At 59.8% G+C, this 52,097-nt stretch carries 65 protein-coding genes, 2 tRNA genes and 1 pseudogene (1 of these 68 running past the window's edge); 36 read left to right on the top strand and 32 right to left on the bottom strand.

Features of this window, described 5'->3' with window-relative positions:
* Positions 1-354, top strand: the 3' portion of a protein-coding gene (locus tag ACR0LD_RS13860) for an SOS response-associated peptidase (RefSeq protein ID WP_480637475.1). It extends 261 nt beyond the left edge of the window; the window shows 354 of its 615 coding nt (coding positions 262-615); the start codon falls outside the window, past its left edge; the stop codon is at positions 352-354.
* A gap of 8 nt (positions 355-362) precedes the next feature.
* Here the strand turns inward: ACR0LD_RS13860 and ACR0LD_RS13855 are convergent, their stop codons facing one another.
* From ACR0LD_RS13855 to ettA, 4 genes are all read right to left on the bottom strand, one after another.
* Positions 363-923: a L,D-transpeptidase gene (locus ACR0LD_RS13855; RefSeq protein WP_480637473.1), complete on the bottom strand. Its 561-nt coding sequence runs from the start codon at positions 921-923 to the stop codon at positions 363-365.
* A gap of 191 nt (positions 924-1,114) precedes the next feature.
* Positions 1,115-1,321, bottom strand: coding sequence for a cold-shock protein (locus ACR0LD_RS13850; protein ID WP_170360243.1), 207 nt, complete (start codon positions 1,319-1,321; stop codon positions 1,115-1,117).
* Between the two features lie 479 nt (positions 1,322-1,800).
* Complete coding sequence (locus ACR0LD_RS13845) at positions 1,801-2,109, bottom strand: hypothetical protein (protein WP_170452325.1); 309 nt, start codon at positions 2,107-2,109, stop codon at positions 1,801-1,803.
* A gap of 84 nt (positions 2,110-2,193) precedes the next feature.
* The gene (gene ettA / locus ACR0LD_RS13840) at positions 2,194-3,861 is read right to left on the bottom strand and encodes an energy-dependent translational throttle protein EttA (RefSeq protein WP_170343264.1); all 1,668 of its coding nucleotides are present in this window, start codon (positions 3,859-3,861) and stop codon (positions 2,194-2,196) included.
* 136 nt (positions 3,862-3,997) lie between these two features.
* Between ettA and ACR0LD_RS13835 the strand changes: the two genes are divergently transcribed.
* From ACR0LD_RS13835 to dacB, 3 genes are all read left to right on the top strand, one after another.
* Positions 3,998-4,468 (top strand): MOSC domain-containing protein, encoded by a 471-nt coding sequence (locus tag ACR0LD_RS13835; protein WP_170360250.1) that lies wholly within the window; start codon positions 3,998-4,000, stop codon positions 4,466-4,468.
* A gap of 32 nt (positions 4,469-4,500) precedes the next feature.
* The gene (locus tag ACR0LD_RS13830) at positions 4,501-5,103 is read left to right on the top strand and encodes a nicotinate-nucleotide adenylyltransferase (protein WP_409233606.1); all 603 of its coding nucleotides are present in this window, start codon (positions 4,501-4,503) and stop codon (positions 5,101-5,103) included.
* Between the two features lie 84 nt (positions 5,104-5,187).
* The gene (gene dacB, locus ACR0LD_RS13825; protein WP_480637469.1) at positions 5,188-6,666 is read left to right on the top strand and encodes a D-alanyl-D-alanine carboxypeptidase/D-alanyl-D-alanine endopeptidase; all 1,479 of its coding nucleotides are present in this window, start codon (positions 5,188-5,190) and stop codon (positions 6,664-6,666) included.
* 6 nt (positions 6,667-6,672) lie between these two features.
* Here dacB and ACR0LD_RS13820 read toward each other — a convergent pair whose 3' ends face one another.
* Positions 6,673-7,095: a tellurite resistance TerB family protein gene (locus ACR0LD_RS13820; RefSeq protein ID WP_093963405.1), complete on the bottom strand. Its 423-nt coding sequence runs from the start codon at positions 7,093-7,095 to the stop codon at positions 6,673-6,675.
* Positions 7,096-7,327: 232 nt separating this feature from the next.
* Here ACR0LD_RS13820 and ACR0LD_RS13815 point away from each other — a divergent pair, with 232 nt between their 5' ends.
* The 4 genes from ACR0LD_RS13815 (at position 7,328) to ACR0LD_RS13800 (ending at position 12,510) form a co-directional block, all read left to right on the top strand.
* On the top strand, positions 7,328-7,942 hold the full coding sequence (locus tag ACR0LD_RS13815; protein ID WP_170445683.1) for a class I SAM-dependent methyltransferase: 615 nt from the start codon (positions 7,328-7,330) through the stop codon (positions 7,940-7,942).
* Positions 7,943-8,057: 115 nt separating this feature from the next.
* Entirely contained in the window at positions 8,058-9,632 is a 1,575-nt protein-coding gene (locus ACR0LD_RS13810) for a lysine--tRNA ligase (RefSeq protein WP_480637467.1), read from the top strand.
* 48 nt (positions 9,633-9,680) lie between these two features.
* Positions 9,681-10,082, top strand: a complete 402-nt coding sequence (locus tag ACR0LD_RS13805) for a DUF4864 domain-containing protein (RefSeq protein ID WP_170343260.1) — start codon at positions 9,681-9,683, stop codon at positions 10,080-10,082.
* A 142-nt stretch (positions 10,083-10,224) separates the two neighbouring features.
* Positions 10,225-12,510 (top strand): glycosyl hydrolase family 28-related protein, encoded by a 2,286-nt coding sequence (locus ACR0LD_RS13800; RefSeq protein WP_480637465.1) that lies wholly within the window; start codon positions 10,225-10,227, stop codon positions 12,508-12,510.
* A gap of 43 nt (positions 12,511-12,553) precedes the next feature.
* Here ACR0LD_RS13800 and ACR0LD_RS13795 read toward each other — a convergent pair whose 3' ends face one another.
* Complete coding sequence (locus tag ACR0LD_RS13795; RefSeq protein ID WP_480637464.1) at positions 12,554-13,219, bottom strand: hypothetical protein; 666 nt, start codon at positions 13,217-13,219, stop codon at positions 12,554-12,556.
* A 139-nt stretch (positions 13,220-13,358) separates the two neighbouring features.
* Here ACR0LD_RS13795 and ACR0LD_RS13790 point away from each other — a divergent pair, with 139 nt between their 5' ends.
* A complete protein-coding gene (locus ACR0LD_RS13790; protein WP_093963400.1) occupies positions 13,359-13,679 on the top strand; it encodes an antibiotic biosynthesis monooxygenase family protein in 321 nt (106 codons plus the stop codon).
* A 72-nt stretch (positions 13,680-13,751) separates the two neighbouring features.
* Positions 13,752-14,159, top strand: a complete 408-nt coding sequence (locus tag ACR0LD_RS13785) for a universal stress protein (protein WP_093963399.1) — start codon at positions 13,752-13,754, stop codon at positions 14,157-14,159.
* Here the strand turns inward: ACR0LD_RS13785 and ACR0LD_RS13780 are convergent.
* Positions 14,144-14,653 (bottom strand): HugZ family pyridoxamine 5'-phosphate oxidase, encoded by a 510-nt coding sequence (locus tag ACR0LD_RS13780; RefSeq protein ID WP_480637461.1) that lies wholly within the window; start codon positions 14,651-14,653, stop codon positions 14,144-14,146. The two genes, ACR0LD_RS13785 and ACR0LD_RS13780, sit on opposite strands and share 16 nt — an antisense overlap.
* Positions 14,654-14,724: 71 nt before the next feature.
* Here ACR0LD_RS13780 and ACR0LD_RS13775 point away from each other — a divergent pair, with 71 nt between their 5' ends.
* The 4 genes from ACR0LD_RS13775 (at position 14,725) to ACR0LD_RS13760 (ending at position 16,611) form a co-directional block, all read left to right on the top strand.
* The gene (locus ACR0LD_RS13775) at positions 14,725-15,165 is read left to right on the top strand and encodes an excalibur calcium-binding domain-containing protein (protein ID WP_170360265.1); all 441 of its coding nucleotides are present in this window, start codon (positions 14,725-14,727) and stop codon (positions 15,163-15,165) included.
* Between the two features lie 160 nt (positions 15,166-15,325).
* Positions 15,326-15,616, top strand: a complete 291-nt coding sequence (locus ACR0LD_RS13770; protein WP_170360267.1) for a hypothetical protein — start codon at positions 15,326-15,328, stop codon at positions 15,614-15,616.
* Positions 15,617-15,643: 27 nt separating this feature from the next.
* Complete coding sequence (locus ACR0LD_RS13765; protein ID WP_480637458.1) at positions 15,644-16,201, top strand: lysozyme; 558 nt, start codon at positions 15,644-15,646, stop codon at positions 16,199-16,201.
* Between the two features lie 56 nt (positions 16,202-16,257).
* Positions 16,258-16,611, top strand: a complete 354-nt coding sequence (locus ACR0LD_RS13760; RefSeq protein ID WP_170445699.1) for an MmcQ/YjbR family DNA-binding protein — start codon at positions 16,258-16,260, stop codon at positions 16,609-16,611.
* On the opposite strand, the gene ACR0LD_RS13755 is transcribed toward ACR0LD_RS13760, so the two are convergent.
* Entirely contained in the window at positions 16,608-17,315 is a 708-nt protein-coding gene (locus tag ACR0LD_RS13755; RefSeq protein ID WP_480637456.1) for an ORF6N domain-containing protein, read from the bottom strand. The two genes, ACR0LD_RS13760 and ACR0LD_RS13755, sit on opposite strands and share 4 nt — an antisense overlap.
* A gap of 190 nt (positions 17,316-17,505) precedes the next feature.
* Here ACR0LD_RS13755 and ACR0LD_RS13750 point away from each other — a divergent pair, with 190 nt between their 5' ends.
* Positions 17,506-18,054 carry an NYN domain-containing protein gene (locus ACR0LD_RS13750; RefSeq protein ID WP_480637454.1) on the top strand — a complete coding sequence of 183 codons (549 nt, stop codon included), beginning with the start codon at positions 17,506-17,508 and terminating at the stop codon, positions 18,052-18,054.
* 2 nt (positions 18,055-18,056) lie between these two features.
* Here ACR0LD_RS13750 and uvrB read toward each other — a convergent pair whose 3' ends face one another.
* A complete protein-coding gene (gene uvrB / locus ACR0LD_RS13745) occupies positions 18,057-20,243 on the bottom strand; it encodes an excinuclease ABC subunit UvrB (RefSeq protein WP_170372128.1) in 2,187 nt (728 codons plus the stop codon).
* A 160-nt stretch (positions 20,244-20,403) separates the two neighbouring features.
* Between uvrB and ACR0LD_RS13740 the strand changes: the two genes are divergently transcribed.
* From ACR0LD_RS13740 to ACR0LD_RS13715, 6 genes and pseudogenes are all read left to right on the top strand, one after another.
* Entirely contained in the window at positions 20,404-20,715 is a 312-nt protein-coding gene (locus ACR0LD_RS13740; RefSeq protein WP_170369659.1) for an ETC complex I subunit, read from the top strand.
* Positions 20,716-21,192, top strand: a complete 477-nt coding sequence (locus tag ACR0LD_RS13735) for a GNAT family N-acetyltransferase (protein WP_170343251.1) — start codon at positions 20,716-20,718, stop codon at positions 21,190-21,192.
* A 21-nt stretch (positions 21,193-21,213) separates the two neighbouring features.
* Positions 21,214-21,290: transfer RNA gene (locus tag ACR0LD_RS13730), tRNA-Arg, on the top strand.
* A gap of 313 nt (positions 21,291-21,603) precedes the next feature.
* Positions 21,604-22,704, top strand: a complete 1,101-nt coding sequence (locus ACR0LD_RS13725; protein WP_480637451.1) for an AAA family ATPase — start codon at positions 21,604-21,606, stop codon at positions 22,702-22,704.
* Between the two features lie 48 nt (positions 22,705-22,752).
* Positions 22,753-22,905, top strand: coding sequence for a hypothetical protein (locus tag ACR0LD_RS13720; protein WP_244952476.1), 153 nt, complete (start codon positions 22,753-22,755; stop codon positions 22,903-22,905).
* A pseudogene (locus ACR0LD_RS13715) lies at positions 22,853-23,115 on the top strand (integrase core domain-containing protein); the annotation flags it as partial. The gene ACR0LD_RS13720 and the pseudogene ACR0LD_RS13715, both read left to right, overlap by 53 nt.
* On the opposite strand, the gene ACR0LD_RS13710 reads toward ACR0LD_RS13715, so the two are convergent.
* The 4 genes from ACR0LD_RS13710 to ACR0LD_RS13695 form a co-directional block, all read right to left on the bottom strand.
* Entirely contained in the window at positions 23,112-23,486 is a 375-nt protein-coding gene (locus ACR0LD_RS13710; protein ID WP_170360284.1) for a YidH family protein, read from the bottom strand. The pseudogene ACR0LD_RS13715 and the gene ACR0LD_RS13710 sit on opposite strands and share 4 nt — an antisense overlap.
* Positions 23,487-23,610: 124 nt before the next feature.
* Entirely contained in the window at positions 23,611-24,111 is a 501-nt protein-coding gene (locus ACR0LD_RS13705) for a Dps family protein (RefSeq protein WP_170360286.1), read from the bottom strand.
* Between the two features lie 69 nt (positions 24,112-24,180).
* Positions 24,181-25,806 (bottom strand): acetolactate synthase large subunit, encoded by a 1,626-nt coding sequence (locus ACR0LD_RS13700; protein ID WP_480637449.1) that lies wholly within the window; start codon positions 25,804-25,806, stop codon positions 24,181-24,183.
* Positions 25,807-25,857: 51 nt separating this feature from the next.
* A complete protein-coding gene (locus ACR0LD_RS13695; RefSeq protein WP_093961673.1) occupies positions 25,858-26,019 on the bottom strand; it encodes a DUF1328 domain-containing protein in 162 nt (53 codons plus the stop codon).
* Between the two features lie 123 nt (positions 26,020-26,142).
* Here ACR0LD_RS13695 and ACR0LD_RS13690 point away from each other — a divergent pair, with 123 nt between their 5' ends.
* Complete coding sequence (locus ACR0LD_RS13690) at positions 26,143-26,427, top strand: DUF883 family protein (protein WP_170367725.1); 285 nt, start codon at positions 26,143-26,145, stop codon at positions 26,425-26,427.
* Between the two features lie 166 nt (positions 26,428-26,593).
* On the opposite strand, the gene ACR0LD_RS13685 is transcribed toward ACR0LD_RS13690, so the two are convergent.
* Positions 26,594-27,448, bottom strand: coding sequence for a formate/nitrite transporter family protein (locus tag ACR0LD_RS13685; protein WP_480637446.1), 855 nt, complete (start codon positions 27,446-27,448; stop codon positions 26,594-26,596).
* A 187-nt stretch (positions 27,449-27,635) separates the two neighbouring features.
* On the opposite strand from ACR0LD_RS13685, the gene ACR0LD_RS13680 reads away from it, so the two are divergent.
* On the top strand, positions 27,636-27,827 hold the full coding sequence (locus tag ACR0LD_RS13680; protein ID WP_093961670.1) for a PLD nuclease N-terminal domain-containing protein: 192 nt from the start codon (positions 27,636-27,638) through the stop codon (positions 27,825-27,827).
* A gap of 95 nt (positions 27,828-27,922) precedes the next feature.
* Here the strand turns inward: ACR0LD_RS13680 and ACR0LD_RS13675 are convergent, their stop codons facing one another.
* On the bottom strand, positions 27,923-28,321 hold the full coding sequence (locus ACR0LD_RS13675; protein WP_170452354.1) for a hypothetical protein: 399 nt from the start codon (positions 28,319-28,321) through the stop codon (positions 27,923-27,925).
* A gap of 63 nt (positions 28,322-28,384) precedes the next feature.
* Here ACR0LD_RS13675 and ACR0LD_RS13670 point away from each other — a divergent pair, with 63 nt between their 5' ends.
* The gene (locus ACR0LD_RS13670; RefSeq protein ID WP_170365262.1) at positions 28,385-29,134 is read left to right on the top strand and encodes a Crp/Fnr family transcriptional regulator; all 750 of its coding nucleotides are present in this window, start codon (positions 28,385-28,387) and stop codon (positions 29,132-29,134) included.
* An 86-nt stretch (positions 29,135-29,220) separates the two neighbouring features.
* Here ACR0LD_RS13670 and ACR0LD_RS13665 read toward each other — a convergent pair whose 3' ends face one another.
* The 3 genes from ACR0LD_RS13665 to ACR0LD_RS13655 form a co-directional block, all read right to left on the bottom strand.
* On the bottom strand, positions 29,221-29,790 hold the full coding sequence (locus ACR0LD_RS13665; protein ID WP_170373028.1) for a PRC-barrel domain-containing protein: 570 nt from the start codon (positions 29,788-29,790) through the stop codon (positions 29,221-29,223).
* Positions 29,791-29,944: 154 nt separating this feature from the next.
* The gene (locus ACR0LD_RS13660) at positions 29,945-30,565 is read right to left on the bottom strand and encodes a PRC-barrel domain-containing protein (RefSeq protein WP_170436632.1); all 621 of its coding nucleotides are present in this window, start codon (positions 30,563-30,565) and stop codon (positions 29,945-29,947) included.
* A 93-nt stretch (positions 30,566-30,658) separates the two neighbouring features.
* Positions 30,659-30,856 carry a CsbD family protein gene (locus ACR0LD_RS13655; RefSeq protein WP_170365257.1) on the bottom strand — a complete coding sequence of 66 codons (198 nt, stop codon included), beginning with the start codon at positions 30,854-30,856 and terminating at the stop codon, positions 30,659-30,661.
* Between the two features lie 212 nt (positions 30,857-31,068).
* On the opposite strand from ACR0LD_RS13655, the gene ACR0LD_RS13650 reads away from it, so the two are divergent.
* The 4 genes from ACR0LD_RS13650 to ACR0LD_RS13635 are packed head-to-tail and all read left to right on the top strand — an operon-like array spanning position 31,069 to position 33,734.
* Complete coding sequence (locus tag ACR0LD_RS13650) at positions 31,069-31,578, top strand: hypothetical protein (protein ID WP_480637443.1); 510 nt, start codon at positions 31,069-31,071, stop codon at positions 31,576-31,578.
* Positions 31,571-31,969 carry a phage holin family protein gene (locus ACR0LD_RS13645; protein WP_480637441.1) on the top strand — a complete coding sequence of 133 codons (399 nt, stop codon included), beginning with the start codon at positions 31,571-31,573 and terminating at the stop codon, positions 31,967-31,969. Before ACR0LD_RS13650 ends, ACR0LD_RS13645 begins: the two co-directional genes overlap by 8 nt.
* The gene (locus tag ACR0LD_RS13640; protein WP_170360304.1) at positions 31,962-32,723 is read left to right on the top strand and encodes a DUF883 family protein; all 762 of its coding nucleotides are present in this window, start codon (positions 31,962-31,964) and stop codon (positions 32,721-32,723) included. The genes ACR0LD_RS13645 and ACR0LD_RS13640 overlap by 8 nt, the downstream gene beginning before the upstream one ends.
* A 9-nt stretch (positions 32,724-32,732) precedes the next feature.
* Positions 32,733-33,734, top strand: coding sequence for an AI-2E family transporter (locus tag ACR0LD_RS13635; RefSeq protein ID WP_480637439.1), 1,002 nt, complete (start codon positions 32,733-32,735; stop codon positions 33,732-33,734).
* On the opposite strand, the gene ACR0LD_RS13630 is transcribed toward ACR0LD_RS13635, so the two are convergent.
* The 4 genes from ACR0LD_RS13630 to ACR0LD_RS13615 are packed head-to-tail and all read right to left on the bottom strand — an operon-like array spanning position 33,731 to position 37,734.
* On the bottom strand, positions 33,731-35,227 hold the full coding sequence (locus ACR0LD_RS13630) for a phospholipase D family protein (protein WP_480637437.1): 1,497 nt from the start codon (positions 35,225-35,227) through the stop codon (positions 33,731-33,733). The two genes, ACR0LD_RS13635 and ACR0LD_RS13630, sit on opposite strands and share 4 nt — an antisense overlap.
* Positions 35,205-36,965, bottom strand: a complete 1,761-nt coding sequence (locus tag ACR0LD_RS13625) for a sensor histidine kinase (protein WP_170367746.1) — start codon at positions 36,963-36,965, stop codon at positions 35,205-35,207. Before ACR0LD_RS13625 ends, ACR0LD_RS13630 begins: the two co-directional genes overlap by 23 nt.
* A 6-nt stretch (positions 36,966-36,971) precedes the next feature.
* Positions 36,972-37,517, bottom strand: a complete 546-nt coding sequence (locus tag ACR0LD_RS13620) for an RNA polymerase sigma factor (protein ID WP_170367748.1) — start codon at positions 37,515-37,517, stop codon at positions 36,972-36,974.
* Complete coding sequence (locus ACR0LD_RS13615) at positions 37,510-37,734, bottom strand: NepR family anti-sigma factor (RefSeq protein WP_244952464.1); 225 nt, start codon at positions 37,732-37,734, stop codon at positions 37,510-37,512. The genes ACR0LD_RS13620 and ACR0LD_RS13615 overlap by 8 nt, the downstream gene beginning before the upstream one ends.
* A 57-nt stretch (positions 37,735-37,791) precedes the next feature.
* On the opposite strand from ACR0LD_RS13615, the gene ACR0LD_RS13610 reads away from it, so the two are divergent.
* Positions 37,792-38,607 carry a response regulator gene (locus ACR0LD_RS13610; protein WP_480637435.1) on the top strand — a complete coding sequence of 272 codons (816 nt, stop codon included), beginning with the start codon at positions 37,792-37,794 and terminating at the stop codon, positions 38,605-38,607.
* 58 nt (positions 38,608-38,665) lie between these two features.
* Positions 38,666-39,601: a mechanosensitive ion channel family protein gene (locus tag ACR0LD_RS13605; RefSeq protein ID WP_170360317.1), complete on the top strand. Its 936-nt coding sequence runs from the start codon at positions 38,666-38,668 to the stop codon at positions 39,599-39,601.
* Positions 39,602-39,737: 136 nt separating this feature from the next.
* On the opposite strand, the gene ACR0LD_RS13600 is transcribed toward ACR0LD_RS13605, so the two are convergent.
* The 3 genes from ACR0LD_RS13600 to ACR0LD_RS13590 form a co-directional block, all read right to left on the bottom strand.
* Complete coding sequence (locus ACR0LD_RS13600) at positions 39,738-40,490, bottom strand: outer membrane protein (protein ID WP_480637433.1); 753 nt, start codon at positions 40,488-40,490, stop codon at positions 39,738-39,740.
* 157 nt (positions 40,491-40,647) lie between these two features.
* A tRNA-Val gene (locus ACR0LD_RS13595) sits at positions 40,648-40,723 on the bottom strand.
* Positions 40,724-40,800: 77 nt separating this feature from the next.
* A complete protein-coding gene (locus ACR0LD_RS13590; RefSeq protein ID WP_480637431.1) occupies positions 40,801-42,054 on the bottom strand; it encodes an aminotransferase class V-fold PLP-dependent enzyme in 1,254 nt (417 codons plus the stop codon).
* Between the two features lie 240 nt (positions 42,055-42,294).
* Between ACR0LD_RS13590 and modA the strand changes: the two genes are divergently transcribed.
* Genes modA through modC form a run of 3 tightly spaced genes read left to right on the top strand, consistent with a single transcriptional unit; the run spans position 42,295 to position 44,862 of the window.
* A complete protein-coding gene (gene modA, locus ACR0LD_RS13585) occupies positions 42,295-43,071 on the top strand; it encodes a molybdate ABC transporter substrate-binding protein (protein WP_170367757.1) in 777 nt (258 codons plus the stop codon).
* Between the two features lie 4 nt (positions 43,072-43,075).
* A complete protein-coding gene (gene modB, locus ACR0LD_RS13580) occupies positions 43,076-43,768 on the top strand; it encodes a molybdate ABC transporter permease subunit (RefSeq protein ID WP_170342025.1) in 693 nt (230 codons plus the stop codon).
* Positions 43,765-44,862 carry a molybdenum ABC transporter ATP-binding protein gene (gene modC, locus ACR0LD_RS13575; RefSeq protein WP_480637429.1) on the top strand — a complete coding sequence of 366 codons (1,098 nt, stop codon included), beginning with the start codon at positions 43,765-43,767 and terminating at the stop codon, positions 44,860-44,862. Before modB ends, modC begins: the two co-directional genes overlap by 4 nt.
* Before the next feature lie 9 nt (positions 44,863-44,871).
* On the opposite strand, the gene ACR0LD_RS13570 is transcribed toward modC, so the two are convergent.
* The 3 genes from ACR0LD_RS13570 to ACR0LD_RS13560 are packed head-to-tail and all read right to left on the bottom strand — an operon-like array spanning position 44,872 to position 45,384.
* Positions 44,872-45,048 carry a hypothetical protein gene (locus ACR0LD_RS13570; protein ID WP_244952465.1) on the bottom strand — a complete coding sequence of 59 codons (177 nt, stop codon included), beginning with the start codon at positions 45,046-45,048 and terminating at the stop codon, positions 44,872-44,874.
* 39 nt (positions 45,049-45,087) lie between these two features.
* Positions 45,088-45,240: a toxin-activating lysine-acyltransferase gene (locus tag ACR0LD_RS13565; protein ID WP_244952466.1), complete on the bottom strand. Its 153-nt coding sequence runs from the start codon at positions 45,238-45,240 to the stop codon at positions 45,088-45,090.
* Between the two features lie 15 nt (positions 45,241-45,255).
* Positions 45,256-45,384 carry a hypothetical protein gene (locus ACR0LD_RS13560; RefSeq protein ID WP_280525669.1) on the bottom strand — a complete coding sequence of 43 codons (129 nt, stop codon included), beginning with the start codon at positions 45,382-45,384 and terminating at the stop codon, positions 45,256-45,258.
* Positions 45,385-45,576: 192 nt separating this feature from the next.
* On the opposite strand from ACR0LD_RS13560, the gene ACR0LD_RS13555 reads away from it, so the two are divergent.
* Positions 45,577-45,987 (top strand): hypothetical protein, encoded by a 411-nt coding sequence (locus ACR0LD_RS13555; protein WP_170365228.1) that lies wholly within the window; start codon positions 45,577-45,579, stop codon positions 45,985-45,987.
* 4 nt (positions 45,988-45,991) lie between these two features.
* Here ACR0LD_RS13555 and hemF read toward each other — a convergent pair whose 3' ends face one another.
* The 4 genes from hemF to clpS are packed head-to-tail and all read right to left on the bottom strand — an operon-like array spanning position 45,992 to position 49,069.
* A complete protein-coding gene (gene hemF / locus ACR0LD_RS13550; RefSeq protein ID WP_170367761.1) occupies positions 45,992-46,876 on the bottom strand; it encodes an oxygen-dependent coproporphyrinogen oxidase in 885 nt (294 codons plus the stop codon).
* A gap of 8 nt (positions 46,877-46,884) precedes the next feature.
* Positions 46,885-47,685, bottom strand: coding sequence for an SDR family NAD(P)-dependent oxidoreductase (locus ACR0LD_RS13545; protein WP_170343228.1), 801 nt, complete (start codon positions 47,683-47,685; stop codon positions 46,885-46,887).
* Positions 47,686-47,722: 37 nt separating this feature from the next.
* Positions 47,723-48,688 (bottom strand): class I SAM-dependent methyltransferase, encoded by a 966-nt coding sequence (locus ACR0LD_RS13540; protein WP_170446243.1) that lies wholly within the window; start codon positions 48,686-48,688, stop codon positions 47,723-47,725.
* A 39-nt stretch (positions 48,689-48,727) separates the two neighbouring features.
* Positions 48,728-49,069 (bottom strand): ATP-dependent Clp protease adapter ClpS, encoded by a 342-nt coding sequence (gene clpS, locus ACR0LD_RS13535; RefSeq protein ID WP_093963054.1) that lies wholly within the window; start codon positions 49,067-49,069, stop codon positions 48,728-48,730.
* Positions 49,070-49,161: 92 nt separating this feature from the next.
* Between clpS and ACR0LD_RS13530 the strand changes: the two genes are divergently transcribed.
* Complete coding sequence (locus ACR0LD_RS13530; protein WP_170342015.1) at positions 49,162-49,863, top strand: HAD family hydrolase; 702 nt, start codon at positions 49,162-49,164, stop codon at positions 49,861-49,863.
* Positions 49,864-50,169: 306 nt separating this feature from the next.
* Complete coding sequence (locus ACR0LD_RS13525; RefSeq protein ID WP_480637426.1) at positions 50,170-51,543, top strand: D-alanyl-D-alanine carboxypeptidase family protein; 1,374 nt, start codon at positions 50,170-50,172, stop codon at positions 51,541-51,543.
* Positions 51,544-52,097: the final 554 nt, after the last annotated feature.

Raw genomic sequence — 52,097 nt, 5'->3', positions numbered from 1 at the left:
GTCGGTCGCGCGGTTGTTCCGGTTGATGGCTGGTACGAGTGGACTGGCGAAAAGCGCCGCAAAACCGCGTGGCGGATTGAATCGGCCGACGGAACCCCTTTGTTGTTTGCCGCGATTACGGACAGATGGATTGCGCCCGGTGGTCAGCATGTTGATCAGTTCGCTGCTGTGACCTGCGAACCGAACGATGATATGCGGCCGATCCACCACCGCATGGGTGTCCTGTTACGGCCCGAAGACGTTCGGACCTGGCTGAACGGATCGGACAGGCAAGCAGCAAGCCTTTGCGTCCCGTGGCCAAACGGACGGCTGAAGATTGAAAAAGCCGAAGGGGTGGATTGGTCGGGGCCCTGACCGCTGCCTTAGACGACGGTGACGACCGTTCCGATCGGGACGCGGTTGTACAGGTCGATCACGTGCTCATTCAGCATTCTGATGCACCCGTTCGACACGGCTCGTCCGATGGTCTGCGGCTGGGTCGTTCCATGGATGCGGAAATACGTGTCGACGCCATTCTGAAACAGATACAGGGCACGGGCGCCCAGCGGGTTGTCTCCTCCACCGGGCTGGACATAGTCATTGTCCTTGAATCTGGCATAGGCAACGGGGTCCCGCTCGATCATCTCTTCGGTCGGGCGCCAGGTGGGCCATTCCTTTTTCACGTCGATCGTCGCAGTTCCGGTAAATTCCAGCCCGGCCTTGCCGACGCCACAGCCATAACGGATGGCTTTGCGGGGCTCGGTCACGAAATACAGGTAGAACGAACGTGGCGCGACCAACAATTGCCCGGGCAAAAACTGCTTCTTGATCCGAACGATTTGTGGAGTCGGGTCGTACTCGACCGGCTTCTTCTTCGCGTGGGCCGTGCCAGGCACGGCGCTGATAGCGGCAGCGGAGATCAGAAAATTGCGGCGTGAGAACATGGCAATACTCGGCTAATCAACAAAGAAAACAGGGTAGCAGTCTGTTCAGAATAGCCGATCCGGTCAATTCCCGCGCGGGTTTCACCGGAAAGTGATGTTGTTTTCCTGCCCCACCGGGGCTGGAAAGCGCGATCAGAAACCGCGCAAAAAAAATGGGGGCGACGGTCATCCGTCGCCCCCAGAGACCTGGTTTAGGCCAGTTCGATGTTGTCGGCGCTTTCGCGACCGTCACGACCCGAACGCAGTTCGTAGGTGACTTTCTGGTTGTCGGCCAGGCCGGTAAGGCCCGAACGCTCGACGGACGAAATGTGCACGAACACGTCTTTGCCGCCCTCTTCGGGTGCGATGAAGCCGTAGCCTTTGGTGGTGTTGAACCATTTTACGGTGCCTGCGGGCATATCCGTATCTCCTGTTTGAGTGCTGCCCACGGAATTGCGGCAGCCCGGCGTCGTTGTCTGGATCGATAGACTGAACGCCGAAAACGGAGACAGTAGGTCGAAGTAGAAAAACGTAAGCTCTTTGCATATGGCACTGAGAACGCCATGTGGCAAGGGCTGGTTGGGCAGAATGTGCTGCGCTTTCAGGGGTCAACGGGCGTTGTGAACGTAAATCCGCCGAACTGAATTCGAACCTGCCTCGGGCTTTTTTGTTGTCAGATTATCGCGCCCTACGCGGGCCGAACGGGCGCGAGGCCAGCAGCGGCACAACTAAGAAAGAGGATCGGTCACCTGTCTGATAGTCGACTCCATTCAATGGCATTCGGACGCCCGAAAGCCTCGATAGGCACAAGCAATCACCCGGATGCCGGGATGTCGTTTTCTAAATGAGTGCCGAGATGATGTCGAAAATCGCGAATGCAGCGACCCAAAGGAACACGTTAAAAAATCAAGGTCGCAAATGCCAGGAGGAGCATGCGAAAAAGGTTGCGATTTGGAGTGGTTTTGAGTGCACCCGGTGCAGGTGACTCGTACCCCCAATCAATCTTAAAGAAATAGCTGTTAGCCCTGTAAACCGTCAGAAGCAGACGAAGACGGGTGGGCGGTGCGCCGCTTACCCTCAACAGATACTCGGTATACTCATTCTTGAAGTTGAAGAATGGAAACACAGACGCCAAGATCAGCGAAGACAACCACACCGAAGTGCTTGCGATCATAAAGAAACCAAGCAACGGTAGCGCTTCCGCCATACCGTTTTCCAACTGTCCATCATCCCGTTGATAGTATGGGCTGATTCCTGCCCACACTATCCATCCGGAGATGTGTCAGGAGTGTTATCGCGCAAACTTCTTATGCTTCAACCGCTTGGGCTCCAACGCGTCCGGTCCCAGGCGGCGCTTCTTGTCTTCTTCGTAGTCTTCGAAGTTGCCCTCGAACCATTCGACATGCGCATCACCTTCAAAGGCCAGGATGTGCGTACAGATCCGGTCGAGGAAGAAACGGTCGTGCGAGATGACCACGGCGCAGCCGGCGAAATCGACCAGCGCGTCTTCCAGCGCGCGCAGGGTTTCTACGTCCAGGTCGTTGGTCGGTTCGTCCAGCAGCAGGACGTTGCCGCCCTCTTTCAGCAGGCGGGCCATGTGGACGCGGTTGCGCTCACCTCCTGACAGCAGCGAGACCTTTTTCTGCTGGTCGCCGCCCTTGAAGTTGAAGGACGAGCAATAGGCGCGGGAATTGACCTGCGCGTCACCCAGTTGGATGATTTCGGCGCCGCCGGTGATCGCCTCCCACACGGTGTCGTTGTCGTTGAGGTCGTCGCGCGACTGATCGACATAGGACAGTTGTACCGTGTCGCCGTATTCGATGGTGCCGGCATCGGGCTTTTCCTGGCCGGTGAGCATCTTGAACAGGGTCGATTTACCGGCGCCGTTGGGGCCGATCACACCGACGATGCCGCCCGGCGGCAGGCTGAAGGACAGGTTCTCGATCAGTTGCTTGTCGCCCATATGCTTGGCCAGCCCGTTGACCTCGATCACCTTGCTGCCCAAGCGCGGGCCGTTGGGGATGACGATCTGGGCGCGGGTCAGCTTTTCGCGCTCGGACTGTTCCGCCAACTCGTTGTAGGCGTTGATACGGGCCTTGGATTTGGCCTGACGGGCCTTTTGACCCTGACGCATCCATTCCAGTTCGCGTTGCAGGGTCTTCTGCTTGGATTTGTCCTCGCGGGCTTCCTGCTCAAGCCGCTTGGCTTTCTGCTCCAGCCACGAGGAATAGTTGCCCTCGTACGGGATGCCACGTCCGCGGTCCAGCTCGAGGATCCACCCTGTGATGTCATCCAGGAAGTAGCGGTCGTGCGTGACGATCAGGATCGTGCCCTTGTAGTCGATCAGGTGCTGTTGCAGCCAGGCGATGGTCTCGGCGTCCAGGTGGTTGGTCGGTTCGTCCAAGAGCAGCATGTCGGGCGCTTCCAGCAGCAGCTTGCAGAGCGCCACGCGGCGTTTCTCACCGCCCGAGAGGTTGGCGATGTTGGCATCGTCCGGCGGGCAGCGCAGCGCCTCCATCGAAACGTCGATCTGGCTGTCGAGGTCCCACAGGTTTTCCGCGTCGATCGCGTCCTGTAATGCGGTCATCTCTTCCATCAACTCGTCCGAGTAGTTCTCGGCGATCTCCATCGCGATTTCGTTGAAGCGGTCGACCTTGGCCTTTTTCTCGGCCACGCCCAGCATGACGTTTTCACGGACGGTCAGGGATTCGTCCAACTGAGGTTCCTGTGGCAGATAGCCGACCTTTGCGCCCTCGGCGGCCCACGCCTCGCCTGTGAAATCGGTATCGAGGCCGGCCATGATCTTCATCAGGGTCGACTTACCGGCGCCGTTCACGCCGACGACACCGATCTTTACGCCGGGCAGAAAGCTCAGGTGAATGTTTTCAAAGCACTTCTTGCCACCGGGATAGGTCTTTGAGACACCCTGCATGTGGTAGACATATTGATAGGCGGCCATGTCGCGTCCTCTGGGTCGGGGAATTCAGGTTGACCCGCTTGATAGCCAAGCGGGACGGGCGGGGCAAGCTGGTGCTTTGGCGAATTTCTGGCTGGCCTTATGCGCCGGCCTGACCGGACTGGGAAGGATGCTGGGAATGCCGGAACTTGCGCAATTGGTATTGGGTTGGGCCAAGGCCGGGCGGATCGAATGGATCGGCGTCAGACCGGGGCGACGATTGGATATGATCGCACTGGGTCAGGCCATGATCCGGGAAGACGGGGTTGAGGGCGATCGCGGTCGCTCGGGGAAGCGTGCGGTGACCCTGGTTCAGCACGAGCATCTTGCCGCGATCGGCAGCTATTTGGGGCAAGGTCCGGTCGCACCGGACGTGCTGCGGCGCAATCTGGTGGTTTCCGGCATCAATCTGGGCGCTCTCAAAGGGCGCGAGGTTCAGGTCGGCACCGCCATCTTGCGGATCACGGTTATCTGCGCGCCTTGCAGCAGGATGGAAGAGGCGTTGGGCAACGGGGGGTACTCTGCCGTGCGTGGGCATGGCGGCTGGTGTGCCGAAGTGGTGCGATCGGGGGCGGTCGGTTTGGGCGATGCTGTGCAACCTGTTGATTGACAAGGCCGGCGAGTTCTGGACTACAGCAGGGGATGTTGCGAAGCGCGATACCATATGCGCGGCCCGGTCAGGTCGTGGGGCTGTTCGGGGGATCGTTCGATCCACCGCATCAGGGGCATGTGCACGTTACACTGGAGGCGATGAAGGCTTTTGGATTGGATCGGGTCTGGTGGTTGGTGTCGCCGGGGAACCCGCTGAAGGCTCGCGGCCCGGCTCCGATCGATCAGCGAGTTGAGGCCGCACGGTCCATCATGCAGCATCCCAAGGTTGAGGTGACTGACATTGAGGATCTGACCGGCACCCGCGCCACGGCTGACACACTTGCTGCATTGCGGCGGCTCTATCCGCAGGTTCGGTTTGTTTGGCTAATGGGGGCTGACAACCTGGCCCAGTTTCACAAATGGAAGGACTGGCGGTTGATCATGGACACCGTTCCTGTGGGCGTGGTGGCGCGCCCCGGAGATCGGATTTCAGCCCGCATGTCACCGGCGGCGCGTGTCTATGCCAAATACCGGATTGACGGAACGGCGCGGCATCTTTTGGGTCGGGCCGATGCGCCGGCCTGGTGTTTCGTGAACGTGCCGATGGTCGATGTCAGCTCGACTCAGATACGCTCCAAAGGCGGCTGGACCTGACAGGTGTTGCCTGAACAGCCCCGATGGGCACATAATTCAGGTGCATGGTTGTTTGCCTGTGATCTCTGGGATTTTATTTGACCCATGACTGATCGTATTTCGAGACGTTTCTTTCTGGCCGGCGCCGGTTCGCTTCTGATCCCCACCGCGGGTCTTGCCGGGGCGCCAACTGTCTCATTGCGGCCTGTTGCCCGTGGCGCCGAGTTGAGCGGTGCCGAACGCATCATTCAGGCGGCGCGATTGAACGGCGAAGTGGTCTTCGCCGTGGCAGACGTAAAAACCGGCGCGCAACTGGAGGAATTCGGCGGGGCCCGCGGCTTGCCGCCGGCCAGCGTCGCCAAAGCCCTGACCGCGCTTTACGCGCTGGACGTTCTGGGGCCGGACCATCGGTTCGAAACAAAGCTGATCGCAGATGGTCCGATTAAAAACGGGATCCTCAAGGGTGATCTGATACTGGTCGGAGGCGGCGATCCGGTATTGGATACCGATGCTCTGGCCATGATGGCCGCCAACCTGCGCAAGGCCGGACTGACCGAGGTTCGGGGGGCGGTCAAAGTGTACAGCGGCGCATTGCCCTATGTATTCAGCATAGACCCCGGTCAGCCTGATCATGTGGGCTATAGCCCTGCGATCAGTGGAATTTCCCTGAACTTCAACCGTGTGCATTTCGAGTGGAAACGCCAAGGGTCCAGCTATGACGTGACCATGGACGCACGCAGTGCCAGTTATACGCCGTCGGTGGACATGGCCGCGATGCGGATCGAAAATCGCAACCTTCCGGTCTACAGCTATCAACCCAGCGCGCGGCAGGACCGCTGGACAGTTGCCAAGGGCGCGCTGGGTAATGGTGGCGCCAGGTGGTTGCCCGTGCGCAAACCGGGTTTGTATGCCGGGGATGTGTTCCGCACTCTGGCCCGGGTGAACGGCATCGTCCTGGGGCGGGTTCAAGTCACACGCGAGGCCCCCAGCGGCACCGTTCTGGTCACGCATCAGAGCGATGAACTTACCAGCATAGTGAAAGGGATGCTGAAATATTCGACCAACCTCACGGCCGAGATGGTGGGGCTGGCTGCGACAGTCGCGCGGGGTAGGCGGCCGCAAACACTGGCAGAGTCCGCGGATGAGATGAATCGCTGGTCGGCTCAGACCTATGGCGCGTCCGGTATTGCTATGGTGGATCATTCGGGGTTGGGCGATGCTTCGCGAATGGTGCCGTCTGGCCTGGTCAAAGTTCTGGTGGCCGCTCAGCAACATGAAACGCTGCGACATCTGTTGAAGCCGTTTACTCTGACCGACGCCAAAGGCCAGCGGATCCAAGGGCACCCGATCAAGGTCGACGCCAAGACCGGAACCCTGAACTTTGTATCTGGCTTGGGCGGGTATCTGACCACCGCCGAAGGATCCGAGTTGGCCTTTGCGATATTCACTGCCGATCTTCCGCATCGGGCGACCATCGCGCGTGAAAGCCGCGAACGCCCTGAAGGCGCGCGCAGCTGGAACCGCAGGTCTCGCAAACTGCAGCAGGCCCTCATCGAGCGCTGGGGCGCGCTTTATGGCAGCTGAATCCGATCAGACGGTGTGACGCGCCCGTGCGCCGCGCTCAATCGCTGCGGCGTGCAGCCGATCGATCTCCAACTCATACCGGATCTCTTCCAGCAGCCGCAGTTCGGTTTCGGCCAGCGAGCCGTCGGCGGCGGCGACATCGCAGGCCAGAGCATAGGCCGTTTCGTTCAACCGCTCAGGCAGGTTGTCCCGGATCAGACCAAACAGTGCGTCCAGACCATCTTCCTGCTCGAACAGATCAAACACGATCTGCGAAACCCGGCGCATACGGTCGATATCGTAGTCGGCAAACACAGGCAGCATATTCACGGCTGTCTCGATCTTGACCAGTTCGACGGTGCGGATGTTCTCGTCCGAGGCTGAGACGGCCACCATGATCGCCACAAGGCAATCCTGCGGCGACATCGGGTGGGAAACGGGTTGGGTCATGGGAACGTCCTGCTTGGCTGTCTTTGATCGCGCACGATATGGGGCAGGGCCCGCGGGTTCAACACCTTGTTTCGCCGGCGACCGTAGTCTGGAATTGCAAGTACGGCGAACGTTTACCAGCAGAGTTGCGCGTTTGCCGCCCATCGGTCACAACGTGGTATGTGTTTCGTAGTCGGTCCGCGCAGGGGCCAATTCACCCTGAACAACAGATCTGACGGAAACGGTTGAACGAATGTCATTGAGCAGCAGAAAAATCAGGAAACTCTTTGGAAAGACGCCGACGGACCCAAGGCAGTTTTTGACTCACTATACGACTACCAATTCCGCGGGCGCTGAAATCGGCGTCTGGATGGGCGATTTTTCGGAGATGGTTCTGAGTACGGGCAGCATCGCGAAGTATTACCTGATTGATCCCTACGAGTTCATGCCGCAATTCCCGAACAGGATGTATGGGGGGAAAGTCGCGCAAAATCAGGGCGACATGGACGAAATTTTTGAGCGGACGCAGTCTAGACTGGCACATTTGCCTGGCGAAAAGATCTTTGTTCGGAAGAGATCCGCGGAAGCGGCATCCGCGGTGCCCGACGAAAGCTTGGATTTTGTCTACGTTGACGGCAACCACTACTATGACGGTGTTCAGGCGGATATATTGTCGTACCTAGGCAAGCTGAAAACCGGTGGTTTTCTTATCTTCGATGACTGGAACTGGCATGATGACGAGGGGAAAGCCTCGGTGAAGCAGGCCGTCTGCGATTTTATTGCAGCCAATCCTGGTTGTTTGCAATTGGTTGATCTGCAAGCGGGTCAGGCCGTGTTCCTGGTCACGAGCAACCGTCTGAAATCGTAGCAGGGGCGGCGTTTCTCGCCTGTGGTCATTGACTCACGCTGCATCTGCACAATAGGAGATGCCGGTCGGTCGCATTGAGCGACCCTCGCTGATTTCCCGATGGAGAACGAACGAAATGTCTGAACTGCGTGAAACCGCCATGACGTCAAAGGCCTGGCCTTTCGAAGAGGCGCGCCGGTTGCTCAAACGCTATCAGAAGTCTCCACCGGAGAAGGGCTTCGTTCTGTTCGAAACGGGATATGGCCCGTCGGGCCTGCCGCATATCGGCACTTTCGGTGAGGTGGCACGGACCACGATGGTCAAGCGCGCCTTCGAGGCCCTGTCGGACATTCCCACCAAGCTGATCTGCTTTTCGGATGATCTGGACGGAATGCGCAAGGTCCCCAGCAACGTGCCGAACCCCGAGGCCCTTGAAGCCTATCTGCAGCAGCCGCTGACTTCGGTCCCTGATCCGTTCGGCGAGTATCCCAGCTTTGGTGAACACAACAACGCCATGCTGCGTCGGTTCCTTGATACGTTCGGGTTCGAATACGAGTTCTATTCGGCGCGCGACTTTTATCGTTCGGGTCAGTTCGACGAAATCCTGAAGCGTGCAGTCGAACGTTATGACGACATCATGGCCATCATGCTGAAAAGCCTGCGCGAGGAGCGTCAGCAGACCTATTCGATCTTCCTGCCGATCCATCCGGAAACGGGCCGGGTCCTTTATGTGCCGATGAGAAAGGTGTGCGCCGAGACCTACACCGTCACCTTCGATGATGAAGATGGCAAGGAGTGGACGCTGCCCGTGACCGGCGGCAATGTGAAGTTGCAGTGGAAGCCGGATTTCGGGGCGCGCTGGGCGGCGTTGGGCGTCGACTTCGAGATGTATGGCAAGGAACATGCGACCAACGAAAAGATCTATGACGCGATCTGCCGCGCGCTGGGCGGCCGTGCGCCCGAGCATTTCTCGTATGAGCTGTTCCTCGATGAAAACGGGCAGAAAATCTCGAAGTCGTCCGGAAACGGAGTTTCGATCGACGAGTGGCTGACCTATGCGCCGACCGAGAGTCTGGCCTATTTCATGTATCAAAAGCCGAAGACGGCAAAGCGGATGCATTTTGACGTCATCCCCAAGGCGTATGATGAATACCATCAGCAGTTGCGTGCCTACCCCGGGCAGGATCTGAAGGCTCAGTTGAACAACCCGGTCTGGCACATTCACGGCGGTGACGTGCCGGAATCGACGTTGATCGTTCCCTTTGCAATGCTGTTGAACCTCGCGTCGGTTTCAGGTGCCGAGGACAAAGAGACGCTATGGGGCTTCATCCGCCGCTATGCGCCCGAAGCCACGGCCGAAAGCCACCCGGACCTCGACAAGGCTGCCGGTTTTGCAGTGCGCTACTTCAACGACTTCGTGAAGCCGACCCGCAAGCATCGAGCGCCGACGGAGCAAGAGCGCGAGGCGCTTGAAGCCCTGAAGTCGGCGCTTGAAGCCTATGACGGTCCGGTCGAGGACGAAGCTCTGCAATCTGTGGTCTATTCCATCGGCCGCGAGCGCTTTGACCCGATGCGCGGCTGGTTCACAGCCCTTTATGAGGTGTTGTTGGGCGCCAGCCAAGGCCCTCGGTTCGGCGGGTTCATCGCCCTTTATGGCGTCCCCGAAACGATTGCACTGATCGACAAGGCCTTGGCCGGAGACCTGGTCTGATTTGACCACATACTGCATGGGGCTACCTTTCCGGCAGGAGGTGGTCCCATGCGTCGACTTTTGCTTGCAGTTTCCCTGAGCGCCGGTCTGGCAACAGCCGCAGTTGCCCAAAGTGGCGACATCGAAGCCAATATTGCTGCGCAGATTGAAGCCTTCAAGGCCGATGACTTCGCCACGGCCTTCACCTTCGCCAGCCCCAACATCCAGACAATGTTCCGCACGCCCGAGAATTTTGGCGCGATGGTGCGCAACGGCTATCCAATGGTCTGGCGCCCAGCGGAGATCCGATTTCTGGAATTGCGGCAGATCTCAGGGTTCTGGTGGCAGAAAGTGATGGTGGTGGATGCGAACGGCCGGGTTCACATCCTGGACTATCAGATGGTCCAGCTGGAAAACGGCTGGAAGATCAACGGGGTGCAACTGCTTGGCAACTCCGACCCATCCGCCTGACGCAACACCCACCGTCACGATGATATGAGCGACGGTTAATCCCTTTTCGATACTCAGACCAGCGTGTCCGGGCGGCTTCCGGATCCGAAATCTGGCATGCGCCATAGCCTGAAGAGTGGGCGCGTTTGGGAAAGGGTATTCAATGAACAAGGCAATCACCGACGGAATCGTTTTCACGCCGCCGCAATTCGCGAATGGTCTGGATGTGTGGTCCAGCGGCGACGGCACTCCGGGCTCACCGACCTATGACGGATCGGGAACGGGAGTGTTCGTGCCTGCAGATGCGGAGTTTGGCGGTTGTCTTGAGATACTGAAGGTCAATCCCACGCAGCAACTGCGGTACATGGGGCGGACGCCGCTTCTGCCGGGCTGCTATTTGCAGATCAAGGCGCGGGTCAAAGCGATCAGCGGGCCATTGCCGCAGGTCCGGATCGCTGGATGGGCCGGAGGGGCCGGCGACGTGCACCTTTCCGGACTGACCGAACAGGGCCCGGCCATTCAGCTGTCGGCCTATGGCGTGGTGCACGAGGTCACCGCCATCGTCGGGATTGGACAGCGCCCGGGCGTGGACATGCCTTGGGGCATTTCGGCGCTATACGGGCATTTCGGCCTCGATATCGAGGGGGCAAACGGCGCGCTCGTTCGGATCGATGATATCGAAATTACCGATGTCACCGGGATCTTCTTGCGCGACATGATCAGCCTTGTGGACGTGCGGGACTATGGCGCGTTAGGAGATGGTGTGGCCGACGACTCGGCCGCGTTCGAGGCGGCAGACCAAGCCGCGGGAGGTCGCCGCATCTATGTGCCGCAGGGAACCTACCACCTGGCACAGGATGTTGGGCTGGACGCGGAGGTCGACTTTGAGGGCACGGTCACGATGCCTGATGACAAGATGCTTCTTCTGACCAAGAATTTCGATCTGCCGACTTACATCTCCGCCTTCGGCGATGAAGCCCTGGCCTTCAAAAAGGCGTTTCAGGCGCTGTTGAACAACTCGGATCATGAATCGCTGGACCTGGGCGGCCGCAAGATCTCGGTGTCCGAGCCGATCGACATGCAGGCCGCCGTACCCAATCGCGGCAGCTACTCCACTCGCCGCGTGATCCGCAACGGGCAGTTCGACGTCAAGAGCAGCGCCTCATGGGACACCGAGACCTTTACCTCTGTCGCAACATACGATCCGGCGGATCCTTACAAGTTGTCCGGTGTGGCCAACGTGGCCAATATCCCGCTCGGGTCGTTGGTTCAGGGCAGCGGCGTTGGACGTGAGATCTATGTACGGTCCAAGGATGAAGGTGCCGGTGAGATCACCTTGAACGCACCTATCTATGATGCGGCTGGCACGCAGACATTCACGTTCGTTGCTTTCAAGTACCTGTTGGATTTCTCGGGCTTCAGTGCGCTCCAGAAATTCGCCATGGAAGACATCGAGTTTCAATGCAACGGGCGCTGCAGCGCGATCCGCCTGTCGCCGGGCGGGAACACGTTCGTTTTGAAGAACTGCTTTGTCAGCCGTCCGTTGGATCGCGGCATCACTTCAATCGGGGTGGGGTGCCAGGGCATGTTGATCGACGGTTGCCAGTTCCTGTCCAGTGAAGAGTCTCTGGACGTGCCCGACCGCAGTTCGATTGCCATCAACGCCAATGCCAACGACGTCAAGCTGCGCCACAACCGCGCCGTTCGTTTCCACCACTTCACGGTTCTGGGCGGAGACAACAACCTGGTTCTGGGCAACCACTTCTTTCAGGGCGACAGCGTGCCGAACGGTGTGCGCAATGCGGGTTTGGTGATGATCGGGGCCTACAACAGTTCTTCGATCGCCGACAATTATATCGACAACTGTTTCATCGAGTGGAGCAATGAGCGCGATGCCGAACCCGACTACACCTCGGGCTATTCCTTCAGCGCCATGAGCATCACCGACAACATCTTCTATTCAAGTGACGTTGCCCCGTGGTTCGCCTATATCGTCGTGCGCCCGCATGGCGTCGGGCATTTTTTGAACGGAATGACGGTCACGGGCAACAAGTTCCGAACGGCGAACGGGTCAATCGACCGCGTGGACAAGGTTGATACAACTTTTGCCGATCTGAATCCTGATCGGCATGTGAATGTCACGTTCGCAGACAACACGTATCACAACGTGACACTCAAGACCGCGAACCCGCTGCGGGTCCGACACGAACAGAATACGGCGGCCTCTGCCTGGACGGTGGACTCGAATGGTGCATTCCCCTTTGGTGGGCAGGCCCGCAGCTGTGACAGCGTCGTCGTGCTGGACGGGCTGAGAACCGCCTTTGGAACTCTGCGCTATACGGCCCCCTATGTTCAGTTGCAGCAAGGGACGAACCAGGACCAGATCAAGTTGCGTTGGTCCGAGGCCTTGAGTGGTGAAGTTTCGGTGATCATGCGGATCGAGGTCTGATCCGTGTCGGCCGGTCGCTTTTGGGGCGGCCGGCGCGCAGCATTCAGAACTCGCGCCACAGCGCGAATCTCAGGCCTGGCCTGTTCCGGGCGGCGTTGCGCTCGACCCCGATTATCCAGGTGTTGGGGCCGCTTTCGGATCGAAACATCGCCGAGGGTCGCGCGCTCCAATAGAGCGGGCGGCCAGGTACATAGGACGTTTCGATCTGGAGCAGGGGATTGACCCGACGGTGCGACGACAAACCCACTGTCAGGTCCAGTTTTCGGATCAGAGCGTCATGGCTTCGGTACTCCAGCGCGGCATCAGCCGCCAGCCAGCCACTGCCATATCGGGCCTGAAATCCTTTGCCCCAAGACAGGGTTGCCTTGTACATCGCCCATGCGCGGGTTTCACGGTGATGCGCGCCGACACCCAACTCGGCCGCCAGACGCCCACCGTTGGAAAATTCGGCAACCGGTAGGCGCGCAAACACCACGGCGTGACCGTAGAGTTCTTGATGCTCTTCCGCGTCCAAACCCAGCGTCAGATTTGGGCGCATTCCCCATTCCCCATAGAGCGAGGACTTGAAGCGGATGCCCTTCCCGGGCTCGGAAAACGCCGTCAGGGCCAACGATGTGAACGAGGCGCCTTCTTCACGAAGCCATGCCCCGGCCAAGGCCGGAGTCGAAAACACAAGACTTGCACACAGGAAGGCGATCAGGCGGTCCATTTGCGCAGGATCATCAACCTTGGTTAACGGAAGGTTAGCGCTCGGTTCATTTTTCGGAAACTTTTTCGCGCCAGCTCAACGAAAGGCAGGACGTTTGAATAACCTGTGCTAGGCTTGGGTCAGACAAGGGAGATGACCGATGCCGAAGATATCAAAAGACGCCAGTGTTCAGACCGTTATCACCACTTTCGAAATGACCCCCGGAACCTGCCAGGACCTGCTAGAAGCGTTGACCGACGCCTATGCGAACTTCATTTCCAAGCAGCCCGGTTTTGTCGCAGCCGGACTGCATGTCAACGATGCCCAGACCCGCATCGCGAACTATTCGCAGTGGGAGCGGCGGGAGGACTTTCTGGCCATGCTGCGAACGCCTGAAATGCGCGAGCGCAACCGCAAGATCAACGAATTGTGCAAAAGCTTCGAGCCGGTGATGTACGACGTGGCCGAAACATTTGACTGATCCTGACCTGAATCAAGGTCAGAAGACTTTGGCTACTGCTATCTGAACGCGAAACTCAAGGAGGCGCCAGCCATGTATCACAATATTCTTGTCCCGATTTCCTTCGATGCCGAGCGTGACACGTCGGGGCCGCTGAAACTGGCCAAGCTGTTGGCGACGCCAGATGCCAAAGTGACCCTGTTGCATGTTGTCGAGCATATTCCGGACTACGCAATCTCTTACATGCCGGCCGAATACCTGACCGAGGCGCGGCGCGCGATCCAGGATGAATTGAACATTCTGGCTGCCAAGCTGCCGAACGCCAAGGGCGTTGTGGTCGAGGGACATTCGGGGCGCACGATTCTGGATTGGGCGGAAACCAACAAACCTGACCTGATCATCATGGCTTCGCACCGACCGGGGATGCAGGATCTGTTGCTCGGCTCGACCGCGACACATGTGGTGCGCCACGCCAGTTGCGCAGTTCACGTCGTTCGCTGATTTGATGGCGGGCAAAGGTCTTCGCGTGTCATCTTCCACGCTTTGCCGAACCCGCCATTGAGAAGCCCATCAACAATCTCGAAACGCACAAAACGGAAATCCGCGAAGTCGATATATAGTCCGGCCTTCGGACGCTGTGACAAGTAGCGTGCCCGAAGCGCGGTATGCTCCTTGGTCGCCCGTGGGGTCGGGCGCGCCGTGCAGTGCAGGGTCAGCCGGGGATGGGTCAGTGGATCACCTTTGTCAGCGGGCTCGCCGATCAGCAACGCGCAGGCCGGATTCGCCTCCAACGCGCGTGAGTGCTCCGCCAGATCCGAGATCAGGGTGAGCGGCCATCCAGCACTGTCGGTGGCCAGTGCGATGCGGCTGATCGACGGCAGTCCGTTGTCCGGATGTACCACGGCAAGCGCAGCAAAACGGGCCTGCGTGATAAGATCAAGGGCCAGTTCCCGCGCAGTCTCGTCGACCGGTTGAAATGGGTTTCGAGTGTTCACGTGGCGCCCTCGCTGGATTGCGTCATTCCGATGCCTCGGCTTTGCCACATAGTTGGTGTACCGCCAAGTTTATGAAGCTGAAGACAACCGTATACAACGAACCCGCACCAGATCCGCGCTTGGCACGTCGGCAGCGTAAGGCTGATGCCCTGCGCCGACATGCGCTGTCCCCGCTGCGCATTCTGCTGATGGTGCTGGCCCTGCCGCTGACGACGGGGATGATCGCGCTGGGTGTATATCTCCGGACCTCAGACCTGGAGCGGACCGAAGCCGTGATGCACCTTGTGGCGCTGGCTGGTTGCGACGCGGCACGCTCCGTTGGCCTTGGACCGATGCGCGAGGGACAGCTTGGATACCACAAACGCAACGACCCTGACGGCGACGGGATCGCATGCGAGTCCAGTGTCCGGGCCGCGACGCGGTCGGCTGTGCCGGTCCAGGCACCTGCGTCCACGCAAAGCACGGCGCCCAAACCGCGGGCTGTCGGAAACGCCAAATTTGTCCGCCCCTGACGGCCATGGAAGATACCTATCTTCATGGTTGAACCTTTTCGCGCACATGATCGCGGTGCCTGTGTCCCTGCGTGATTTGAGCAGGACGTGGTAGGATCATGCCGTCCGCTGGCAGTTTGCCGCGGTTCGGGGTCAGGACCCCATGCGAGGGAGGACAACCATGTTTGCACGCGTTACCCAGTTCAAGATGAAGCCCGGCACCCGCGAGGCCGCCACGGCCCGAATGAACGATCTGAAGGATCAGATCATGGGCATGCCCGGTATGCACTGCTTTACGAATGTGATGAACGAGGATGGCAGCGGCTATGTGATCTCGGTCGTCGAAAGCGAGGCGACATCAAACGCAAACGCCCCCAAGGTTGCCGAGTTGTGGGGCCAGTTTGCCGAGTATCTTGAAGGACCTCCGACGCCGATGGGGTATGATGTCATCGCCCATTGGGACAAGGGGTGACATCGGCCGCCACTCGGGGATGGCCTGATGCCTTACAAGATCACACCGCGTATTGCCGCCGAGCTTGTCTCGCACGAAGCGATCGTGCGCGAGGCCTATCTGGATTCCGTTGATGTCTGGACCTGGAGCGTGGGGATCACGTCGGCCTCGGGCCACACGGTCTGGCCGCGTTATCTGGACAACCCCCAGACCTTGCGGCGCTGTTTTGAAGTGTATGAGTGGGCCATCCGCACCAACTATCTGCCTGCGGTGGAAACGGCCTTTGCCGGCCACGCCCTGACCGAGGCGCAGTTGGGCGCGGCCTTGTCCTTTCACTACAACACCGGGGCCATAGACCGGGCCGTTTGGGTGCGCAGATGGAAGGCCGGGGATGTGGCCGGTGCTCGACGCGCGATCATGTATTGGCGGCGGCCGCCTGAAATACGCCCACGGCGGCGCAAGGAGCGCGCTCTGTTCTTCGATGGCGTCTGGTCGGGCTCGGGCACCGGAACCGAGTACCAGGTGCGAAAACCGTCCTATCGGCCAGACTGGTCCAGCGCGGCAACGGTGCAGATCGGCGACGTTCTGCAAGACCTGTTCGGTTAGGCCCGACAGGTCATGCTTGCTTGCGAAATCCTTGCCGGCCCGTCAGGATCGGCGTCATGACCCGGGACGAATTCAACGCTTTCTGCGCCTCTCTGAAGGCCACGAGCCACGTCGTGCAGTGGGGCAATGCGGATGTGTGGAAGGTGGGTGGCAAGGTGTTCGCGATCTGCGGCTGGAACGACGGCACGGACGCCTTTACCTTCAAGGCCACCGACCTGGCCTATGAGGTGCTGCAGGATCAGCCCGGCATCCGGCCCGCGCCCTATCTGGCCTCGCGCGGCATGAAATGGCTGCAGGTTTATGACGAACGCGGGATGAGCGACGCGTCCCTGCGCGACCACATCGTGACGTCCTACGAGATGGTCGTGGCCAAGCTGACGAAAAAGATGCGGGCCGAGCTGGGGCTTTAGCCCTTCATCGCCTGCAGCAGCTCGATCAGCCGCTTGCGGTCATCGTCATCGGCATAGTCGCCCGCGGCCAACCGTTCGGCGATGCGCAGGCGCAGACGCTCGTGCTGGGTGCGCACCTCTTCGCCCGCGGTTTCGGCCAGCGTCTTCATGATCGTCGCCACCGCCTGCTGGCGCTTGGTGGTGGGGTTGGCGATGTAGTCGACCAGGCTCTGTTGCCCGGAATCGAGGATGTTTTCGGCCAGCGCCCGCAATTGCTCGCCATTCGGCAGCAGCGGGGCAGGGGTGCTTTCTGGCGGCAGGATCTCGGGTGCGCTGCTTGGGGTTTCAGCGAGGGCATTGGCGCCGTCGACGAAGGCCTCGGTGATCATCCGGGTGATCTTGATCGCGCGCGGGTCCTTGAACAGGGTCGAGGCGATGGCCACGCCGTAATCGGTATAGACCCACGGATTGACCCGCCGCCCGCCGCGGCCTTTGGGCTTTGAAATCACATTCCGTGATGTCAAATCGGCCACCTCGGCGTCGGTCAGCTGAAAACGGTAGCCCTCGAACAGGTCCTTGTTGCGCGAGACGGCCTGATTGAAGGCGCTGACGGATTTTCCGTAGAACCACGCCAGATCCTCGGCCAGAACCACGCGGGTGCCACGCACCCGGTGAATGGCGCTTTGGACCTCATGCGTGGTGGGAAGGTTTTTGGCGTTCGTCATGGCACCCGTTTGGAATCACAAGCTGTGATTTCAAACGTGGAGGAGGGAGGGGTGCGTGGCAAGGGATGAGTGCGGTGCGTAAACTAAGGGGCGGACAAAACGAAATAACAGAAATTCTAAAGAAAGGGCTCTTTACGGAAGTAAAGTCACCTCTATTGCGGGGTGTGCAAATCTTGCTATCAATCTCTGTATGATTAGGTTTGCTTTTTTGTTAATTTTTTCCTTAGCAGCGGTGTTATTGTCGGTGACGGCTTTCGGTCCGGTCATAACATTTCCAATGTTGGCCGGGGTCGTCGGTTCAGTTCTGGCAATTATACTACTAATTAGAACTAAGCTGCGCAAACAAGCCAATTGGGTCGTGATAGACGGGTCAAATGTGCTGTATTGGAATAACGAAAAACCGGACCTAGACTCTGTGAGAATAGTAATTGACGAGCTGATCTCGGAAGGGCTTGAACCTGTAATCTGGTTTGATGCAAATATCGGTTATTTGGTTGCAGGCCGTTACCTAGATCCCGCGAAGCTGTCCAAAGCACTTCGGTTTCCCGCACGTCGTATTTGGGTTGCGCCGAAAGGAACGCCTGCTGATCCGCTGTTGATTACGGATGCTCAAAAACTGAACGCGCGGATAGTATCAAACGACAGATATAGGGATTGGGAACAGCAGTTCCCGAATATATCTCAGAAGGATGTCTTCGTGCGAGGCAAAATAAAGGACAACCGTGTAGAGTTCAGATAGGTTCACCTCTTCCTTCTCTTCACATTCCCACCTCGCTGCCCCGGCCGTCCGGCCGTTGACCGCCCCTGCGACCGGACCGCGTCTTCCGAGGCTTTCTCGACCGCCCATTGCCGCGCCATGGGGTCGTCGGCGACTGCCAGATCGACCGCTTCCAGACGCTTGATCTCATCCCGGATGCGGGCAGCCTCTTCGAATTCCAGGTTCTCGGCCGCCTTGCGCATCTGATCGCGCAACCCGTCCAGATGGGCCTCGAGGTTGGCGCCGTGCATCGGTTTGTCGATGGTGGCGGTGACGCGGTTCATGTCCACGTCGCCGGCATAGAGACCGGCCAGAACGTCCTCGACATTCTTCTTCACCGTCTCGGGCGTGATGCCGTGTTCCTCGTTATAGGCGATCTGCTTGGCGCGGCGGCGGTTGGTTTCCTCCAGCGCACGCTCCATGCTGCCGGTGATGCGGTCGGCATACATGATCACGCGGCCCTCGGCGTTGCGCGCGGCGCGGCCGATGGTCTGGATCAGCGAGGTTTCCGAGCGCAGGAAGCCCTCTTTGTCCGCGTCCAGAATGGCGACCAGCCCGCATTCGGGAATGTCGAGCCCCTCGCGCAGCAGGTTGATGCCCACCAGCACGTCGAAGGCACCCAGCCGCAGGTCGCGCAGGATCTCGATCCGCTCGATCGTGTCGATGTCGGAATGCATGTACCGGACCTTGATGCCCTGTTCGTGCATGTATTCGGTCAGGTCTTCGGCCATGCGTTTGGTCAGCGTGGTGACCAGCGTGCGGAACCCCTTGGCCGAAACCTTGCGCACCTCGTCCAGCAGGTCGTCGACCTGCATCTCGACGGGGCGGATTTCAACCTCGGGGTCCAAGAGGCCCGTGGGACGGATCACCTGTTCGGTGAAGACGCCGCCGGTCTGCTCCAGTTCCCACTTGGCCGGGGTGGCGCTGACGAAGACCGACTGCGGGCGCATGGCGTCCCATTCCTCGAACTTGAGGGGACGGTTGTCCATGCAGGAGGGCAGGCGGAACCCGTGTTCGGCCAGCGTGAACTTGCGCCGGTAGTCGCCGCGATACATGCCGCCGATTTGCGGCACCGAGACGTGGCTTTCGTCGGCAAAGACGATGGCGTTGTCGGGGATGAATTCGAACAGGGTCGGGGGCGGCTCGCCCGGTGCGCGGCCGGTCAGATAGCGCGAGTAGTTCTCGATCCCGTTGCAGACGCCGGTGGCCTCCAGCATTTCCAGGTCGAAATTGGTGCGCTGTTCCAGCCGCTGAGCTTCCAGCAGCTTGCCCTCGCCCACTAGCTGGTCCAGCCGTTGGCGCAGCTCCTTTTTGATGCCGAGGATCGCCTGCTGCATCGTCGGTTTCGGCGTGACGTAGTGCGAGTTCGCATAGACGCGGATCTGCTCCATCGTGTCGGTGCGCTCGCCGGTCAGGGGGTCGAATTCGGTGATGGCCTCCAGTTCTTCGCCGAAGAACGAGAGTTTCCAGGCCCGGTCTTCCAGGTGGGCGGGCCAGATTTCCAGGGAATCGCCCCGCACCCGGAAGCTGCCGCGCTGGAAGGCCTGATCGTTGCGGCGGTATTGCTGAGCCACCAGATCGGCCATCACCTGCCGCTGGTCGTATTCGTTCCCGACCTTCAGATCCTGCGTCATCGCCCCGTAGGTCTCGACCGAGCCGATGCCGTAGATGCACGAGACCGAGGCCACGATGATGACGTCGTCACGCTCGAGCAGCGCCCGGGTGGCCGAGTGGCGCATCCGGTCGATCTGTTCGTTGATCTGCGATTCCTTCTCGATATAGGTGTCGCTGCGCGGCACATAGGCTTCGGGCTGGTAGTAGTCGTAGTACGAGACGAAATACTCGACCGCGTTGTCCGGGAAGAAGCCTTTGAACTCGCCGTAAAGCTGGGCCGCCAGCGTCTTGTTGGGGGCCAGGATGATGGCGGGGCGCTGGGTTTCCTCGATCACCTTGGCCATGGTGAAGGTCTTGCCGGTGCCCGTGGCACCCAGCAGCACCTGATCGCGCTCGCCGTCCAGGACACCGGCGGCGAGTTCCTTGATGGCCGTTGGCTGATCCCCGGCCGGCGCAAACTCCGTATGCATGACGAACCGCTTGCCGCCCTCGAGCTTCAGGCGGGCGCGGACATCGTCGACGGTCAGCTGGGTTTTGTCAGAATGTGCATAGGGCATCGGCAGGCTCCGCTTGGGCTTCTTACATTTGTTCTTATTTTGTCCGCATGCAACCCCTGCAGCGCCGGTCATTTGCATGGCCCTGCGGCATTTGCAATCTTGTCCCCGCCCGCACTCTGACGCATAAACGGTCGCGACCAACCGAGTATGGAGAGGCGACATGCGCGCACGGATTTACCAGCCTGCAAGAAATGCGATGACGTCGGGTATGGCCAAGACCCGCAAATGGGTTTTGGAATTCGCGCCTGCGTCGGCGCGCGAGGTTGATCCGCTGATGGGCTGGACATCGTCTTCTGACATGCAATCCCAGGTTCGCCTGAAGTTCGACACCAAGGAAGAAGCGTTGGACTATGCCAAGGATCATGGCATCGAAGTTCTGGTCAGCGAACCGCACAAGCGCAAACCCAACCTGCGCCAGCGCGGGTATGGCGAGAATTTTGCAACAGACCGCCGCGGTCCCTGGACCCACTGAATGATTGACATCCGCGAAGCGGATCCGACTTCGGCTGCCCTGCGGCCGGTGGTCGAGGCGCATTTCGCGCACAGCGAAACCGCGGGACCCGCCGAAAGCAATCACACGATGGATGCCGAGGCGCTCTCTGGGCCGGGTATTCGGTTCTGGGCCCTGTTTGACGACGACGAGCCTGTGGGGTGCGGCGCATTGAAGGCTTTGCCGGACGGGACGGCCGAGGTGAAATCGGTCCATATCCTGGCCAAAGCACGTGGGCGCGGTTTGGCGCGGACGATGATGAACCACCTGGCCGAATGCGCACGCGCTGACGGAATCTCTGCTCTGGTTCTGGAAACCGGCGCTGCCCATCTGGCCGAGTACGACGCCGCACGCAAACTCTATGAAGCGTTGCGATACAGCTATTGCGGTCCGATCTTTGGGTATCGGGACGATCCCAACAGCGCGTTCATGCGCTTGGCTCTTGAACCCCGGCCCTAAACCGATCAAGAAGGGCCCAGCGGTCCCGTAGCTCAACTGGATAGAGCAGCTGACTTCTAATCAGCAGGTTGAGGGTTCGAGTCCTTCCGGGATCGCCAGTTCCTGATCCTAGTGAGTGACGTTCGACATCCAAAGTCCGTTTTTGCGACAAAAAACGGTTTTTTGAATTGAACTCGAATCTGCTTTGTTTTTAGCGCAGTTCTTTCAACAACTTGTGCGCCGTGTAGCGGTTCGTTCATTCCGGCCGGGTTCGATGGCGCAACCCAATCAGGATGCATTGACACGCAGCATGTTAGATGTTCCCTAATCGTTCCACAGGTTCCGGAACCTTTCACACCCATCAGCCCCGCCCGCCCCGGCGGTGTGGACACCAGCGCGGCAAGCCCTGTCGCGCCACGAAAGGATTCTGCGATGCCCCGTGCCACGACCACGATTCCATTCCATGCGCTGCGGTTCGAAGACGACCTGCCGACGCTGCACGAGGTCGAGCGGCGCCTGAAGACATTTCTGCGCGGCCTCCGCAGGCAACGCCAGGCGGCCCAGACCGGTGACGATGAAGACGGCCGTGACAAGATGGATCAGTTCTTCGACTATCTGAATGAGGCCGAGCGGCGGAAGATCCGGCGTCGCGCGCACCGCTACGTGCAGCGGCTGGACGCCCTGTCCGGCCTGTCTCATCTCAGCGAGGAGAACCGTGCGAAGCTGACGCCCTTGCGTGGCGGGCTGCCGGTCACCCGCATCACCACCGAACACGAGGCGGATGAGATCGCCGCCGCGCTCCACGCCGAGATGCCCTGGATGGCGCCCGCCAGCGAAGCCGTCTGGCACGGGCTGCGGGCCTCGGCGCGCGAGGGCCTGCCCGGTGTCCGTTTCACGCCGCTCGTCCTTATCGGCCCGCCCGGCATCGGCAAGAGCTTTTGGGCCCGGCGGCTGGCCCATCATCTGGAGGTGCCCGCGACCAAGATTGACGCAACGGGCGAGCCGGCGTCCTTCGCGCTCACCGGATCCCAGCGCGGCTGGGGCAGCGCCCACGCGGGCAAGCTGGTCAACACGGTCTTGAACAGCCGGCATGCCGGACCTCTGGTGATCATCGACGAGATAGAGAAAGCCGACGAGGTCCACTCCAACAAAGGCACGCGGCACACGCTGACGGACGCGCTCCTGCCGCAGCTGGAGCGGATGACGGCAGCAACCTGGGAATGCCCGTTCTTCCAGGTCAAGATGGACATGTCCTGGGTCAACTGGGTGATGACGGCGAACAGCAGGCAGGGCCTGCCGGAACCGTTTCAAAGCCGCTGCGTGGTGCTGGACCTGCCGGATCTGACCACGGGGCAGCTAAGGGACTTCGCCATGACCGAAGCCGCGCGGCGGAACCTTCCCGCGCCTGCTGTCGACGCCCTTGCCGCCATCTTCGAGACCGGTGCCGTCAGGCAGAGCCGCCCAAGCCTGCGCTCCGTCGCCCGGATGCTCGACCGCGCCGAGACGCTGGCGATGCGCCCCTTGCTGCATTGAAGACACCGCCCTGACCCATGTGACCATTCCGTACCAGACCGGCCCCCCGTGGTTCTTGGCGACCTGCATTTCGCCCGCTATCAGCGCCATGGGCTCGATCCGATCAAGGCCTGGGGGCTTGAGGACATCCTGTGGGAGGCCGATGTGCTCACCTTGGGAAAACGGCTGCTGCGAAAGCTTCAACGCACGGTTCCGCGATGAACTGCACAACGGCGAGCTATTCTACGGCCTAAGGAAGCCAGAATTCTGATCGAGTAATGGCGTGTCCACTACAACGCCGTCAGGCCACACAGCTCACTGGGCTACTGTCCGCTCGCGCCAGAATGCATCGTGCCGGTGGACCAGAGGCCGATAATGTACCAACAATCAAACCCCACCACCCGACGGGGGCACGCCAAGTGCCTCAATTAGACAAGCCACAAAACAAGGCAACATGCGATTGATCCGAGGGACAGGCTCCCAACAACCAACTGCAAGTGGAAGCGAGATGCTGGTTGGGCGCTGTGTGCTTCCAATCGGGAATACACGCGGCGGGCGTTCATCCAGGCTCCCCAATAGATCAGCAGCGAGATCAACACAAAAAGAGTGGCTGCGGCTTTCGCCAGCCACTCGGGCTCGACGGCGGAAAATACGGCCTTGAGCCCAAGGGCGATGGCTACGCATGCCATTCCGGTTCTCATCCAGCCTGCAAATGTGCGCTCATTTGCCAAAATCGTGCGGTCTTCGGCCCAGTCGGTCCGCTCCTCGGCCAAGTTTTGGCTTTTCGTGTTTTTTCCAGACATTGCCGCCCTTTGGACTGGTCACCAGATTGAAATGTGCAGGCTTGCCGGTTTTTCGGCAAGCCTGCGCAAGACCTTAAACGCGCACGGTTGGGTCGCAAAACGACACACGCGCCCGGGCACCCCGTCAGCTTGATTTGGAGATCGCCCGCAGCATCCACGCTGCCTGCTCATGAAAAGCCGAACGTTCGGTCGCCAGATCTTCGGTCACGACGTCTTTGCGGCTTCCTGCAAGCTCGGTCAGGGCGTGCAGGCGGTGCGCCACTCGTTCGTGATCAGCAGCCAGATCTTCGATCATGTCGGCGGCGGACAGGTCCCCTTCGCGATCTTTGATGGCCGAGAAATCGAGGATGTCGGACATACGCGAGGGTGCCAGATGACCCAGCGCGCGGATGCGTTCCGCGATCTCATCAGCGGCGGCGAACATGTTTTCGTACTGTTCTTCGGTCAGCTTGTGAATCGAGTAGAACAGCGGGCCTTCCACGTTCCAGTGATACGCATGTGTCTTGAAGGTCAGCCGGTAGGTATCGGCCAGAACATCAGCCAAACCCTTGGCCAAGGGCGCGGTGTCGCGCACGCCAGTGGAAACGGGGTTTTCGTTCGGGACAACGTTCAATGCGTCGGTCATGACAACTCCTTTTTTCTACTGGGGAAGAAACGCCCAAAGGCGGATTTGGTTCCACTTTCGGCGGAAAAATCAGGTGACGGTGGGCATCCCGCCATCAGCCGAATAGTCGACCGACGCCCGCAGCAAGGTCGGAACGGCGACGTCAGCCGCCGCCTGCAGCGCAGGAGCAAGTTTGCTGTGACTTTCGATATCGTGGTAGATCCAGCCAAAGGATCGGGTCAGTGACTCCCAATCGGGGTTGCCGAAGGAAAACTCGCGCGCACCTGGCTGTTTTTCGTCGATCAGACCATAGCCGTTGTCTTCCCAGATCAGAACGGTAACAGGCACGCACAACCGGGCCGCCGTCTCCATCTCCTGAACGTTCATCAGGAAGTCCCCATCACCGCAAACGGCGATCACCCGACCCTCGTCCAACAGGCGCGCAGCCTCGATCGCTCCGGGCAGCGCAAGGCCCATACCGGCCAGGCCGTTCGGAATGATGATTTGCCCCGCCCGGCGCGCTTGAACCTTGCTGGCGACCCAAAGCTTGTGCAGGCCCACGCCAGACAGCAAAACGTCGCTTTCGCGAAGCGTTTCGGAAATCGCCTGACATATGTCCGACGGCGCGACACAAGCGGCGTCGGAAGGTGTTGGCCCACCTTCCAGCGAGGCGTCAATCCTCCGCTGAAGATCTTTGAACCAGCTTTGCGGGGGACGTTCGGCCGTGGCCTTTGCCAGAACGTCGATGCAGTGCGGAAGGTCGCCTGTCAGAGCGGCCTTTACCGGCCAGTCCACATCAACGGTCGAGGCCACGTCCGAGACCTCAAGAACCGGCTTCTTACCGCCCATCGAAATGTTCGAGGGTGGATATTCGACCGGGTCAAACCCGATGGCAATGATCAGGTCGCACAGGTCGAAGGCTTCTGATGCCAATTCTTTGCCCGGCTGACCGATCGAATGCAGCGAGAGCGGGTGTCCCGGAGGCAGAACGCCTTTGGCCATGAACGTCGTGACGACCGGGGCAGAAAGGCTTTCTGCAAGTGCCCGAACGTCGCTTGCGGTGCCGGATCGGATCACCCCGTGTCCCGCAAGGATCAAGGGCTTTTTCGCCTCGGCCAGCAGGCGCGCGGAACGGATGACCGCATCGGCCGCCGGTCGCACCTCGGCTGGCGGCGGCGCCACGAAAGGTTCGGCCAGAATCGGGACCTCGGCCAGATCTTCGGGCAGGGAAAGATGGACGGCTCCGGGTTTGTCGAGCTTGCTCAATCGCACGGCCTCGGCCACGACTTGGGGGATTTCATCCGCAACCATCAGCGTTCGGCTCAACTTGGTGACTGGCGCGAAGAGTGCTTCGAGATCGATGATCTGATGGCTTTCGCGGCCCAGCCTGGACCGCGCCCCCTGTCCCGTGAGGGCGATCAGCGGCACATGGTCAAGCGTAGCGTCAGCCACACCGGTGACAAGGTTGGTCGCTCCAGGTCCAAGCGTCGAAAGGCAAACCGCCGGGTTCCCCGTCAATCGACCATGAACCGATGCCATGAACGCCGCCGACTGCTCGTGCCGGCACAGGACGAAGTCGATGCTCGACTTGTCGATTGCGGCGATCAGATCGGTTGTTTCCTCACCCGGAACACCGAATGCACAGGTCACGCCGTTGGCTTCCAGGCAGGCAATCAGCAATTCGGCGGCGGTTTGGGTATGGACGGCATCTTTCATAGGGCTTTGAACCTCGGGGTACTGTTTCAGGGAGTGCGGATGCGCGGGGGCTTACCCACGGATCAGCCGCAAGATCAGCGAACCGATGAACAGGACCAGAAAGATCACGAAAAGGATCTGTGCGATACCGGCCGAGGCAGACGCGATGCCGCCAAACCCGAAGATGCCAGCAACGATAGCAAGTGCGAAAAAGATCAGCGCCCAAGACAACATGGGATTTCCTTTCATTTTTGTGACTACTGACGGGTCAACGCTTGGAACCCCAGATTGGTTCCGGATCATTTTGGTGGAACCTTTGGCGACCGCCCGCGTTGGGTCGATGAAAGGAGATCTGACATGACACAGAAAACGGCGAAGAAGGCCCCTCAGGACACTCCGCATGTCGAGATGGCGGCGCGGATCGACGAAGTGGCCAAGGAGGCAAAATCAGCGTTGGAAGATGGCGTAACCGCAACGCGTGACACGTTGAAGACGGCGCGCGACGAGGCGCAAAAGCAGCTGACACAGACATCCGAGAAAAGTGCCGCATTCGTGCGCGAGAACCCGGGCTTGGCAATGGTCGGAGCGTTGGGCGTGGGTGTCCTGCTGGGCCTCGCGTTGCGCAAGGCGGACCGCGGTTAGAACACGCGGTACACCGCGACCGATATGGGCATCGAATACGTATTGCCGGCCATGCTCGGCTTGGGTTTGGCCGGTCTACTGATCTGGTTTTTCATCAGGAATCGCTGACAGCGCTATTCGTCACTGCCACGCCAACCAGCCCGCCATCCCAACGACCCAAAGCGCCTCAGCCGCGCTTTGGGTCTTCTTCTATTTCGGGTTTGATCTGGGCGTAGGCCAGCATCGTGAAGACAGCGGTTCCTCCGATGATGTTGCCGGCGAGAACGGGTAGGAAAAAGCTGAAAACGGCTGCGCCTGCTGGCAACTGCCCCTGAAGCATCAGAACCGCCATTTCCACCGATCCGGCAACGACGTGGGTAAAGTCACCGGCCGCAATCATCCAAGTGAAGATGACGATTACCAGCACCTCGTTGTTCTGTGCCGAAGGCAGCATCCAAACGATCGCCGCAATTAGGATTCCCGCCGGTATTCCGCGCAGAAAGCCAACCCAGGCGCCCATGCCGGTGGCGTGGTGGCTCAGGTCGTTGATGACCGAGACGAGCTGGGGCGACAACACCGGCGTATGGATCAGGAAGGCAGATATCGCAAACGCCCCCAGCACATTGGCACCCAGTACGATTGCCCACAGCCTCGCGGTTTTGGTGAAGCAGGCAATGGACGGATTTATCATGGCTGGAACAACAGTCGTAATCGTGTTTTCGGTGAATAGCTGCATCCGCCCCAAAATGACCAGGACAAAGCCGAGGGAATAACCCAGGTTCTCGATCAGAAAGCGCCCGCTGGTTTCGGGCAGATGTGCTCGCAAGATCGCTTCGCCGAGCACCGAAAAGCTGATCAGCACGCCTGCGGCAATCCCGGACCAGAACAACGCTTTGGTCGGGCGGTCCAGTTCCTCCTCGCCGTTTTGGCGGATGGTCTCGAATATCAGGCGCGGAGACAGGCCGGACGCTTCTTCGACCGCTTCGCGCTCACTTTCTTTCTCGACAAGATCTTTTCGCGGCGCTTTGATTTTATCGGACATTTTGACCCCATGTATCGACCTTCAAACCCAACGTTCTGCCGGTCGTTTTGGTTCCGTCAGGTACAAAGTTCCTCAAACCTTCTGAAAGAACTGGGATCACGCCCAGATCTTTGTCGGGAACTTTCGGCTACCTATCGCGTTGTTTCCTCGTAGGAACAACGACACGTAATTCGAAAGGAACTTCGGTATGGTGGAAGTATATGGCATTGGCGGTCTGATCGTCCTGGTTTTGTCGATCTGGGCCATAATCTCGATCATCGGTTCGTCTGCGACGACCGGTGCGAAAATCCTGTGGGTCCTTTTCGTTCTGTTGCTTCCGGTCATCGGATTCATCTGCTGGCTGATCTTTGGCCCGAAGGCCGCGCGCAGCGCGATCTGATCAGTTCGGAAATTGTCAGTACAAAAACAAAGCGCGGCATCGGCCGCGCTTTTTTCGTTCAAGGATATTGGGGGCACAATGCGCCCTGCGCCGACTCACCCAGGATCTGAACCGACCTTCAAGCCGTTCCCACTGAAATCGATGGATGCGATCTTGCGTGCAAGATCTGCGGCCGTGAAAGGCCGTATCAGAGCCGCGCATTCAAATTGCGCTTGCACCTCGGGGGACGGGTCCAGCAGCAACAGTGCACTGCCGCGTTCAACCAACAGCCGCGCGACGGCGTCAAATGACGTCTCACTTCTGCGATAGCTCAGTACGCTCAGGGCCGGGGCGAATTCGGGGTCCTGCCAGAAATGCCCGCCCGCGTGCAGCTCGCGGATATGGACAATGCGATCGGGCGAAACTCCGGGGATGGCGTCACTGATGTCCGCTGCTTCGATAAAGTTTTCCGTAACAATTAAAACATCTGCTACGCTGCGGGAAGAGGCTTCCATAAATACCATCCTGAAATCTGTTCGATGCCACCGTAGGGCAATCCCGCAGCGCCGCAATAAACTATGACACAGCAACGAAAAATTTCTCTGATCGCATGTGCGGACTGTCCGCTGAGGCAGATGGATGTCTTCCTGCCGTTCTCGGGAGACGACCTGCGGTTCATGCAGGGGTTCAAAACCGGCGAGATGCAGGCCGAACCCGGAACACAGCTGTTCATCGAGGGTGCGAAATCCGCGCATCTGTTCACGGTTCTGAGCGGGATGGGCGTTCGTTACAAAACGCTGGAAAACGGTCGTAGGCAGGTCATCGGTTTTGTGCTTCCGGGCGATCTTGTCGGGCTGCAAGCTGGCGTCATGGGCGAGATGCGGCACTCGGTCGAAGCGACAACCGCGATGCGGCTGTGCGTTTTCAATCGCTCTCGGCTGTTCGAGTTATATCAGAACCAGCCTGATCGGGCCTTTGACCTTACATTCCTGGCAGCCGTCGAAGAGCATTTCCTGGGCGACGCCCTGACAACCGTTGGCCAGCGCGGCGCGATCGAGAAGATCGCGTGGAGCCTGCACCGCTTCTACACAAGGTCGCAGGCCGTCGGATTGGCTAAAGGCTTGCGGTGTCCGCTGCCCTACCGGCAGCAGGATCTTGCGGATGCGTTGGGCTTGTCGCTGGTTCACACGAACAAGACCCTGCGCCGGCTGAAGGATCTCGGTCTGGCCGAGTGGTCCAACAATGTGCTGCAGATCAACGATCTTGAGGGTCTGGCCGAGCTTGGCTTGGTCGAAATCACCGAGGCCGTTCCACGACCGCTGATCTGATCGCGGCGGATGGACGGGAATTAAAGAACCGCCGACCGAAAAATCGGCCGGCGGCTTGATCACATGCTTTGCGACTGAGGAGCCGTTTACGACCCTTCGTAGGCCGGCATGTCCTTCAGCATCTCCTTGTCCGCGTGAACGAAGGCATAGGTGGTATCACCATCGACTTCACGCATCAGCGACACGCGCGAGAAATCGATCAGAACATCCTTTTCCCCCAAGCCGAGGAACCCGCCGACGCCGATCACGGCACCATCGACCGATCCGTCCATGTCAACGACGACCTCTTCGATCTCGCCGATCCACTCTTGCGAGACGTCATAGACGCGCATGCCGGTCAGATCTTCGGCCGGGATGGTGCCTTGGGCAACGGGGACATAACCCTCGATGTCGATGGTGGTGGGGTCGACTGCATCGGCCACCTGCCCAGCTTTTTCGCTGATGTACTCACCGGTTGCTTCGGCTGCCTGGTCGACGTCTTCCGCCGTGTTCTGCGCAGCGTTCTTGATATCCTGCGCGGTATTCGACAGCGCATCACCGGCTGCCTCGGCTGCCTCTTCCAGGTTCTTGCCGACTTCTTCGACATTCGAGCTTTCTGCATAGGCCGATGCCGACATCACCAAAACGATCGAAGTTGTGGTCAGAAAACGTTTCATAGCTCACTCCTTTGGTCTGTTCTGACCGCATTTCCCGCGGTCTTGTTGAACAAACGAATGACGCCGCGACTTGTTCCCAAAAGAATGCAAAAATATTTGTTTTAAAAAGAAAAAACCGCGCATCTGCGCGGTTTGATAAGCCGTGTCCAGATACTCAGACCGGGTGCAGCGGATCGGAAGATCTGGACAGAACCATGTAGTGTTCGTCGTCGGGAATATTACGTAACTCGGCGAATGGAAAACTCAGGATATCTGGTCGCCCGTCGATCAGAAGAAACCGCAGTGCCTTGGTGTCAGGGTCGAACTCAATATCCTTGAATCTGCCCAACTCACCAGTCGAGTCAAACACGGGGTTGCCCTGCAACTTCGTAAACCATCGGAAGTTGCTACCGGGTGGCGTGGGTTGGGGGCGTTGGCGGAGGGCGTCATTCAGGACCGCCCCCATCACAACCGGTGCAATCGCGTTGCCGAACGGCCCTATGACCAGGGGCGGCAGGCCTTCGATGGCCACTGCAAGGGGATCTTCGTCGTCTTTGCGCTGATGAAGGTGATCCAATTGTTGTTGGGAGAACGCGCACTCTATCTCGCTTGCGCCAAGATCGAGCGTATCGGCCGTGAACGCCACCGGGTCATTCCCCCCGGTCATGCTCAGATTGACCAAGACGTACTCCAACTCGGTCTGCCCAGCGCGGATGGCGATATCGGAAACGCGACCAATTGCGTGGTCGGTTCCAGCTGAGACAACGGGCGTGTTGATGAGGTCAGACAGCTTCATGCGCTCGTGATTACCTTTGGGGTCGGTCTTGGGAGTGTGTGGGGCGCCGTTGGTTTGACGCCACCCCACGCGATATGTGCATCCAACTTTGCGCTACATGTCCTTCATCAGGCGATCCACGATTTCCCGAACGTCCTCTTTCGAGTCTCCGTATTTCTTTTGGATGATGCCTTCCAGTTGCTCGCGATCGCCGCGCGCTTGTTCGATTTCATCATCAGTCAATTCTCCGAAACGCTCGATCAGCTTGCCTTTGAATTCGGTCCAGCGTCCAAGAATTTGGTCCCAGTTCATCGTAATTTCCTTTCGATTGCTTCGTCGCTGTCAGTGAAACGCATCAAACTCGAACTGGTTCCGGGCGCCGGCGATTTTTCTGCACCTGCCAAGATGCGAGGGCGATTGGACGGCTACCGAACTGTGTCCTCAGTGGCGTCCGAAGTGGTCTTGGGAACAATCTCGCTAGCCATGCGTTGGGGGCTTGAGACCTCAACACAGGAGATCGAACCATGCCACGTCAAACCGAGACCACGGAGAAAGCAAAAGCCCATGCCCAGGATCTGGCCGGCAAGGCAAAGGACACCGTGACCGCCGAGGCCTCGGCCCGGGCCGAAGCCTTGAAAGACAGCGCAGCGCAGGAGGCTGAGAGTGCCGCTCATGCAGCCGACGCAGCCGCCGATGCATTTCCCGACCAATCTGTGCAGCATCAGGTCCTGTCGAGGATTGCGGACAACATGGAGGCCGTGGCTGGGCAGGTGCGCTCTGCCGATTTGGCCAGTGTGAGCCGAAAGGTCTCTGATTTCGCCCAGCAAAACCCGCTGTTGTTCGTCGGATCGGTTGCCCTGGCCGGGTTTGCCGCAGCCCGTTTCCTGAGCGCGCGCAACACCGGCGCGGCTCAATCTGCATCTTTTGGTGCAGATCCTTGGGATATTGATCCGTTGCCGCTGCATGGGACTTCGGTCGATACGTCGGGCCACACCAGCGCGCTGGCGCGGATGAATGGTGGCCGCGATGCATAACCCCAACGATCTGCGATCGGCACCGGGGCTTTTGGCAAACGCGCTCAAACATCTGTCGAGTTTGCTTCAGGCTGAGGCGAAGCTAGCCAAGGAGGAGTTGTCCCGAAACCTGACGCGAGCGGGCGTAGGGCTGGCCTGCATTGGCATTGCTCTGATCCTGTTGATGATCGCGCTGAACCTCCTGGCCACAGCCCTAGTCGCGTATATCGCCGCCAATGGATTGTCGGCGGGTATGGCCTCGTTGCTCGTTGGCGCGGGCTTGGCACTGGCTGCTGCGTGCCTGGCGCTTTTTGGCCAGTCCCGCATGTCCGCCACCGCGCTGGTCCCCGAGAAATCCATGAAAAACCTGCAGCGCGACATCGAAGCGATGAAGGATTCGACCCATGTCTGACCTGACACCCCTTGAGACGCAGATCGCATATGAACGCAGCGCCCTTGCACGCTCGCTGAACGCTCTGTCGGATACGCTGGCGCCGCAGCGCCTGGCAGACGAGGCGAAATCGTCGCTTGAAGCCTATGGTGGGCAGATCGGTGCGCAGCTCTGGTCCGCGGCTCGAAAAAACCCGGCCGCCTTCGCTCTGTTCGGTGCAGGGGCAGCCCTTTTGGTTGCGGGCCCCGGGTCCGGCGCAAAAAGCACCCAATCCCCGCCCCAGGCCGTACCTCCGCAGCAGGCCTTCAACGGGTTTGATCAGCGTGTCGCCGACGCCGACAGCCGCATGAAACAGGAGATGACCGGAATGACTGAACACAGCCAATCTGCCAGCGTGCTGTCCGCCGCCTTGGACCGTGGTCTGGACAAGCTGTCCCCCCAATCCCGTGCCCGGGTGATCGAGGCGCGCAAGGCCGCAATCAGTGCGCAGCAAGCGGTCGAGAAGCGTGCGCGGAAGGCGGCGAAGGCCTCGCAAACCTTCGTTCATGATCAGCCGCTGGCGGCCGGAGCATTAGCGCTGGGCGTAGGTATTCTGGCTGGCGCTCTGCTGCCCAACACCCGCAAAGAGGACGAGTTGCTGGGCCATCGGCGCGATCAGCTGATGCGACAGGCCCAACGGGTTTTGAACGAAGAACTGGACAAACTGCATGCCGCGGCCAACGCACGGCTGGATGAGGCCGCTGATCGGGCCTCTGACGCTTTGCGCAGTCAGTGAAGCGCACCCATGCAAACTGCTTTCAGCTCTCCATCGGCCTTGCGTGCGATGCTGGCGATCCTGACCGGGATTGCCATCATCACCGCTTTGTACCTGGCCCGGTCGATCGTTGCGCCGATCACCTTCGCTTTGGTTTTGGGGGTCGTGGTTGCCCCGCTTGCGGACAAGCTTGAGAAGGTCGGTTGCCCGCGTGTGATATCCGCCTCGGCACTGCTGTTCGTGACCAGCACCGTCATCGTCGCGGCATTCCTTCTGCTTGAACCATTGCTGTCCACGCTGGTCGAACAGTTGCCTGCCATCAAACGCGAGTTGCGCTCTTGGGTCGCCGCGATGTCCGAGTTCATTCGGGGTATCGAAACGCTTGGACGCGAGATCGAGGAAACCGTCGGCGCCGATGGGGCAGCGGAAACGGAGTCCGCCCTTCCGTCAGTGATGGATGCTTTGTGGCTGGCGCCCAATTTCGGATCAAAGATCCTGATTTTCATCGGCACGCTCTTCTTTTTCGTTTTGACCCGACCCGAGCTCTATGCCGCAGCCGGCCCGTTGACGGAGCGGCTGTATCTGGCTGACCGCGCGGTCTATCGCTATTTCGCTGCCGTAACTTTGGTCAATTTCGGCCTCGGGACGGTAACGGCTGTGGCCTTGGGGCTGATCGGCATCAATGACGCCGTGATCTGGGGGGTGGCCGCCGGCCTTCTGAATTTTGTGCTGTATCTCGGCCCGCTGATGATCCTGACCGGCCTTCTGATCGCCGGCTTAACCCAGTTCGGCGGAGCCGCGGCCCTGTTGCCACCCCTGATTTTCCTGGCGATCAATCTGTCCGAGGCACAATTCGTAACACCCGCCTTCGTCGGCCAACGTCTGCAGGTGAACCCGCTGGTCGTATTCATCGCCATCATCTTTGGGCTTTGGCTGTGGGGACCGGTCGGCGCCATCGTCGCACTTCCGATCCTGCTGTGGTTCGGCGTATTGATGCACCCCAAGGTCATGAGCCCGGTCGCGACCACCTAGACGATGTTTTCAGTTACCCCTGGCAGCGGTTGCCGCATGTCGCGCGCAACGTCGGCGTCATGCGGGACCAGGAAGCCGCTGCGCGCTTCGGGGCGCCGCACGCCGTTGGCCTGAACCTCTCGCCGCCACCAGTCGAACATGGCATCGGGCTCGATCGGTTTGCTCAGATCATCCGAGAACCACCAATGGTCCACCAGGGCCTGCCGCAGAACCGCGACCCGCTGCCGGTCGGTGATCCGAAGGGCGACCTCTGTGTCCCACCGCAAAGACCGTCCGTTCAGGTTGGCGGAACCGACCAAGGCATGACTGTCATCCACCACCAGAACTTTGTTGTGAACGTGAATGATCGGAGACCCGCTCAGAACTTCAGCGCTGGCATCGGCCCCACTGGCCGAAATAGGTTGGACTGGGGTCGACACCGAAACCCGGTCTTGGAACCCCTGCTGGATGATCTCCAGACATTTGGCCTGCAGGTCCAAACCGTATTGCGCGTCCAGTCCGTCATGCCCGCCAAAGGCCACTTCCTCGGGCAAGGCTGGCAGAACAAGCACCAGTTTCAGATCCTGCTTGGCTTGGCCTGCTTCAACCAGAGCCTCGGCCAGCCGGGTTGATCTGAAATACTGGGTCTCGATGTGCAGAAGTTGCCGCGCGGCTTGAAAGGCGGCGATGTGTTCATCCTCGATTTCATGCGCGATGGTCTTTGGCGACAACCGCCAGAACGCAAACCGGCGCGGGCTGGACAGGGTACGGCGCAGATGGGTCGGTCGGGGGTCAGGTTGTCCGGTTGCGATTTCCTGTTCGAACCGGTCGATATGGCGCGCGGCCTCGGCGGCCTCGGGTCCGCGGACCAGCAATTGAACGTCTGACCACGTGTCCTTGGCCAGACGGTCGTGATCCGGTGTGTCAAAGCGCCTTTCGTTCAAGTCCAATCCGCCGAGGTAGCAGACCTCATTGTCGATCACGGCGACTTTCTGATGGTGCGACACGGTGTGAAGCCGGGGCAACATGTCCGACCCCAGCCTTACCGCCTGCCGTTCGCGTCGTTCGCGGGACAGTTCCTGCATCCGCTGCGCCTTTTTTCGCAAAACCGCGGGTAACAGCGTGGCCAAAGGCAATGCGCCGGCCTGCGCGGGATGCATGGACACGCGAACGCTCAAGCGCGCGGCCAGTTCAGGGCCAAGGATTTCCGCAAGCGCAACCGCCTGCCGTTTGGTGCGCCAGCTCAGTTCGTGCAACTCGGTCGCAAAGATCGGATCGAAATCGCTGATGACCAGATGAAACGAGACACCCTTGCAGATGACATGCTCGATCAGGTCAAACCAGGTATCGCCGATCCGGCGCGCCTCATCGCTTCGCAGCCGTGTCATGAAATCGAATATCCGAAAACTTGCCTTGATCTGGTGCCGGGCCTCCAGAACCGCTTTTTCCAAGGCGGGCCAGGCTTGCTCGGCCGTGATCAGGACCTCAAAGTCATTCTGCTGCGGCACGGGCATCACCGCCTCTCTCATCCGCAATGGTCTGTGGTTCGCTATCCCCTTCTACTTCGGCGATTTCGAACGTCACCTCATAAACATAATGCGATGATGTCTCGGTTATGGTTTCGTAACCGTCCAATTGGCGAAGGAAGGCCTGCATCAGCCGTTGACCGATCCCGCCACTGTGGAACAAATCCGCACCGTCGTCTGTCTGCCCGCGCGTGTTGGAGATTTTCAGATGCAAGATGCTCTCCTCGGGTCGGGTTAATTCCACCGAGATTGTCGGCGGTCCGTCCTGCGGTACGCCTACGTATTTGACCGCGTTCGTCAGCGCCTCGGCCACCAGCATCGACATCGTGACGGCCTGATCCTGCCCCAGTTCGACCGGCGCGATCCGGCAGTCGACCTCGACCACCTGACCCAGAATTGGCGGTCGATGCGCCAGTTCGGCCACCAAATGCCCGATGAGAGCCTCGGTGTTGATCGTCGTCATCTGCGAGTTCTGGTTCAAGGTTTGGTGCACCATGGCCAGGCCGCGAACCCGACGCTGCAACTGTTCCAGCAAGCGCCGGGCCTCGGGGGTTTCAGCCTTGCGCAAATGCATGTTCATGATCGAAGCGATCAGTTGCAGGTTGTTTTTGACACGATGGTGAACCTCGCGCAACAACAGCGTTTTTTCGACAAGATCCCGTTCGTGCTGTGCCTCAGCCTCGCGGATCAACAAGACCATGCGGTTGAATGCAGTCTGGATTTGCTGAAACTCCTGCGGCGCGCCCGCAAGGCTTTCAATCGGGTCGCGCTCGCCCAAGGCAAAGCGACGAACGGCGGAACGCAAGCTGTCGAGATGCCGGATCACCAATCGATGCAGGCCCCACAGGGCAACTCCCAGTCCGGTAACCCACATCAGGATGGGAAACGCAATGGTCAGGGCCGTACTGCCTGCACCAACAGAGGCCAGAGCCGCCTCGCGCGGCCAACTGCCGATTACGGCAACTTCGCCCGGAATGATGGTGGCAACTGCAAAAACCCGATCCTCGCCTCCGACCGTCTTGGCGGAAAAGGTCTTGCCGGAACTGGACAGAACCAACAGATTTTCCTGCACGGGCGGCAGGAATTGCTGGACCGCGTCCAGGCCGACATTTGACGACAGCACTTCTCCGGTCGCGTCGAAAAGGGCGATGACGACGTCGCTGTCAATGTTGCCAACATCCAAGGGCGTCCGCGCCAACGCATGCGGTATCGAGATGGAAACGAACCCCACAAGTTCGGTCCTGTTCAGGACCGGCTGGGTCACGATGATCACCGATTGCCCGGTCGCCGCGCCGGCACGATTGACAGAAAACGTAAGTTGCGGATTTTCAGAGATCTGCCCGAAACCGGGCGCGTCCGACAAATCGATGGCTCGCTCGACGGTCGAGCAGGCCATGACCCCGTTTGGCTGAATAAACCCGGCAAATACGAACTCGGGCTGGCGTTCGACGAACCGGCGCATGAGGTCCGAACAAGCAGCATTGTCCAAGCCTCCCTCGGCAAGCGCTGCTGTGAGTCCCGAACTTGCACCAACGGCTTTTTGCAAAAGCTCCCGTTCCCGGCTGGCCGCCTCAATCGTGCGCGCCAGCACCGAGGCCCGCGATCTTTCGTCGGCCTCGGTAATAACAGCGCGTGTCTGCAATACCGCAATCAGCCCCAAAGGCAGAAGTGCCAGAGTGACCAGCGCTGCAAGATAAACGGTCAGGCTGCGCGGCTTCGCATCCATCGATCGTCAGGCCGCCGGTTGCGTCTGAACGATTGCCGCCGTTACCGCATCGGTCAATTCGATGGGTTCGTCATCTTCCAAATCCATCAGTTCGGCCAGTTGCGCGCGGGCCCGGTTCACCCGGCTTTTGATCGTTCCAAGGGCGACGCCGCACATCTCGGCTGCTTCCTCATAGGAAAACCCTTGTGCACCGACCAGCACCAACGCTTCGCGCTGCTCATCCGTCAACTGCTCAAAAGCAACCGCAAAATCCTTCAAGGCCAAACGTCCGTCATGGTCGGGCTTCTGCGACAGGCTCTCCGCCATGACACCATCGATATCCTCGACCTCGCGCTTGCGTTTGCGGTGCAGAGAAAAATAGGTGTTCCGGACGATGGTGAACAGCCAAGCCCGCATGTTGGTGCCTTCTTGGAACGAGTCGATATTGCTCCATGCCTTAATCAATGCGTCCTGCACGATGTCATCGGCCGTGGCGCCGTTTCGGCACAAGCTGATCGCAAAGGCACGCATCGCGCCAATATGTTCGACGAGCTCTTCTCGCGGATCAACCATCCGAGCCTCCCGTGTCACCGCTTTTGGAGACACTGGTCTGATTGCGCAGTTTTTCAAGAAGATCGACGAACCGGTCCGGAACCGGTTCGTTGGCAACCTCATCGAAAGCCCGCTTGAGGTTCTCGTCGATCCTTTGCTCTATTTCTTGCCGATGGCTTCGGCTTGGCTGTGGTTTTGTCATGGCATCATCAAAAATTTTTACTTTTGCTGGAACCATAACGCCCCAGTATGCGTTTGGTTCCCGAGTTTAGAGAAAAAAATGAGGAAAACACAGATGACTGAGCTGACCGGAGTTTCCGTCGCAGATCAAATTGGCCCGCTCTTGCCGTTTCTGCGCCGTTATGCCCGTGCCCTCACCGGCTCACAGGACAGTGGCGACGCCTACGCCGCAGCATCGCTTGAGGCGATCCTTGCAGATCCCGCCCAGTTCGATGCCGATCTCACGCCGCGTGTCGCGCTGTTTCGTGTTTTTCACGGTATCTGGTCAACGTCGGGAATGACCGTTGACGCCGATGGCGGCAGTTCCGACATTCAATCGCGCGCCCACGCCCAGTTGGCACGACTGACGCCGAACACGCGCGAGGCCTTGCTGCTGCGCACGGTCGAAGAGTTCTCGGTCAGCGATATCGCCGCAATCATGCAGATAGAACCCGCTGAGGCGCAGAAGCTGATCGATATCGCCTACGAGGAAATGGCCCGCCACACTTCTGGGCGCATTTTGATCATCGAAGACGAAGCAATCATTGCGATGGATCTTGAAACTATGGTGACCGACCTGGGCCACCGGGTCACCGGCGTCGCACGCACCGAGACGACCGCCATCGAACTGGCCGAGCGCGAGCCGTTCGACCTGATCCTGTCGGACATCCAACTGGCGGACAAATCCAGCGGAATCGATGCGGTGAACCGCATCATTGCCCAGCACGGCGATTGCCCCGTCATTTTCATCACCGCCTTCCCCGAGCGCCTTCTGACAGGCAAAGGCCCCGAACCGGCCTTTCTGATTTCCAAACCCTACACCGAAGAACAGGTCAAATCGGCCGTCAGCCAGGCCATGTTCTTTGCCTCTAGCGCCGTGATCGAGGTCTGACGCGGCAGGGCCGCGCTGCAAGACACGAAAACTCAGGCGATGAAACACGAGGAACACCATGGAAAACGAGATTGCACAGACCGCAGAGACCGTGACGAACACCGTTTGGGCCGAACTGTCGCAAGTTCTGAATACCGAGCTGTATGACGGGAAATCGCTGAGCGACCTGCTGACGCTCGAGGCCCTTCTTGGCCTCGTCGCGAACACGATCGCCGCGCTGATCCTGTTGGTTCTTGGGCTTGTGATTTCAAGATATGTCAGCCGAAAGATCCGGGGCGTCGGTGAAAAATCGGAACGTCTTGACGACACGCTTTTCAACTTTCTTGGCAATCTGGCGCGCTATACGATCCTGGCGTTTACGGGGCTGTTCATTCTGAACACGTTCGGGGTGCAGACGACGTCGATCATCGCGCTGATCGGCGCCGCGGGTTTGGCCATTGGTCTTGCCCTGCAAGGCACATTGTCCAACGTCGCAGCCGGCGTGATGATCATCCTGTTCCGGCCGCTCAAGATCGGCGATTTCGTTGACGTGAACGGCGTGCTCGGTACCGTAAAAGATATCACCCTGAACTACACTGAAATTGCGGATATGGGGAACGTCAAGGTTATCGTTCCCAACGCCGAGGTGTGGGGAAACACCATCAAGAATTATTCCGTCTATGAGACCCGTCGTGCCGAATGGACGTTTGGCGTTGGATACGGCGTCAACCTGGCGGAGGCCGAGCGTGTCATTCGCGATACGATCATGTCGGACGCCCGTTCGCAGGCAGATCCCGAACCGTTCATCCAGGTGAACAACCTTGGCAGCAGCAGCGTCGATTTTCTTGTCCGCGTTTGGTGCAAGTCTTCGGACTACTTCCAGTACCAGGCAGACATGAAGCGCAAAGTCAAAGAAGCGCTGGACGAAGCCGATATCAATATCCCGTTTCCGACCCGCACGCTGTTGATCGAAGACGTCGAGAGACGGCAAGAGAAGGCGATCGCGGCAGAGTAACCTTGACTGTTGATCTTAGGGGGTCTGAAGCCGGAACTCCAAAAAAGCGAACGTCATCGGGGTGCCGAAAGACAGTATTTATGCGTCGCAGGACGGGCTTTGCATGTCGAGCGTCACCTAGTGGGCGGCAAATGCCCTAGAATCGGTAGGTTGCGCCAATGACCGGGCCGGATTGGTGGAAGCTGAAGTCATTGCCATTGATGTCGTGATCAAAGGAAATGTAGCGGTACCCGCCGCGTAGCAGCCAGCGGTCGTTGATCGCATAGTCCGCAGTCAGAAGGACCTGCCAGGTTTCGCTGTCGCTGCGGAACCCGCCATAGTCCAGGAACCCGGTTCCCGACCATTTGTCCGAAAACGCGACCCGGGCACGGACGCCGATCACCGGATCAGTCCAGCTGCTGTCGACCGACCTCTGATTGCCGGGCGCTGTTCCGGGCAACAGGTTGAACTTTGTTTCAGTGCTGAACCATCTGAACCCGCCAGCCAGATCGACGCTGGCTGTTGGCGTTTTGAGGACGCGGTAGCCGACATAGCCGCTCAGGAACTGGGTTTTGAACGATGTGTCCAGACCCGAACTTGCCGGTCCGGGGGTCTCGTTCAAGAAGGACAGGTTCGTATAGTTGTAGTCCGCAAGGAACGACCAACGGCCGTTCGACGCGGTAAACGTGCCCATGAACGCCAGGTCGAGGTTTTCCAGCGCGTCAGGGAAGCTGAGTGTGCCATCCAAGGTTCCCGCCGGTGTGTCCAACGACACTTCGGTTTCAGGGGTGAACAGGTAGATCGTGGCCGAATAGGACCAGTCGGACTGCTGAGAGAGTGCCGAGGTCGCTGCTGAAATCGCCAGCGACAGGCCAAGCATCAGGGGTTTCGCGATCCGTACCGTCTTCATGATGTCCCTCCGGTGAGCCCGTTTTGGCTTTGACCCACAATAAAGGAGGCTGCCGGCAAACCAAAATAGTATTTTGATTTGTGCATGGGTTGGCGCGACGAGCCGGAAATAGCAGGTCATACCCGCGCAAATACTGAAAATGGAGAAGAGGTTGGGATGGTGGGTGATGAGAGACTCGAACTCCCGACATCTTCGGTGTAAACGAAGCGCTCTACCAACTGAGCTAATCACCCGTGAGGGGGGATTTAGCCAAGCTGGTGGGCCGGCGCAAGAGGGTCTTTCAGAATTTCTGCGCCGGTGGCCGTGTGTCTCAGGGATTCATGTCTTTCAATGCCGTCAGCAGCTGCGCGACTTCGTGCTCGGTGTTGTAGTGGCACAGCGAAATCCGGATGCAATCGGACAAGCCCAACGGGCTCAGCACGTTCCCGCTGTAATGGTCGGCCTTGCGGGTGTGGGTTCGGATGCCCTGCGCGTTCAGGCGCGAGACCACGTCGGCCGAGGGCATGTCGCGGACCACGATCGACACCAGTCCTTCGCGGGCGGGGTTGTCTTCTCCGGCCAGAATCGCGACGTGATCCATATCGCGCAGGCCGGGCAGGTTGCCCACGCCGTTGATCATCGCGTTGGTCAGATGGGTCTCATAGGCATGAATCGCCTGGCCGGCGGCCTCGATTCTGGTGCGTTGGTCAGGGGCATCCGACACCTGGCCGCCCAGCCAGTCGAAATAGGCAACCACGTCGGACATCGTGGCGTAGGCGCCGGTATCGCGCGTGCCGAATTCCCAACCATCAGCTGGCGCGTCAATCAGTTGGTCATGGGGCAGGGCGGTCAGCCGGTCGGAGATCCAGGCAATGCCGTAGCCATGCCGGGAAAACACTTTGTAGGGTGAAATCGCATATCCATCGACTTCATAGCTGTCGATATCCAACTGTCCGTGTGCTGCGTGCTGGATGCCATCGACGATGATGAAACAATCCGGCGACACCGCCCGGATCGCGCGCGAGATTTCAGCCACGTCCATTCCCATTCCCGTCACCGGCGAAGCGTGCAGGATCGTGGCGACCGCGACGTCCGGTGTCATGTGGGCCGAATAATCTGCGGCCGTAACCAAACCTGTCGCGTCGTTATGCGGCACGTTCACATAGTCCAATCCGGCAAGGCCCGCCCAGCGGCGCGCGGCGCTGCGGCTGGCGGGATGTTCGATCGAGCTGCCGATCACCTTTGCCCCTTTTGGCGCATTCACGCAGGCCGTGCGGATCATGCGGAACAGCAGCTCTGTTCCGCTTTCACCCACGAAGAACTGCCCCGAAGGCGCATTCATAAACACGGCAAGATCTGCCTTGGCACGGCTGATGATGTCGACCAACGCGTGACTGGCGGGGTTGTCCCGCCCCTGATTGTCCGGGATGGCCGCAAAACGGGCCGAGGTTTCGACCACCGAGTTCAAGGTCAGTGCGCCGCCGGCATTTTCGAAAAAGATGCGGGGACCCTGAAAGGGGCAGCTGTCCACATGGGCAAACCGCGCGCGAACGGTGTCGATCAATCCCGGGGTTTGGTGCAGCATGGTGTACGTCCTGTTTGGTTCATGCCCAGACTCGTCTTGCGAGTGCGCGACATCAATTTCGTTTGCGACAGATTGCGGGTTTGGGATGCCGCCTTTTTCTCCGGGCTTACTCTTTCGACGCCGGAAAGACCAATTGATTCCGGACTCTGCATGGCACGCCGGCGGGAATACACCTTGCCTGCGGCCCGCTGCCTCCGATATGCCAAAAGCAGTGCGACCGTCCGAACAGGAGAGCCGGGGATGCAGTTCGACACATGCCGCCGTCTTGTTGCGGTTGCCGCCGTTTGCGGCGCGTTGGTTGCCCCGGTTCGGGTTGCGGCGGCTGAGGTCCTGGTGTTCGCGGCGGCCAGTCTCAAGACCGCGCTGGACCAGATCGCTCCGGAATTCGAGGCCGCGACAGGTCAACAGGTTACGGTTTCCTTCGCAGCCTCTTCCGTTTTGGCCCGGCAGATTCAGCTGGGCGCGCCGGCCGATCTGTATATTTCGGCCAATACCGCCTGGATGGATGTTCTTGAGCGGAACGGAGACATCGACCCGGCGTCGCGCGTCGATCTTGTGGGCAACGGGCTGGTGCTGATTGCGCGCGCAGGGCAGCCCAGCGAACAGACGCTTACGCCGGACTTCGATCTGAGCGGTCAGTTGAAAGGCGGCTATCTGGCGATGGCCCTCGTTGATGCGGTTCCCGCCGGAATCTACGGCAAGGCCGCGCTGACTGCCCTGGACCTGTGGAACGATGTTCAGGATCAGGTGGCTCAGGCCGACAACGTGCGCGCGGCCTTGGCGCTTGTCGCAAGCGGCGCGGCACCAATGGGTGTTGTCTACCGATCCGATGCGCAGGCCGAGGCCCGGGTGGATGTGGTCGGAATTTTCCCTGAAGGCACGCACCCGGTGATCGTCTATCCCGCGGCCCTGACCGCGACTGCACGGCCTGAGGCGCATGTCTTCCTCGACTACCTGCAGAGCGAACCGGCGACCGGCATATTCAAGGCGCAGGGTTTCACCCTGCCGCACGGATAGCGCCATGGGTTGGCTGGGCCCCGCCGAGATCGAAGCGTTGCGGCTGTCTCTGCGCGTCTCTTTCTGGGCGACGATCGTTTCGCTGCCACTCGGGATATTCGTCGCCTACGCACTGGCCCGCTGGAGGTTTCCCGGCCGACAAGTGCTGAACGGTCTGGTGCATCTGCCGCTTATCCTGCCACCGGTCGTGACCGGTTATCTGTTGTTGCTGACCTTCAACGTACAAGCCCCGGTTGGTCGGGTGCTGGCTGATCTGGGCGTCGTTGTGGCTTTCCGCTGGACCGGAGCCGCACTGGCCGCCGGGATCATGGCATTTCCGCTGATGGTTCGGGCAATCCGCCTGTCGATCGAGGCGGTTGATCCAAAACTGGAACAGGCCGGAGCGACGCTTGGGGCATCGCAACCTTTTGTCTTTGTCACCGTGACTTTGCCTATGATTTTGCCGGGGATCATCGCAGGGGCAATCCTTGCCTTCGCAAAGGCGATGGGCGAGTTCGGAGCCACGATCACCTTCGTGTCGAACATTCCCGGCCAGACCCAGACTCTGCCGTCGGCCGTTTATGCCTTCCTTCAGGTGCCGGGCGGTGAGAGTGCCGCGATGCGGCTGGTCATCATCTCGATCGTCATCGCCATGGGGGCGTTGCTTCTGTCGGAATATGTGGGGCGTCGCGCAGCGGCCCGGGTGGCCGGAACATGAGCCTCTCCGTGCAGATAAGCCACCGCCTGCTGGGCATTGACCTGGACATCCTGTTCCAGGCGCCGCGGGGTGTGACGGTTCTGTTCGGACGATCGGGGTCGGGCAAAACCACCATTGTGGATGCCGTGGCCGGTTTGCTGCGCCCCCAGGCTGGGCGGGTCGCGGTGGATGATTGGGTGCTGTTCGATACCGAGCAAGGCCATTGGTTGCCGCCGCATCGCCGCCGGCTGGGGTATATCTTTCAGGAAGGCCGCTTGTTCCCGCACCTGACCGTGCGCCAAAACCTGTCGTACGGCCGGTGGTTCGCTCCCCGGGGCGCGCGCCGTGAAAACCCCGATCACGTGATAGAGATGCTGGGCATCGGCCACCTGCTGGACCGTCGCCCCGCCCACCTGTCGGGCGGTGAAAAGCAGCGTGTCGCCATTGGCCGTGCTCTGCTGGCAAGTCCGCGGTTGATCCTGGCCGATGAACCTCTCGCTGCGTTGGATGAAGCGCGAAAGGCCGAGATCCTGCCCTATTTCGAGCGATTGAGGGACGAGGTCTCGGTGCCGATTCTCTATGTCACGCATTCTGCGGCCGAAGTGGCCCGCCTTGCCACCTCGGTCGTGGCGTTGCAGGACGGCAAGGTGCTGCGGCAGGGACCGGCCTCCGAAGTGCTGGCGGATCCCTCGGTTGCGCCGACAGGTGTGCGGGCTGTGGGTGCGGTGCTTGAGGTCAGTGTGGCCGCGCATCACGAAGACGGCCTGACGGAACTGACGGCAAACGGTGTCCGACTGTTCCTGCCGCGCATCCCGCATTCGGTTGGCGACACGCTTCGGATCCGCATCCCCGCCCAGGAAGTCATACTGTCGGACCGAAAGCCCGAGGGTCTGTCGGCGCTGAACGTCCTGCAGGGCACCGTCGAGTCCGTGCGCGCGGGCGAAGGGCCAGGGGCGATCGTTTCGGTCCGAACACCGGCGGGCACGCTGCTGGCCCGTGTGACGCGCCGGTCGGTCGATGCCCTGGCGTTGCAGCCCGGCAAACCGTGCCACGCGGTCGTCAAGACCGTAGCGCTGGCACCGCAGGATGTCGGTGGACGGGTCGCCAAATCTTAGGCGGCAGGGTCAATCACCCTGTTCTTTCAGAAGCTGCGAGAACTCTTTTTTCCGGTACAGCTTCATATGGACCTTGCCGGCCTCATCCCGGGTCCATTCGACGATGCGGTTTCGGGTCATGTCGCTGTCCATGCGGTTCGTGCGCACCCTCGGGTGCGGAATCTCGCGTTTCAGAATCTCGACCATCTGGTTGGTCTGTCCGCAAGGTGCGACCAAATCGACGATTCAGAAAGATGAACCGCTGGTGAAATCAGTATCCATCAAAGGCTTTTCCTGCACCGCATATCGGTATTCCGCTTCAGGGCTGAGCCCGGCAAAGGTCACGAAACCGCGCGGGAATCCGTTTTGGCGAAAGATGTGATACTGCCCCAGCCGCAAAGGCGTTTCGAATGCTTACAGAACCTGGGCGAGGCTGCGTTGCTGGTGGGTTTTGGTCAGCCCGGCAAGGTAGAAGAGCGCGCCGAAATCGGCGTATTTCTCGGGAGAGATATCAAACCAGTCCTTTGGAAATTTTCTGCTCAAACCTGACCTCAACCCCTTGGGACATCGGCAGTATATCGGGCAAAGTCTTGAAATGGTACTTGTTTTCTGTCGCCGCCGAAGCTGAGAGGGCGTGTGGGCGCGGCCTGTTTCCAAAGGTGACCGGGTTTGGCTTTACTCAATGGACATGCGGCCTATGATTGGCACAACCCGGTTTTTTGGCGGATAGTTTTGATGAAGCATTTGATTTCAGCCCTGGTTCTGTCTGCAACACTGTTGGCTCCAATTGCCGCACAAGCTGTCGGGTTCGGCATCGGCGTCCGCCCGACCTACCGCACCGAGATAAGATCCGTAGGAGACGGTGTGTACGAGGTCAAGGCAATCGGGTCGTCAGCCCCTGTCAACTACTGGTGCGGGATCGGCGATTTCGCCATTCGGCAGTTGGGTGTCCCCGGTTCGCAACGGATCTACATCTGGAGGGCTTACGAGCCGGGTGTCCGAACCGTGCAATTCTCGTTGAAGCCGCCGCCGGGCGTGGATACCACCCCCGGCTATTCAATCACCGTCAAGCGGGTGGGCGAGAACATGTCAGCGTCCTCAGCGCAGAACTACTGCTACGACAACTTCATGGATTTCGGGTTCTGACGTCTCAGACCCACTTGGCCAGCGGCGGCAGGCTCATCAGCACTGCGTCTGGGTCATGCCCGGTTTCCAGCCCGAATTTCGTGCCCCGGTCATAGACCAGATTGTATTCGGCATAGAGCCCGCGGTGCACCAGCTGGGTGTCTTTGTCCGCTTCGGTAAAGGGCTGCACGCGCCGCTTTTCGACCAGCGGCAGAAAGGCCGGCAGGAAAGCGCGGCCAATGTCCTGGGTCAGCGCGAAATCGGCCTGCCAGTCTCCGGTGCAGTAATCATCCATGAAGATCCCGCCGACGCCCCGGGCGCGCTTGCGGTGCGGGATGTAGAAATACTCGTCGGCCCACTCCTTGAGGCGCGGATAGTGCCCTGGTCCGTGCGGGTCCAGATGCGCCTTCTGCGTGGCGTGGAAATGCGCCGTGTCCTCGGGGTACTCGATGCAGGGGTTCAGGTCGGATCCGCCGCCGAACCACCAGGCATGCGGCGTCCAGAACATGCGGGTGTTCATGTGAACGGCCGGGACATGCGGGTTTTGCATATGCGCCACAAGGCTGATGCCCGAGGCCCAGAACCGCGGGTCGTCGGCCATACCGGGGATGCCCTTGCGCGCGGCCATCGCCTGTTGTGCCCGCTCGCCGAGCGTGCCGTAGACGGTCGAGACATTGACGCCGACCTTCTCGAACACGCGGCCACCGCGCATGACCGACATCAGCCCACCGCCCGCGTCCGAGCCATCCTCAGACTGGCGTCGAGTTTCCTTGACTTCGAACCGCCCGGCGGGGGCATCGGAAAACGGCCCCGCGTGGTGGCTGTCTTCCAAAGCCTCGAAGGCCGCGGCGATTTCGTCGCGCAACTGGCGAAACCAGGCCGAGGCGGTGGATTTTTCCGTTTCAAACATCGTCAGGCTCAATGCGCGGGGGCGGCAACCGGGTCCAGAAGGGTCCGTCCACCGTCAATTGTCAGGACTTGCCCGGTAATGAACGCAGCCGCGTCCGAGGCAAGGTATTGCGCCGTTTCGGCCAGCTCGGCCGGGGCGGCAATGCGGGCCAGTGGGGTATGATCCTCAATGTCCCGCCGATAGTCCCGATTGTCTTTCAGGGTGGCCTGCAGTGATGCGCTCATGACCGACCCCAACGCAATCGAGTTCACGCGGATCCGATGAGGCGCAAGCGCCACTGCTAGGGACCGGGTCAACTGGTCCTGCGCGGCGCTGGAAACCGAATAGGCCAAAAGGCCTGGATGCGCGCGCTGACCGGCGATCGAGGACAGGTTGATGATCGAACCATTCGGTCCCTCTTCCTGATCCTCGGATTGTTTGATCATCCGCTTGGCCACAAGCTGGCTCAGCCGCAGGGCGGGCATCAGGTTCTGGTTCAGAAGGGTGCGAACCGAGTCGTCTTCCAGGTCCAGCGGATCCGTCGGGATGACCTGTCTGGCCCCGTTGACCAGAATATCGACCTGATCGAATGCATCCAGAGTGGCCGAAAGGAGGTTGGCGATCGTCAGCTTTTCGCGCAGATCACCGGCGAAGTAGCGGACGTTGCTGTCGTCGGCCTGTTCGCCCAGTTCTTCTGCCAGACGTTTCTCGTCCATGTCGGCGAACATCACGTTGGCGCCCGCATCGGCAAAGTGACGGCCGATGGCAAGGCCGATGCCGTTGGCGCCTCCGGTAACGATGGCGGTCTTGCCGGCTATGGAAAAGGACATGTGTTTCCTCCTGAGTCGCGGCGCAGGTTAATCGGCTTCACCGCCGAGGGCGAGAGGCGTGGAATACCTTGAACCGGTTGTCGCCTGCAATTTCCTCGACCCGCGCGAAAGCGTCAGTCAAAGTCGTTTCATAGGGGAGATGGCGGTTGGCGACCATCCACAAGTGGCCCGAGCGGGACAGGTTGCGCGCGGCGGCGGTGATGAACCCACGCCCCAGGTCGGGATCGGCGCTGCGCGACGTGTGAAACGGCGGGTTCATGACAACGGTGTCCACGGGTTCTGGCGCAGACCACGTCACCGCATCTGCCCAGTGGAACTGTGCCCTTGGGTCGGGCACGTTGGTCCGGGCGCATGTCAGGGCAGTATGGTCGGCTTCGACGAGATGCAGCGTGCGCACAGTGTCATCCTGCAGCAGCCCGGAGGACAAATAGCCCCACCCGGCACCCAGATCGGCGACCCGAGGTCCAAGCTTTGGTGGAAGGGTCTGGCGCAACAGTGCCGAAGCAGGATCGACCCCGTCGGCCGAAAACACCCCGGGCGCGGTTTGGAAGCCATCCGCCATCTGTCCTGTGGACGCGGCCCAGTCTGCAAATGCGTCGGGATCGGCCTTGAACCAGAAGATCTTGCCATGCGCCTTGGCGATGGGGCCCTCGATCTCGACCCGCTTGCGAACGTCCTTCAGCAAGCTGTCCACGCCATCTGTCTTGGCACCATCAACGGCAACCGTTCCCGAGGCCCGGCTGCACGCATGATGGATCATGGCGCGTGCCTGCGCTTTGGCGCGGGGCAGAAACAGAACCACGTCTTCGCAGGCGCTGTCGGTTTCGGGCACAGCTGCCAAGCCGCGGTCCCGGAAATGGTCGTGGAATGGTTTGAAAGGTTGAACAATCTCGACACCGTTCGGCAGCGCCGACAGGTCATGATCCGGCGTCGGTCCAATGACCGATATCGGTTCCGACAGGGTCAGGCCCGAGTCGAGGGCGAGAGACAATCGTAAGGACATCAGAGCGGGTTGAAGGGGGCAGAGGCGCGCGTCGCGACCCTACTCCTCTCTCTCCATGGTGCATTGAAGCGGGTGTTGGTGCCGACGAGCGAAATCCATCACCTGCCCAACCTTGGTCTCGGCAATCTCGTGGCTGAATACGCCGACCACGGCCACACCTTTCTTGTGCACGGTCAACATGATCTCGAAGGCCTGCGCATGGGACATCCCGAAGAACCGCTCGAGCACATGAACCACGAATTCCATGGGCGTGTAGTCGTCGTTCAACAGCAGCACCTTGTACAAGGGCGGTCGTTTGGTCTTGGGCTTGGTCTGAACAAGGATTGACGTGTCGCCATCGTCTTCCGATTTGCCAGCCATCATCCAACGGGCTTCAATCATGTCGCGAGATTTTCCGATTCACACTTCGGGTCGTTTCAGGGCTTATATAACGTCGACCCACCCAGAGGAAAGAGCAACCGGGCGGATTCGAAATGGATGAAAACCTGACCATCGTCGCTTTCGACGCTGACGACACCTTGTGGCACAACGAGCGTTTCTTTCAGCTGACCCAAGCGCATTTTGCTGCGCTACTGGCGGATCATGCAGACCGTGACCATCTGATGGAGCGGTTGTTGGCGGCCGAGAAGCGCAACATCCGCCACTATGGGTATGGCATCAAAGGTTTCGTCCTGTCGATGATCGAAACCGCAATCGAGGTGACGGAAGACAAAGTCCCGGCCAGGGTCATCCGCGAACTGATCGAAGCCGGGCAGGAGATGCTGTCCCACCCGATCGAGCTGTTGCCTCACGCGCGGGAGACGGTCGAGACAATCGCAGGCACCCATCGCATTGTTCTGATCACCAAGGGTGATCTCATTGATCAAGAGCGCAAACTGGCCCAATCGGGATTGGGTGAACTGTTCGACGCGGTCGAAATCGTGTCGGAAAAGACGCCCGACACCTATAGCGAAGTCTTTCGGCGGATGGGGCAGTCACCTGCCGGTGCCATGATGGTCGGCAATTCGATGCGGTCGGATGTGGTCGCGCCGATCCAGGCGGGGTGCTGGGGCGTGCACGTACCGCACGGTCTGGTGTGGGAGATCGAGCAGGCCGAGATCCCGACAAGCCATCCCCGTTTCCGGGAGATCCGCGATTTGGGAGATCTTCCTGATCTGGTCCGGCAGATTTCCTGACCTGTGACAGATTGGCCCCAGTTTCAAACTTTTACGACGAAGCCGCGCCAACTTTTTGACATCTTCGCCGTTTTGGTGGCGGCCATCCGTTGGGCCGCAACATCTAGACGCCACCGAGCGGAGCCGCTGCCGCGGATTTTTCAGCTTTCGGTTTATTTCAACAGTGCTGTGTGTTAGCCTCGACCAAATAAGCAAAAAGGCTGACCGGGAAAACTCGGCGGCGCGAGGCAGACAGAGGCAAAGATCGTGCAGATTCGGCGGATAGTTCCGGCGCGGGCGGGCTTGCTCGTAGTCACAGTGGTATGGATGGCGCTGGTCCTGGCGACTCAGGCGCTTGCGGCTCCTTATGCGGCAATGGTCATTGACGCCAGAACCGGTGAGGTTCTGCACTCCCGCAACGCCGATACCAGGCTGCACCCTGCTTCTCTCACCAAGATGATGACCCTCTATATCGCCTTCGAAGCGGTGCGGAACGGTGAGATCACGCTGGACACCCAGGTGCGGATCACCAAGGCCGCGGCGGCCGAGCCGCCCTCCAAGCTGGGCCTGCGGGCGGGCCAGACCATAGCGTTCCGTTATCTCATCCGCGCGGCCGCTGTGAAATCGGCCAATGACGCCGCGACAGCGATCGGCATCGCTCTCAGCGGATCCGAGGCCGCCTTTGCGCGCCGTATGACCCGCACGGCCAAGGCCATGGGCATGAGCCGCACAACCTTCAAGAACGCACACGGGCTGACCGAAGCGGGCCATCTTTCGACTGCGCGTGACATGACCACGCTGGGTCGGCACCTGCTTTATGACTATCCTGAGTATTACAACCTGTTTTCACGCCAATCGACACATGCGGGCATCAAGACTGTTCCGAACACCAACCGGCGGCTGCTGGCAGCCTACCGGGGCGCCGACGGCATCAAAACCGGGTACACGCGCGCTGCGGGCTTCAACCTTGTTGCTTCGGCCAAGCGTGGGGACAAACGGATCATCGCAACCGTGTTCGGTGGCAAATCCAGCACTTCGCGCAACGCCAAGGTGGCCGAGCTACTGGACATGGGATTCCGGCGCGCCCCGTCGCGCGCTCCGATCCGCAAACCTGCCCGTCCGGCATATGCCGGGAACACCGGGCTGGGTGGAGCCACCCAATTGGCCAGTGCGGTCCGCGCACCACAGCGCAGCCTTCGACCTGTGATGCGACCCGGGGCTGGGGTGGCCATCCAGGTTGCCGGCGCCGTGGCTGAAACCGCAGCCAAGAACGGTGCACGTATTCAAGACGGCATCGCCGCGGCGATCGCCGCAACGGATATCGCGCCGACGGCGCCTCCGGTCGAGAATGCCGACACGCGCCCGGCCCTGCGCCCCGAGAACCTTGTGCTTGCATCGACCGAGCCCGCAGAAGTCGTGGCCGAGCCCGAGCAGGAGGTCGTTACCCGTCTGTCCACGTCGGGCGGGCATCTTTGGGGCGTCAATGTCGGGCGCTACACCACCCGCTACGAGGCCGAGAAGGTTTTGCTGAAAACGGCTTTGTCGGAAATGACGACACTGGAAGGCACTTTGCGCAAAGTGAACCAGAGTTCGCGCGGGTTCGACGCGACCTTCCAGGGCATGACCCGCGAGCAGGCGGATCTGGCCTGTCGCCGCCTGAAGGCGCGCAATGTCACCTGTTTCATGATCGGGCCATCATAAGGTCCGACACTCTCTCCTGGATCGTTGCTGGCCGCGAATGGATTTCGCGGCCTTTTTTTGTGCCTTAAATGGGGTGGTCATTCGGTCCGGCCGGAGGCCAATGGCGCTGTGCGCGTCAAGTAGATGGGGGAGGCGCAATACGCTGTGTTCGGCGCACCAACGCTTGTGCGTTCCGAGCCGCCAATCGGGCACAGAGTGAGTCGACTCATGGGGCGCGAGTCGAGTGTTCTTGTGGTGATGTCCGGGCGCTTTCGCTATATATAGTGGTCTGGTGAGGTCGGGCTTAGAAACCAGCGGGTCGGGCTTGATCTACGGGGGTGAAATTCCCAACGGTGGAGCTAGGTGGCTGTTGTCTAAGTATCTGACAGGCATTGATAAAAATAAAATCAGCAAAAAAGTTCGGCAGTTTGTCATTTTCTGCTTGCGGTGATTTGTAGTTATCCTTAGAACGCCCTTCACCGGCGCTGCTGAGGCGGTGTTGGTTGGTCGGAAGGACGGCCTGACGGACTGGAAAGACGGTTGAGACGCCTGGGAGAGACCGGGGGCATCTTGAG

Source organism: Ruegeria sp. BF8 (assembly GCF_056538625.1).
The sequence above is the reverse complement of the archived record's forward strand: the minus strand, read 5'-3'. Positions and strand labels throughout refer to the sequence as shown.

Coding starts and splice junctions, on each gene's coding strand:
- ACR0LD_RS13855 (WP_480637473.1), bottom strand. CDS start 923: ATGTTCTCACGCCGCAATTTTCTGATCTCCGCTGCCGCTATCAGCGCC.
- ACR0LD_RS13850 (WP_170360243.1), bottom strand. CDS start 1,321: ATGCCCGCAGGCACCGTAAAATGGTTCAACACCACCAAAGGCTACGGC.
- ACR0LD_RS13845 (WP_170452325.1), bottom strand. CDS start 2,109: ATGGCGGAAGCGCTACCGTTGCTTGGTTTCTTTATGATCGCAAGCACT.
- ettA (WP_170343264.1), bottom strand. CDS start 3,861: ATGGCCGCCTATCAATATGTCTACCACATGCAGGGTGTCTCAAAGACC.
- ACR0LD_RS13835 (WP_170360250.1), top strand. CDS start 3,998: ATGCCGGAACTTGCGCAATTGGTATTGGGTTGGGCCAAGGCCGGGCGG.
- ACR0LD_RS13830 (WP_409233606.1), top strand. CDS start 4,501: ATGTTGCGAAGCGCGATACCATATGCGCGGCCCGGTCAGGTCGTGGGG.
- dacB (WP_480637469.1), top strand. CDS start 5,188: ATGACTGATCGTATTTCGAGACGTTTCTTTCTGGCCGGCGCCGGTTCG.
- ACR0LD_RS13820 (WP_093963405.1), bottom strand. CDS start 7,095: ATGACCCAACCCGTTTCCCACCCGATGTCGCCGCAGGATTGCCTTGTG.
- ACR0LD_RS13815 (WP_170445683.1), top strand. CDS start 7,328: ATGTCATTGAGCAGCAGAAAAATCAGGAAACTCTTTGGAAAGACGCCG.
- ACR0LD_RS13810 (WP_480637467.1), top strand. CDS start 8,058: ATGTCTGAACTGCGTGAAACCGCCATGACGTCAAAGGCCTGGCCTTTC.
- ACR0LD_RS13805 (WP_170343260.1), top strand. CDS start 9,681: ATGCGTCGACTTTTGCTTGCAGTTTCCCTGAGCGCCGGTCTGGCAACA.
- ACR0LD_RS13800 (WP_480637465.1), top strand. CDS start 10,225: ATGAACAAGGCAATCACCGACGGAATCGTTTTCACGCCGCCGCAATTC.
- ACR0LD_RS13795 (WP_480637464.1), bottom strand. CDS start 13,219: ATGGACCGCCTGATCGCCTTCCTGTGTGCAAGTCTTGTGTTTTCGACT.
- ACR0LD_RS13790 (WP_093963400.1), top strand. CDS start 13,359: ATGCCGAAGATATCAAAAGACGCCAGTGTTCAGACCGTTATCACCACT.
- ACR0LD_RS13785 (WP_093963399.1), top strand. CDS start 13,752: ATGTATCACAATATTCTTGTCCCGATTTCCTTCGATGCCGAGCGTGAC.
- ACR0LD_RS13775 (WP_170360265.1), top strand. CDS start 14,725: ATGAAGCTGAAGACAACCGTATACAACGAACCCGCACCAGATCCGCGC.
- ACR0LD_RS13770 (WP_170360267.1), top strand. CDS start 15,326: ATGTTTGCACGCGTTACCCAGTTCAAGATGAAGCCCGGCACCCGCGAG.
- ACR0LD_RS13765 (WP_480637458.1), top strand. CDS start 15,644: ATGCCTTACAAGATCACACCGCGTATTGCCGCCGAGCTTGTCTCGCAC.
- ACR0LD_RS13760 (WP_170445699.1), top strand. CDS start 16,258: ATGACCCGGGACGAATTCAACGCTTTCTGCGCCTCTCTGAAGGCCACG.
- ACR0LD_RS13755 (WP_480637456.1), bottom strand. CDS start 17,315: ATGACGAACGCCAAAAACCTTCCCACCACGCATGAGGTCCAAAGCGCC.
- ACR0LD_RS13750 (WP_480637454.1), top strand. CDS start 17,506: ATGATTAGGTTTGCTTTTTTGTTAATTTTTTCCTTAGCAGCGGTGTTA.
- uvrB (WP_170372128.1), bottom strand. CDS start 20,243: ATGCCCTATGCACATTCTGACAAAACCCAGCTGACCGTCGACGATGTC.
- ACR0LD_RS13740 (WP_170369659.1), top strand. CDS start 20,404: ATGCGCGCACGGATTTACCAGCCTGCAAGAAATGCGATGACGTCGGGT.
- ACR0LD_RS13735 (WP_170343251.1), top strand. CDS start 20,716: ATGATTGACATCCGCGAAGCGGATCCGACTTCGGCTGCCCTGCGGCCG.
- ACR0LD_RS13725 (WP_480637451.1), top strand. CDS start 21,604: ATGCCCCGTGCCACGACCACGATTCCATTCCATGCGCTGCGGTTCGAA.
- ACR0LD_RS13710 (WP_170360284.1), bottom strand. CDS start 23,486: ATGTCTGGAAAAAACACGAAAAGCCAAAACTTGGCCGAGGAGCGGACC.
- ACR0LD_RS13705 (WP_170360286.1), bottom strand. CDS start 24,111: ATGACCGACGCATTGAACGTTGTCCCGAACGAAAACCCCGTTTCCACT.
- ACR0LD_RS13700 (WP_480637449.1), bottom strand. CDS start 25,806: ATGAAAGATGCCGTCCATACCCAAACCGCCGCCGAATTGCTGATTGCC.
- ACR0LD_RS13695 (WP_093961673.1), bottom strand. CDS start 26,019: ATGTTGTCTTGGGCGCTGATCTTTTTCGCACTTGCTATCGTTGCTGGC.
- ACR0LD_RS13690 (WP_170367725.1), top strand. CDS start 26,143: ATGACACAGAAAACGGCGAAGAAGGCCCCTCAGGACACTCCGCATGTC.
- ACR0LD_RS13685 (WP_480637446.1), bottom strand. CDS start 27,448: ATGTCCGATAAAATCAAAGCGCCGCGAAAAGATCTTGTCGAGAAAGAA.
- ACR0LD_RS13680 (WP_093961670.1), top strand. CDS start 27,636: ATGGTGGAAGTATATGGCATTGGCGGTCTGATCGTCCTGGTTTTGTCG.
- ACR0LD_RS13675 (WP_170452354.1), bottom strand. CDS start 28,321: ATGGAAGCCTCTTCCCGCAGCGTAGCAGATGTTTTAATTGTTACGGAA.
- ACR0LD_RS13670 (WP_170365262.1), top strand. CDS start 28,385: ATGACACAGCAACGAAAAATTTCTCTGATCGCATGTGCGGACTGTCCG.
- ACR0LD_RS13665 (WP_170373028.1), bottom strand. CDS start 29,790: ATGAAACGTTTTCTGACCACAACTTCGATCGTTTTGGTGATGTCGGCA.
- ACR0LD_RS13660 (WP_170436632.1), bottom strand. CDS start 30,565: ATGAAGCTGTCTGACCTCATCAACACGCCCGTTGTCTCAGCTGGAACC.
- ACR0LD_RS13655 (WP_170365257.1), bottom strand. CDS start 30,856: ATGAACTGGGACCAAATTCTTGGACGCTGGACCGAATTCAAAGGCAAG.
- ACR0LD_RS13650 (WP_480637443.1), top strand. CDS start 31,069: ATGCCACGTCAAACCGAGACCACGGAGAAAGCAAAAGCCCATGCCCAG.
- ACR0LD_RS13645 (WP_480637441.1), top strand. CDS start 31,571: ATGCATAACCCCAACGATCTGCGATCGGCACCGGGGCTTTTGGCAAAC.
- ACR0LD_RS13640 (WP_170360304.1), top strand. CDS start 31,962: ATGTCTGACCTGACACCCCTTGAGACGCAGATCGCATATGAACGCAGC.
- ACR0LD_RS13635 (WP_480637439.1), top strand. CDS start 32,733: ATGCAAACTGCTTTCAGCTCTCCATCGGCCTTGCGTGCGATGCTGGCG.
- ACR0LD_RS13630 (WP_480637437.1), bottom strand. CDS start 35,227: ATGCCCGTGCCGCAGCAGAATGACTTTGAGGTCCTGATCACGGCCGAG.
- ACR0LD_RS13625 (WP_170367746.1), bottom strand. CDS start 36,965: ATGGATGCGAAGCCGCGCAGCCTGACCGTTTATCTTGCAGCGCTGGTC.
- ACR0LD_RS13620 (WP_170367748.1), bottom strand. CDS start 37,517: ATGGTTGATCCGCGAGAAGAGCTCGTCGAACATATTGGCGCGATGCGT.
- ACR0LD_RS13615 (WP_244952464.1), bottom strand. CDS start 37,734: ATGGTTCCAGCAAAAGTAAAAATTTTTGATGATGCCATGACAAAACCA.
- ACR0LD_RS13610 (WP_480637435.1), top strand. CDS start 37,792: ATGACTGAGCTGACCGGAGTTTCCGTCGCAGATCAAATTGGCCCGCTC.
- ACR0LD_RS13605 (WP_170360317.1), top strand. CDS start 38,666: ATGGAAAACGAGATTGCACAGACCGCAGAGACCGTGACGAACACCGTT.
- ACR0LD_RS13600 (WP_480637433.1), bottom strand. CDS start 40,490: ATGAAGACGGTACGGATCGCGAAACCCCTGATGCTTGGCCTGTCGCTG.
- ACR0LD_RS13590 (WP_480637431.1), bottom strand. CDS start 42,054: ATGCTGCACCAAACCCCGGGATTGATCGACACCGTTCGCGCGCGGTTT.
- modA (WP_170367757.1), top strand. CDS start 42,295: ATGCAGTTCGACACATGCCGCCGTCTTGTTGCGGTTGCCGCCGTTTGC.
- modB (WP_170342025.1), top strand. CDS start 43,076: ATGGGTTGGCTGGGCCCCGCCGAGATCGAAGCGTTGCGGCTGTCTCTG.
- modC (WP_480637429.1), top strand. CDS start 43,765: ATGAGCCTCTCCGTGCAGATAAGCCACCGCCTGCTGGGCATTGACCTG.
- ACR0LD_RS13570 (WP_244952465.1), bottom strand. CDS start 45,048: ATGGTCGAGATTCTGAAACGCGAGATTCCGCACCCGAGGGTGCGCACG.
- ACR0LD_RS13555 (WP_170365228.1), top strand. CDS start 45,577: ATGAAGCATTTGATTTCAGCCCTGGTTCTGTCTGCAACACTGTTGGCT.
- hemF (WP_170367761.1), bottom strand. CDS start 46,876: ATGTTTGAAACGGAAAAATCCACCGCCTCGGCCTGGTTTCGCCAGTTG.
- ACR0LD_RS13545 (WP_170343228.1), bottom strand. CDS start 47,685: ATGTCCTTTTCCATAGCCGGCAAGACCGCCATCGTTACCGGAGGCGCC.
- ACR0LD_RS13540 (WP_170446243.1), bottom strand. CDS start 48,688: ATGTCCTTACGATTGTCTCTCGCCCTCGACTCGGGCCTGACCCTGTCG.
- clpS (WP_093963054.1), bottom strand. CDS start 49,069: ATGATTGAAGCCCGTTGGATGATGGCTGGCAAATCGGAAGACGATGGC.
- ACR0LD_RS13530 (WP_170342015.1), top strand. CDS start 49,162: ATGGATGAAAACCTGACCATCGTCGCTTTCGACGCTGACGACACCTTG.
- ACR0LD_RS13525 (WP_480637426.1), top strand. CDS start 50,170: ATGGCGCTGGTCCTGGCGACTCAGGCGCTTGCGGCTCCTTATGCGGCA.